Here is a 55734-nt window from a genome sequence, read left to right as displayed (position 1 = left end):
GAACTAGTGTTCCCCGCTCGCGCGGGGATGAACCGCGAACCGGGTCGATGCCGAGAATGTCTGCGTCGTGTTCCCCGCTCGCGCGGGGATGAACCGGCTGGGTGAAGGAAGCGGACGCAGATCAAGTGGTGTTCCCCGCTCGCGCGGGGATGAACCGAAGGTTTTGGCGGTATATCCAAAAGCCAAGGTGTGTTCCCCGCTCGCGCGGGGATGAACCGCTTCCCTACCTCGATAGGATGGGTGTCATCGAGTGTTCCCCGCTCGCGCGGGGATGAACCGCTGGCGTGGGTCACTCGGGGGGCCTCTGCATGGTGTTCCCCGCTCGCGCGGGGATGAACCGCTGGCGTGGGTCACTCGGGGGGCCTCTGCATGGTGTTCCCCGCTCGCGCGGGGATGAACCGCTGGCGTGGGTCACTCGGGGGGCCTCTGCATGGTGTTCCCCGCTCGCGCGGGGATGAACCGAAAGAGATCACGGTCCTGAACGCGCCCGGGATGTGTTCCCCGCTCGCGCGGGGATGAACCGCTTTGCCCCATAAAATGAGCGCGCCATTTCGAGTGTTCCCCGCTCGCGCGGGGATGAACCGTACGCGCACCCCATTATCATCGATGACTGATAGTGTTCCCCGCTCGCGCGGGGATGAACCGAGCTGGCGATGAGCGAACTCAGCCCGATCAACGTGTTCCCCGCTCGCGCGGGGATGAACCGTTCCTGGACGGCGTGGCGAAGGCGCTCCCGGAGTGTTCCCCGCTCGCGCGGGGATGAACCACAGCGTGACAACCCGGGAAGCTCGCCGGCCGAGAGCCTTGGCTCTCGAATGTGCCAAACCCACTCAGATCAAATTACAGCGTGCGAGCCTCGGAAACCACCCTCTGACGGATACGCGCAGGAAGGTCACCGGGCGTGACGACGTGCACTGGCACGCCGAGAATTTCCTCAAGGGACACCTCAAGTTTGCCAAGGTCAAAGAGCGTGGCCCCTGGCGCTGCATCGACGAGGAGGTCAAGGTCACTATGGTCTTCGTCGGTGCCGTGCAGCACGGAGCCGAAGACGCGTGGATTGCGCACCGGGTAAAGCGCAAGTGTTCTGCGTACCTTATCTTCGAAACGTTGAAGCGCTTCGGATGGTTTCATTGGTCACACGTGCATACGTTGGGAAGGTTAAGTTCGAAACGTGAACAGGGAGTCATCAAAAAATGCAATAAAGGCAGAGCAGTTCACCAGAATGGTGGACGTCGCGCAAGGCGCAGCCAGCCGAACTGCTGACGCGCCTGCACCGGTTGCGGGGTCGGTCTCCTGCAGATTTTCGCATCGACCGGCTTGAGGCACACCAAGCAGACCGGGAGCGCTGCCTCGATGCGCCTTGCCTTCTTCGACAAGAATCTGATGCTCGATCGGCTGACCGTCCGCAATCCCTCCAAGGGGTAACCCGGGCCACCCGTTCCGCGTTAAGCTGCATTACGCCCCAATGGACTTGCCAAATCCATCCGCCGCGCGGCTGCGTTTTCTCGAGGCACAACATCCATGACCCACTCCGACCCGACCCCGAGCCCGACGCATGCCGACCTCTATTTCGACGTGGTCTCCCCTTATGCTTACCTGCTCGACGCGGTGCTGCGCCGGGAACCGCTGCCGGTGGAGGTGAGGCTTCATCCGGTGCTGTTCGCCGGCCTGCTCGAGGCGCATGACAACAAGGGGCCGGCCGAGATCGAGCCGAAGCGCACGTGCACCTACGAACTGTGCACCTGGATTGCCCAGACGCGCGGCATTCCGTTCCTGATGCCGGATGCGCATCCGTTCAACCCGTTGAAGTACCTGCGACTCATCGTCGCGCTCGGGAGCACGCAGCCGGTCGTCTCGGCGGTGTTCGATGCGTTGTGGACCACCGGCGCCGACCCCGAAGATCCTGCGGTTTGGCGCGCGCTGATCGACGCGCTGGGCGTGCCCGATGCACAACAACGAATCGCGGCGCCCGATGTGAAGGCGCGGCTCAGGGCGAACACCGAGGCCGCCGTTAAGCTCGGCATGTTCGGCGTGCCCACGCTGAGGATCGGGGATCGGCTTTTCTGGGGACTGGATGCGCTGCCGATGGCCAGGGCCTGTATCGCCGGCGACCCCAGCCTGGAGACGCCCGCGATGATGGCCGCGCGAAGGACGCGCGTCGGCGTGAAGCGACGCATGGGCTGAGCGCGGCGCCCGGGGCGTATCGGCGCGACGACGAAGCACGCGGCCACCCGATGTTGCAGGCCGACGGATCCATACTCGATTTCGCCATTTCCCGGTTTGGTCGGTCCCGCGACGGGGAACCGGCTGCCCTTCTGCTAGCATGGGCCTTCGCACGGTGAATGCCGATCCCGCAGGTACCGATCGACCACCAACCCGCCACCCATCAGGAGGATTCGATTATGCGCGCCAAGTCTTTCATCGCGGTAACGCTCATGGCCTTCACGACGGCATCTGCGTGGGCTGACGAAACCGCCACGTTCACGATTCCGGTCCTGCTCCCGGAAGTGGCACTCGAGGCGGCACAGGCAGCCCTGAACGATTGCCGCGAGCGCGGTGCCCAGGTTGCGGTCGCGGTGGTCGATCGCGGCGGCAATCCGCAGGTGATGCTGCGCGACCAGTTCGCCGGGCCACATACACCCGACACTGCGATTGGCAAGGCCTGGACCGCAGTGAGTTTTCGCACCAACACCACCGAACTGGCCGCAATGACGCAGGCGGGCGAGGCTGCAAGCGGCATTCGAAATCTGCCACGCGTGGTCGCGCTGGGCGGCGGCGTGATGATCGAGCAGGCGGGTTCGCTGGTCGGCGGCATCGGCGTCTCGGGCGCCCCGTCCGGCGAGATGGACGACGCGTGCGCAGAAGCGGGAATCGAGCAGATCCGCTTCAAGCTCGCCATGTAATCCTGCGCGATTGCGATCGGCTGCGGCGCGCAAGGTCTAGGAGGCTGTGCGGTCATGGCTGGTCGGCTAACGACACAACACGTCGTCATTGATCGACGCGGCGATATCGGCGACCTCGTCGATCAGGGCTTCTTCGATGCCCAGTTCGGTCAGGGCCTCGGCGAGGTTCTCGACCACGGCGTCGAAATGGGTTTCGTCCAGCCCTCTGGTATCGACCAGTGCCTGGTGCGCGGCGCGCATGCTTCTGCCGTCGTAGGCGCTGGCGCCGCCGACGGCCAGCATCAGGAAATCCTTCTGATGGCGGCGTAACAGATCGATGTCGGTGTTCATGAACAGGTGCCGGATGCGGGCATCGGCGAGCACCTTGGCGTAGAACAGGTCGACCGCGGCGTCCACCGCAGACGCGCCCCCCAGGCGATCGTACAGACTAACCATGCGTTTTCTCCTCATCCATCCCGCGACCGAGCCGCCAGGTAACCGAAAGCACCGGCCTCTGACCAGCGACTCATAGCATTATGGAACAGGTGCGCAGGATGCTATTCCCGAGATGCGCACACAGGAAGTCACGCAAGCAGCGCTGACCCTTTCCCGGCATCGGAACGTCCCGATAGCCACCAGGGAAGCATCAGCGCTGCTTGCGCGTGCGGGCTTTGCGCGGTGCCTTGGGCGGGGTCAGCACAGTCGTCCAGAAGTCGGTGACCTGCTTCACGCCCTCGTTCGTCGCGGCGGTCACGGCCTTGGCTGATTCGCGCTTGACCGTGGCCGTGGCCTGGCCGCGAGCCTGGCCGATCATGCTGTTGGCCGCGCTTAGCCACATGCTCATGAGCGGGTTCTTCTTGGTCCAGGGGTTCTTCATCATATTTCCTTAATCGGGTTCGAATGGGTGCGGCCTATGCCGCCGAAAGCGGGCGGCGATCGCATCCGGAATTGACCGTGCAAGGTTAGTCGCACTGGCTGGCAAGGTCGGTACGATGGCGCACATGAAGCAAACCCACGTTCCCGCCGGGTGCCCATGTGCGCCGCCGTACCGACCCGGCGTGAGACCCCGTACATCCTTATCACGTCCGAAATCGGCGATGCGCGATTGCGCTCCGCCCAGCGGACGGCACGAACCACAATGAAAAAGGCTTAACCATGACATACACCAACAGCGACAAGGCCGGCATCAAGGCCGGACCGGCCATGATGAGCGCAGGCAGTCTCTCCGGAGACGACGTCTACAATCACAAGGGCGAAGATCTCGGCGAGATCAAGGAAATCATGCTCGACATGCGCAGCGGCCGGGTGGCCTATGCGGTGCTGTCCTATGGCGGTTTCCTAGGCATGGGCGAAAAGCTCTTCGCGGTGCCATGGAACGCCTTGACGCTCGATCCGGAGAACAAGCGCTTCGTGCTGTACGTCGAGAAGGATCGCCTCAAGGATGCGCCGGGCTTCGACAAGGACCATTGGCCCGACATGGGTGACCCGTCCTGGAGCAAGGGAATCCACTCCTACTACGGGACGACGCAGCATCTGGATGACACGCGCCTGTAACATCGTGAGACTCCCCCGCTTTCGTCCCACCCGCTCAACCGGCGGATGACCAAGGACGATACTGCACGGCGCGAAACTTATCGCGCCGTGTTCCATTGCGAGCCGGCCGACCCAGGCATCGACGAGAATCGCATGGTGCCGAATCAAAGGCATCGTCCCACACAGTCATCGGTGACCGGCCTCGGCGTCGCTACAACTGGCTGTCGAGCAGCGACGCGGCGTGCTCCGCGCGCTTCTCCAGGAATGGCCGGCCTCGCCACGCCGGCAGGCTGATCGGCTTCGAATTCTCGAGGTCGGTCTCGAAGGTGACGGTGCGCTTCGCATGCCGGATGCCGTCAGCATCGCGGCGGTCCGGTCGACTTCCTCAAGGTGCTCGATGCCGGCACGATCGGGTACGCCGACTTTGCCGGAAACCGGCAGTATGTGTCGGTGGGTAACCTTGCCGGGGACGACCGCGTGAGCCTGTTTCTGATGGACTACCCGCAGCAGACCCGACTGAAAGTCCTCGGCCGAGCGCGGGTGATCGACGAGGACGGCGATGCCGAACTGCTGGCACGCCTCGACAATGCCCACTACCGCGCGCGCGTCGAGCGCGGCATCGTCATCCGCATCGAGGGCTTCGACTGGAACTGCCCGAAGTACATCACGCCCCGTTATACGGAGGACGAAGTCGCGCGGCGGATCCAGCAGGTCACGGCGGAACGGCCGGAACAGGCCTCGCCGCGCGACGCGCGGACCGAGGAACCGATCGGCAACGGCGCACTTTCGCTCACCGTCACCGGCGTCCGCCAATTGACCCCGCGCATCCGCGCCTATGAACTGCGCGCCGACGACTGGCGCGAGCTGCCCCCGACGGAGGCCGGTGCGCACCTCGAAGTGCCGGTGCGCCTCGCTGAAGGATCGGTGGTCACACGGCAGTATTCGCTCGTGACGGATCCCGGATGTCGCACCATGTACGAGAGCGCCGTGCTCCGCGAGCACGACGGACGCGGCGGCTCGCAGGCGATCCACGAGACCTGGCGGATCGGCACGCAGCTGCGCGTCGCGCCACCGATCAATCACTTTCCGCTACACGCCGATTCCCGCCCCGCCGTGCTGATTGCCGGCGGCGTCGGCATCATGCCGATCAAGGCCATGGCCGAGGCCCTGCGGCGGCGCAACGTGCCGTTCGAGCTGCATTACACGGCCCGGCCCCCAGACGACATGGCCTATCACGACCGGCTCGCCGCCGAACTCACGAGCCACTGTTTCACCTATTTCAGTCGCGTGCCGGGCCACCGGCGGATCGACGTCGTCGAGGTGCTGCAGCACGCGGCCGACGATGCGGTGTTCTATGTGTGCGGTCCGGTCGCATTGATCAAGGCCGTGCGTGCCGCCACAAGCCGGCTCGGGATCGCGGCGGAGCGCGTGCAGTACGAGTCGTTCTGTTGACTCCTGAATGAGAACAACCGGATGACCGGCGTCCATCCGCAGTTGCGCCACGGAACGCTCACCCCCGCGCGTCGGCGGGCCACACTTCGGCCATCGCGTCGAGCGCGGCGGCGATCGCCGATTCGCTGCTACGGTTCTTCAGTGCGATGAAGCCGAGTTCGGCCTCGAGCGACACGGCATCGGCGATCACGACGCCTTCCGCGTGCGCGGCGCGCAGGGCCAGGCTGTCGCGTGCGAGCGCGAGCGCGACGCCGGACTTGACCAGGTCCAGCATGGACGGCTCGAGATCGACCCGCGCGACCGCATTCGGCTGCACGCCCTCGGCGCTGAACACCCGCTCCAGCAGCCGATGGTGGACCGATTCGGGCGGCGTCGCGATCCACGGCAGCGCGGCCAGTTCGCGCCAGCCCTTGCCCCGCACCTGCGCCCCCCAGCCGGGCGGGGCGACGACGCGATAGGTGAAGCGGGTCAGCGTGATCGCGTGGAAGCGATCGCGCAGTTCGGGCAGACCCGGAAAGCCGAGCGCATAGGACACGTCCAGCGTGCCCAGTTCGACCTCGCGTGCCATCGCGCCCGACATGCCGTGCCGCAGTTCGAAGGCGAGGCCCGGATGGCGGTCGGCGAGCAGGCCCAGGAACGCGCCCAGACGCAGGAACTCGGGATCCACGATGGTGCCCAGCCGCAAACGACCGCTGATCTGCCCCTTCAGGTTGTTCGCGGTGGCACCGAACTCGGCCATCGCGTTCAGCGCCCGCTCGGCCGCCGGCAGCAGTTTGCGCCCCGCGTCGGTCAGACGCATGCCGCGTGACGTGCGCTCGAACAGCACCAGGTCCACCTCGCCCTGCAGTTTCTTGATCTGCAGGCTCAGCGCGGGCTGAGTCAGAAAGAGTCGCTCCGCCGCCCGGGTGAGATTGCCCTCGCGGGCGACGGTGACGAAGGCACGCAGTGCCGAGTAGTCCATTCTTTTATGAGTCTCTCTTATATCTCGGACAAGAATAACTCATTGGACCCTTGCCGGGTCAAGGGCTATAAATCGAGCTTGCAGCGCTGCCGGAGACATCCCCCGCCGACCGGATGAGGCCAACGGAGCGGGCGGAATCTCCGAATGCAGACCGCACCTGGATGATCGGCCATGCCGTCTCCCAACCCCACACCACGAGGATCGACGATATGAGTCTGACTTACACCAACGCCCCGGAGCTGATCCCTCACTGGATCGACGGCAACGTGACGCCCGGAACGGGTGAACGCAGTGCCGACGTGTTCGACCCCGCCCTCGGCGCGGTTGCACGCAAGGTCGCGCTGGCGTCTACCGCCGATGTCGATGCCGCAGTAGCGGCCGCACGCAAGGCCTTTCCGGGCTGGGCGGCGACCACGCCGCAGCGCCGGGCCAAGATCCTGTTCCGCATGCAGGAACTGGTCGAACGTTACAGCAAGGACATCGCGCGGCTGATCACACGCGAACATGGCAAGACTTTCCCGGACGCGCAGGGCGAGGTGCAGCGCGGACTCGAGGTCATCGAATTCGCGTGCGGCATCCCGCACCTGCTCAATGGCCAGTATTCGGACAACGTGGGCGGCAACATCAGCAACTGGAGTCAGCGCATGCCGCTGGGCGTGACCGCCGGCATCACCCCGTTCAACTTTCCGTTCATGGTGCCGATGTGGATGGCGCCGGTCGCGATCGCATGTGGCAACAGCTTCATCCTGAAGCCGTCCGAGCGCGATCCGTCCCCGTCCGTGCTGACCGCCGAGCTGTTCCGCGAGGCGGGCCTGCCCGACGGCGTGTTCAGCGTGCTGCAGGGCGACAAGGTCGCGGTCGACGGCCTGCTCGCCCACCCTGACGTGCAGGCGGTGAGCTTCGTCGGCTCGACCGCGATCGCGCGCTACATCTACGAAACCGCGGCCAGGAACGGCAAGCGCGCGCAGGCGCTCGGTGGTGCCAAGAACCACATGGTGGTGATGCCGGACGCCGATCTGGACCAGGCCGCCGACGCGCTGATCGGCTCGGCCTACGGGTCGGCCGGAGAGCGGTGCATGGCGATCTCGGTCGCGGTCGCGGTCGGCGACATCGCCGACGCATTGATCGAGAAGGTCGTCGAGCGCGCGCGCAGACTCAGCATCGATGATGGTGAGGCCCCCGGCGCGGACATGGGACCGGTGGTGACCGCCGCCGCGAAGGACCGCATCGAAGGCTATATCGATGCCGGCGTGCGCGCGGGCGCCAGACTGGTGCTGGACGGGCGTGGCCTGACCGTACCCGGGCGCGAGCATGGCTTCTTCCTCGGCGCGACGCTGTTCGACGACGTGAAGCCCGGCATGAGCATCTACGAGGAGGAGATTTTCGGACCGGTGCTGTCGGTCGTTCGGGTCGACACCTTCGCCGAGGCGGTCGATCTGATCAACAAGCATACCTACGGCAACGGCGTGGCCTGCTTCACGCGCGACGGCGGCACCGCACAGGCCTTCGTGCAGAGTGTGCAGATCGGCATGGTCGGCATCAACGTGCCGATTCCGGTGCCGATGGCCTGGCACTCCTTCGGTGGCTGGAAGCAGAGCCTGTTCGGCGATCACCACAGCTACGGCGAGGAGGGGGTTCGCTTCTACACCCGCTACAAGAGCGTGATGCAGCGCTGGCCGGACAGCACCTCCAAGGGGCCCGAATTCGTGATGCCGGTGAACAAATGAGCCGGCTGCCGACCGTCATGAAGGATTTCGGCGAGTTCGACTACATCATCGTCGGCGCCGGCGCGGCCGGCTGCGTGCTTGCCAACCGCCTGTCCGCCGACCCCGAGGTCACCGTGCTGTTGCTGGAGGCCGGTGGCAAGGACGACTGGATCTGGATCCACATTCCGGTCGGTTACCTGTTCTGCATCAACAATCCGCGCACCGACTGGTGCTACAGGACCGAGCCGGAACCGGGCCTCAACGGCCGTTCGATCATTTATGCGCGCGGCAAGGGTTTGGGCGGCAGCACGTCGATCAACGCGATGATCTACATGCGCGGCCAGGCGCGCGACTACGACGAATGGGCCCAGATCACAGGCGACCCGGACTGGTCCTGGGACAAGGTGTTGCCGGTGTTCAAGGGCTGTGAGGATCACTGGCGGGGTTCCAGCGAGTTGCATGGCGCGGGTAATGAATGGCGGGTGGAGCAGCAGCGCCTGCGCTGGGACATCCTCGACCGCTTCGCCGAAGCGGCGAACCAGGCCGGCGTGCCCGCGACTCCGGACTTCAACGGCGGGAACAACTTCGGCAGCAGCCAGTTCGAGGTCAACCAGAAAAAGGGCGTTCGCTGGAACGCGTCCAAGGCCTTCCTGCACCCGATCGCACATCGACCCAATCTCAAGGTCGTGACCAGCGCCATGAGTGACAAGCTGACGCTCGATGGCCGCCGGATCACCGGGATCCAGTTCATCGTCGACGGCGAGCGTTGCGTCGCCCGTAGCCGCATCGAGACGGTGCTGGCCGCCGGCTCGCTCGGGTCACCGGCGATCCTGCAGCGTTCCGGCATCGGTGAGCCGATCTTCCTGCAGGAAATGGGCATCACGGTCGCGCATGCACTGCCCGGGGTCGGCCACAACCTGCAGGATCACCTGCAGTTGCGCAGCGTGTTCAAGGTTCAGGGCATCAAGACGCTCAACAAGCAGGCCAACAGCCTGTGGGGCAAGGCGATGATGGGCCTGGAGTACGCGCTGTTCCGTCGCGGACCGCTGACGATGGCCCCCAGCCAGCTTGGCTTGTTCGCCCATTCGAGCGATGCGGAAGCCACGCCGGATCTCGAATACCATGTGCAGCCGCTGTCGCTGGACAAGTTCGGCGACCCGCTGCACACCTTCCCTGCCTTCACCGCCAGCGTCTGTGATCTGCGTCCGAAGTCGCGCGGCTGGATGAAGATCCGCGACCGCGATCCGGCCAGCGCACCGCGGATCGCGCCCTGCTATCTGAGCGACGAGGCCGATCGCGTCAAGGCAGCCCGTGCGATCCGGCTGACCCGCAAGATCGCGTCGCAACCGGCGCTGGCGCCCTACCGTCCCACCGAGCACCTGCCCGGCGCGGCCTTCGACACGGACGACAAACTGATCGAGGCCGCAGGCAACATCGGCACCACGATCTTCCATCCGGTCGGCACCTGCAGGATGGGCCTTCGCGAGGATCTGCAAGCCGTGGTGGACAGCCGATTGCGCGCCTACGGGCTGAACGGTCTGCGCATCGTCGATGCGTCGGTGATGCCGACGATCACATCGGGCAACACCAGTTCGCCGACCATCATGATCGCCGAGCGGGGCGCGGCGATGATTCGTGAGGACAGAAGGCGGAGCTGAGGTTCGCGGCTCGTCCAGGTCGGACGCGTCCGGAATGCGCCCTGCCCCCGGGCACGGACCCGGCCCCGGCCCCGGCAGGAATCGGCCGGTTTGCGCAGTACAAGCTGGCCGATTTCATTCAGGCTCGGCCAGGGTTCAGCCGTACATGAACTTGGGCAGCCACAGGACCAGGTCCTCCCACACGAACACGATCGCCACCGCGAGCATCTGGAGGATGATGAACGGGATCACGCCCATGTAGATGTGCTTGGTCTTGATCTGCGGCGGTACCACCCCCTTGAGGTAGAACAGCGAGAAGCCGACTGGCGGCGTCAGGAACGAGGTCTGCAGCATCATCGCGAACAGCACCACGAACCAGATCGGATCGTAGCCGAGTCCGATCACGACTGGGCCGACCAGCGGCAGCAGAATCAGGCTGATCTCGAGCCAGTCGAGGAAGAAGCCTGCAACGAAGCCGATCAGCAGGATCACGATCACGATGCCCGCCGGTGGCAGCGGGATCCCCTGCAGCAAACCGGCAATGAATTCGTCTCCACCGAGGGAGCGCAGCACCACGGCGAAGGCGGTCGCACCGAGGAAGATCCCGAACACGAAGGCAGTGGTCAGCGAGGTCTTCTGGCACACGTCCTTCAGGACCTCGAAATTCAGCTTCTTGTTCATCGCGGCCAGGACGGTCGCGCCGAGCGCGCCGACGCCGGCTGCCTCGGTCGGCGTCGCGATGCCGAAGAAGATCGAACCGAGCACTGCCAGAATCAGACCGAGCGGTGGGATCACCGCGATCAGGACTTCCTTGATGAGACCGAAGGTGATCGGAGGCAGATCCTTGGGCGGTTGCGCCAGCTTGGGATTTACGATCGCGGCAATCACGACATAGGCGATGTACATCAGTCCGAGCATCACGCCCGGGATCAACGCGCCCATGAACAGATTGCCGACCGACATCGACAACTGGTCGGCCATGATGATCAGCATGATGCTGGGCGGGATCAGGATGCCGAGCGTACCGGCCGATGCAACCACACCGCTGGCGAACGCGGGCGAGTATTTCTGCTCCAGCATCACTGGGATAGACAACATCGCCAGCAAGACCACCGACGCGCCGACGATGCCGGTCGAGGCAGCGAGCAGGATGCCGATCATGACCACCGCCACGCCGAGCCCCCCGCGGAATCGTCCGAACAGCTTGATGAAGCTCAGCATCAGGCGCTCGGCCACACCGGAACGATCCAGCATCAGACCCATGAAGATGAACATCGGCAACGCGACCAGCACCCAGTTGGTCATCTGGGCGTAGATGCGCTGAACCATGACGCCGAAGATGCGCCAGTCGGTCAGGAAGTAGGTATCGACATCGAAATACTCCGACAGCAGGATGGCGCCGACGCTGAAGAACACTGAAATGCCTGCGAGCAGCCAAGCCACCGGGTAACCGGTGAAAATGAGCAGGATGAAGCTGGCCAGCATCGCCATTACAAGAATTTCGTTAGCCTCGAACACGAACCGGCTCCTATCCTGGTGAGGTCGCTGTCGCCGCCTGCAGGCGATCTTTCGATCTTGCGTTGTGTGCTTGGGGTCGTCGGGACCCCCGCGTCAGCGAATCCGCGCGCGCGGGAAGCCCGTGATCAATGAAAACGCCCGTATCAACCTCGCCACACCGGCCATCGCGAGCAGCACGAAGGCGCAGATGATGAAGGACTTGATGATCCAGCGCATCGGCAGGCCGCCCGGTGCCGCGGAAATCTCGTTGATGGTGTATGAGCGCAGCACGAAAGGCCACGCGTATTCGAGGATGAAGTAACAGAACGGGAGAAAGAACACCACCGTTCCGATGAGTTCGATCGACGCACGGGTACGCGGCCTGAGGCGCTCGGCAAGGACATCGACCCGCACGTGCCCGTCATGAATGAAGCAGTACGACAGCGCGATCATGAATCCAGCAGCATAAAGATGCCACTGAAACTCCTCGAGCGCGATGTAGTTGGTACCGATGGCGTATCGGAGAATGACGTTGCCTACAACCAGCAACATCAGCGGCACCCAGATCCAGGAAAACAGCTTGCCGAAGAATTCGACGATCCCCTCGAGAATGTCCGAAGGAAGGGTACGTGGATATTGAACAGCGGTCGAACTGTGCGTGACCGCTTCCTCGATCTTGTCGAGCTCGATATGCACTTCAGCCATATGTATCGCCGTTATCTGGTTTCCGGGGCCGCTTCAATCGCGTTATGACGCGATCACTTCATGCCGAAATCACGCGGCAGATAGCCCAGCGCCTTCCACGTGGAATGCTCGGCCTGGAACGCCTTCATCGAACTGTAGACCTTGGCCCAAATCGGATCGGCCGCGGAACGGCGCTCCATGACCTTGTCGGTCGCTTCCTTGAACGCGTTCAGGATCTCGTCGTTGTATTGCACCAGCGTCACGCCCTGTTCCTGGAAGCGCTTCAGTGCCGCGCCCTGCAGCGCCTCGGCACGCGCCACGGCGTACATGTTGCCCGCCATGCAGGTATTTTCGATCAGCGCCTTGGTCTGGGCATTGAGCTTGTTCCACTCGTCCAGGCCCACATACAGGTACTGGTTCGTGGAGGGTTGATGCCAGCCCGGCAACGCGTAAAACTTGGCAACCTGCGAAAACCCGAGTTGCTCGTCGACGGTCGGGAGCGAGAACTCTGTCGCGTCGAGCACGCCGGTTTCGAGCGCCTGATACAGTTCGCCGCCTGGCAGCATCGTCACCGACTTGCCGAACTCGGCCATGATCTCGCCGCCCACGCCGGCCGCACGGAATTTCATGCCCTTGAACTGATCGACCGACGTGATGTTCTGGCGAAACCAGCCGGCCGCTTCCGGGCTGATCGTGCCGCACAGGATCGGATAGACCTTGGACGGCGCAAACGCCTCCTTCAACAGTTCGTCACCGCCATGGAAGTACATCCACGCAACGAATTCGTTCGATTCGAGACCGAACGGAGTCGCGCCGAACAAAGCCGCCACCGGCAGTTGACCCCACTCGTAACCCATCCAGGAATAACCGGCGGTAATGTTGCCGCTGCTGACGTTCTCGAATACCGACAGTGCGGGGATCAAGGCGCCAGGCTCAACCACCTGCAGATTGACGCGACCATCACTGACCTCACGGAGACGATCGGCCACCCAAGGCATCGTGTCGCCCAGCGCGGTCAGGGAGGATGCGAACGACATCGGAACCTGCCAGCGAACGCGGTCGAAATCGGCCGACGCCGGCGCTGCGACAGCGAGCGAGGTCGTCAAGAGCATCGCGCCAAGAGTCTTTTTCATCGTGTGTGTCTCCTTCCTTCAGTTGTGAATGTGAGCGGCAAAGGCAAATTGCGAAGGTTGAGGGTAACGACAGCCCCCATGGCTCGCAATCAAGGTAAACCCATACGACGCGGCACAGAAAAGTCACGATATTTCATAAGCTTGTCAAATCAATCTGATATAAGCACCGGCGTGCGCACCCCCTGTCCTAATGCGGTAAAGATTTGTCTGACAATATCCAGAACAACGGCGGTTTTTTCGTACATCGACGCGAAGCGGACGCGCAGACGAGCCGCATTCCGGCGGACTCCGGGTGGACGGCGATCAGCGCGTGCACTGCAGCTGACCCGAACTCACGACGACGACGCAGTTCATCGAACCGCACTGGCAGTTTCTGATCATGACAGGGGCGTTGGCGGTGCCCAGATTGACCCCCTCGGAGCAGGCGCACGCCTGCGGTTGCGGACTGGGCTGGGCGCCGACCGGTTGTGGCAGCACGAAAACGGCCGAGACCAGTCCGATCAACGCGAGAAGCCCAAGGATCGCGACGGAACGCAGCGGGGTGAGTGGTTTCATGGCGGAGTTCTCCCTGTTAAGCGCACTGACGACCTTTCCAGCATAGTCGGCCGACCCGCGTTCGCGCGGCGAATTCGGCTTCGACAGCCTCATCGGTAGTGCGATAACGGAACGTCTTCCAGTGTCGCGCGGTCTATCGCAGGTCGCCACAGGAGCGCAGCAACGTGAACACCAACACGAAACGCATGAAGATCTATCAGGACGAGGTCAAGCTCAGGCATACCTCGCACTGGGACCTGGACACGATGAGCCGGGCGGAATACGAGGCCTATATGAGCGGCCAGTCGTCAGCGGGCGGGCCGTCGCCCGGGCCCGCTCAGGTGCGGCACGCCGCAACAGTGGCCGTCGGAGCCTGCACCACCGCACCGACCACGCTGTGGGAACGATTCCTGAGAGCGTGCATGCCCCGGCAATGAATCATCAGATTAAGACCGGTTCCGGCTCCAGCCGCAGTCCGAATCGCCGTTCCACGTCATGCTGGATCGCGGATGCGATGCGCAGCACATCGGCACCGCAGGCACCACCCCGGTTGACCAGCACCAGCGCCTGACGCTCGAAGCAACCCACCGGTCCCAGGTTCCGGCCCTTCCAGCCGCACGCGTCGATCAGCCAGCCGGCGGCGAGCTTGATGCTGCCGTCGGGCTGCATGTAGTGCGGCATCGCCGGATTCTGCGCGATCAGCGCCTCGAACAGGTCCGGGGCCACGATCGGATTCTTGAAGAAGCTGCCCGCATTGCCGATCTCGGCCGGATCCGGCAATTTGCGACGACGAATCGCGATCACCGCGTCGGAAACCTGTTGCGCCGTCGGATCGTCGTCGGTCGCGCCTTCCAGCTCGCGCGCGAGCTCGCCATAGCCGGTGATCGCCTGCCAGCGTCGGGGCAGGCGAAAGGTCACCGACACGATCACCCAGCGCCCCGCCTCGGCGTGCTTGAACACGCTGTCGCGGTAGCCGAACGCGCAATCGGCACGTTCGAAACGGCGCATCCGCCCATCCTCGAACGAGATCGCGTCCAGTGAGTGGAAACGCTCCTCGAGTTCGACGCCGTAGGCGCCGATGTTCTGGATCGGCGAAGCACCCACGGTACCCGGAATCAGCGACAGATTCTCGAGTCCGCCCCAGCCCTGCGCCAGTGTCCAGCGCACGAACGCGTGCCAGTTCTCGCCGGCCCCGGCGCGCACGTAGCGCGCTTCGGCATCCTCGTCGACCAGCGCGCGGCCCGCAATCTCGACCTTGATCACCAGGCCCGGGAAATCCCCCGTCAGTACGAGGTTGCTGCCGCCGCCCAGCACCAGCCTGGCCTGCTCGGCCCACCCGGGTCGCGCGATCAGCGACCGCAGCTGCTCGGCGCGCTCGATTACGACCAGCCGTGTTGCGCGGGCACGCAGGCCGAAGGTGTTCAGCGGGGTGAGGTCGACAGCGGTCCGGATCGGCGGAACGGATTCCGGCTCAGTCGGCATTGAGCACGCGCACCCCGATCGGGAACATCCGGTCGTAAGCCAGGTTGAACCCGAAAGCGTAGGCCACATAAGCGGATGCGAGCGCGAGATCGGCGATCAGGGCCTCGACGAAACCCATGCCGGTCCACCACATGATGACCGGCAGGCTCATCAGCAACAGACCGGATTCGAAACCGACCGCGTGTACCGCACGCAGGCGTACCGGACGACGATCGGCGGCCCGCCCGCTCATACGGCCGTCCACCCAGTCGAAGCAGGTGTTGTAACAGCCGTTCCAGATCGCGGCGATCAGCGCGAGCAGGGCCAGCAGGCCGATCGACTCGCTGACCGGCACCCCGCTCGCCCAAGCGAACGGCGGCGTGATCAAGGCCAGCCCACCCACCTCGAAGAGGGTGATCTGGCGGAGGCGATCCGGAAAGGAGCGGAGTTTGGGAGGGGTCGGAGTGCTCACTGCTGCCGAGGCGCCTGCAGGCGCGGTTTTCATGGCATTGAACGATAGCGCGGGGCCGGAAACTGTTCAAGTCCGCGCGGCTGTCCGTGCAGGGAGCAAATAAACCGCACGGACTCGTCGCACGCGATCTGTCCGGTCCATTGGTCGCCGGGGGTGCCGATGAGGCGGGCTTCGAGACTTGGCAGTGGGGCGGCTTTTGCGTTCTACTTGTCCCATGCTTCCACATATTCTCCCGATCGGTTCGCTGATGATCGGAACCGCGCTGCTGCTGCTCGGCAACGGACTCCTCAGCACGCTGATCGCGCTGCGGGGCAGTCTGGAGGGATACAGCGACCAGGTTCTGGGTCTGATGGGCTCCGCCTATTTCCTCGGATTCTTCGTCGGCACCTATGTCGTGCCGCCGCTGATCCGGCGAATGGGTCACATCCGGGCTTTCAACTTCTTTGCCGCCGGCATCGCCGCGATCGTGCTGGTGCACTCGCTGATCGTGCACCCCTGGGTCTGGATCGGTCTGCGCCTGCTCACCGGCATCGCGCTGGTGGGTTTCTATACCGTGATCGAGAGCTGGCTCAACACGCAGACCGCCGCCGAGCGACGCGGGCAGATCTTCGCGTTCTATATGGTGGTCAACATGGCCGCGCTGGCGACCGCGCAGCAGTTCCTGCATTTGGCGTCGCCAGCCACCTTCGTACTGTTCTCGATCGCCGCGATCATGGTGTGTCTGTCAGTGCTGCCGGTCGCCTCCACCCGGCTGCCCCAGCCGCTGGTGTCCACGGTGCCACGACTGACCATTGCGCGTCTGTGGTCGGCCGCGCCGGCCGCGGTGGTCGGCGCGGTGGCCTCTGGCCTCACGATGGGCACTTTCTGGAGCATGGGTCCGCTGTATGCGACCCGCCTGGGCATGGATGCGAGCGGGGTCGCGTTGCTGATGACGATCGCGATCGTCGGCGGCGGCCTGCTGCAGCTGCCGCTGGGTCGTCTCTCCGACCGGGTCGACCGCCGTTATGCGCTCGCGCTCGCCTCCGGCGGCGCGGCGATCGCGGGCGTGCTGATGGCCGCATTCGGTGCGCACATGCAGGCGCTGCTGGCAGCCGCGTTCGTGTACGGCGGCATGGCGTTCGCGATCTACCCGATCGTGGTCGCCCACCTCGTCGATCATTTATCGCACGATGATATTCTGTCCGGCAATGCCGGCGTGCTGCTGCTGCACGGGCTGGGCGCGATGGTCGGTCCCAGTCTGGCCGGATTGCTGATGGGCCTGGGCGGCGCCGCGGCGATGCCCTTGTTCTTCGCTGCGGTGCTGGGGCCGCTTGGGCTGTACGTCGTCCTGCAGGCGCGTCAACGTAAGGACGAGATCGTCGAGGAGCCCGCCCAGTTCGTGCCGATGGTCAGGACCGCGGCGACCGCGATGGAGATGGCGGCGGCGGTGGAGGAACACCGGCTCGAAACCGTGTCCGACGATGCCGGGCACGGCGATGCGGGCGCCACCGCCGAAGATGGCGTCGAACCGGATCCGGAAGCGATCGGTGTAGCCGCACACCCAATCGAAACGCCGGTCGGAACGCCCGGGATTCAAGCGCCCGAATCGATCGCGAACGATGGTGAAATCGAACCCAGGCAGGACGAACCCGGCGATGAAGACGCGACGCGCGAGACTGGCGTAACGCCAACCGGTGAGGCCGAACCCACCGGATCATCAGAGACGCACGCGGAGCAACACGATCCACCCCGCAAGCCGGCGTGATCCGGACGGGGCGCACCGGTTCGCAATGTCACTGGGGTTATCCCTGACTTTCCGGAATATCGCCTATCGGATACTTTGGCCCTCAATATATCGGCAGCGTGAATTTCCCTCCGGGCGGGGCACCCCCCGGAGGCGTTTGCGTGATCGCGCGCACCGGGGCACTCAGGGGACAATGGGACTACTTCGTGACTGAGAACGGCATGCTCGAACTCGACAACATCGTCAAGGCGTTCGGCGGTTTCCACGCGGTCAACGGTTGTTCCTTCAAGGTCAATCAGGGCGAGATCCTCGGCCTGGTCGGGCCCAACGGCGCAGGCAAGACCACGCTGTTCAACGTCATCGCCGGCGCGCTTCAGCCCACTGCGGGCCGGATCAGCTTCCTCGGCGAGGACGTCACCGCGTTGTCGACCGATGCGCTGTTCCACAAGGGCCTGGTCCGGACCTTCCAGATTCCGCATGAATTCCATCGCCTGACTGCGCTGGAGAACCTGATGATGGTTCCACCGGGCCAGCCCGGGGAAAATCTGTTCGCCAACTGGGTCAGTTGGGGCGCGGTACGCAAGCGCGAGGAAGAGGTCAGGCAGTTGGCCATGGACACGCTGGCCTTTCTCGAACTCACCCACGTCGCCTACGAGCGCGCCGGCAACCTGTCCGGCGGCCAGAAGAAGCTGCTCGAGCTCGGCCGCACGATGATGACCGACGCGAAGCTGGTGCTGCTGGATGAGCCCGCGGCCGGCGTCAACCGCACGCTGCTGCGCAAGCTCGAGGAGAAGATCCAGATCCTCAACCGGGAGCGGGGCTACACCTTCATCCTGATCGAGCACGACATGGAGATGATCCAGAAGCTGTGCCACCCGGTGGTGTGCATGGCCGAAGGCAGCGTGTTGATCGCGGGCGATTTCGACACGGTACGCAACGACCCGCGGGTGCTGGAGGCCTATCTCGGCGAAACCGCGGCCGCGCGCGAGGAAGCGTCGCACGACACCCATGTCGAGGAAGAACGCGAAGAAGAGCTCCGCAAGGAGGATCTATGAGCATGGTGCTGTCGATGCGCCAAGTGCGCGGCGGCTATGGCGATGCCGACATCCTGCAGAGCGTCACGATCGAGGTCGCGCCGAAGGAGATCGTGGTCATCGTCGGACCGAACGGCGCCGGCAAGTCGACCGCGATGAAGGCGATCTTCGGGCTGCTCATCGTGCGCAGCGGGCAGATCGTGTTCGACGGCGAGGACATCACCGGCTGGGCACCTAATCGCATCGTCAAGCGCGGCATCTGCTATGTTCCACAGGTCGAGAACGTGTTCCGCGAGATGACGGTGCACGAGAACTTCGAGATGGGCGCGTTTTTGCGCAAGGGTGACCTGTCGGCCGCACATGATCGGGTCTACCGCTTGTTCCCGGATCTGAAGGCCAAACGCAAGGCACTGGCCGGCGACCTGTCGGGCGGCCAGCGCCAGATGGTCGCGATGGGTCGCGCGCTGATGCTCGACCCCAAGCTGTTGCTGCTGGACGAACCCACCGCCGGCCTGTCGCCGAAGTACATGGAGCAGATCTTTCAGATCACGCGCGACGTGCGCGACAGCGGCGTGTCCATCATGCTGGTCGAACAGCACGCCAAGCAGGCACTTGCCTTCTGCGACCGCGGCTATGTGCTCGCGACCGGCACAAATCGTCACGAGGGCACCGGAGCCGCGCTGCTCGCAGATCGCGAAGTGGCCCAGATGTTCCTCGGCGGCTGACCAGAGAGCGACACAATGACGGTGCTCGACTTCATCAATTTTTACATCGTGCCCGGCCTGGTGCTCGGGTCGATCTACGCGGTCGGTGCGATCGGCATCACGATGGTGTTCGGCATCCTGCGCTTCGCGCACCTCGCCCATGGCGACCTGGCCACCATGGGCGCATTTCTGGCACTCGCGGCGGTCGGCGTGCTCGGCGTCGACCCGTGGGTCGCATTGCCGGTGGCGATGGTCCTGACCGCGATCCTGGCGGTCGCCATCGACAAGGGTTTCTACGATTACCTGCGCAAGCGCCCGGCCATCCTGACGGTGATGGCCTCGCTCGGTATCGCGCTGATGCTGCGTTCGGCCGTGCAGGTCATCTGGGGTGTCGACCCACAAACCTATCAGCGCGGCATCGTGCGGCCGGACAGCTACTTCGGCATCCTGCTGCGCACGCGCGAGCTCTACACACTGCTGTCGGTCGTGATCATCGTCGTCGTGCTGGAAACCTTCTTGCGCAAGTCGAAATGGGGCAAGGCGATGCGTGCGATGTCCGACAACCCGGATCTGGCCCGGCTGTCGGGCGTGGACAACCGCCATGTGACGATCCTGCTGTGGTCCATCGTCGGCGCGCTGTGTGCCGCGTCCGGCTTCATGCTGGCGGTGAACACCGAACTCACGCCGATGATGGGCTGGCACCTGTTGCTGCCGATGTTCGCCGCAGCCATCCTGGGGGGCGTGGGCCGGGTGGAGGGGGCGGTGCTCGGCGGTCTCATCGTCGGCATGGTCGAGGAGTTGTCGGTTCTGGTCGTGCCCGGTCAATACAAGGCAGCCACCGCCTTCGTGATCCTGCTGCTCATCCTGCTGGTCCGCCCGCGCGGGCTGCTCAACGGCAAGGTGCTGTGAATGACTGCCCCCACGCTCAAAATATTCGCGGTCTGGCGGGAGGCCTGACATGGAACTGATCGGACTCGCGAACTATGCGATATTCATGGGCATCCTGATCGGGATCTACGCGCTGCTGTCGCTCGCGCTGAACATCCAGTGGGGCTTCACCGGTCTTTTCAACGCCGGGATCGCCGGATTCTTCGCGATCGGCGCCTACACGTCGGCCATTCTGACCAGCACCCCGGCGGCAGGGCGCGTCGGCGGGTTCGAATGGCCGATCCTGCTGGGCTGGGCGGCCGCGATGATCGTCGCGGCGGCGATCGCGTGGCCGATCGGCAAGATCTGCCTGCGTTTCCGTTCGGACTACCTGGCGATCGCGACCATCGGCGTGGCCGAGATCTTCCGCCTCATCATCAAGTCCGAGGACTGGCTGACCGGCGGTTCGCGCGGCATCACCGGCATCCCGCGTCCATTCGGCGACCTGCCCTACGTGCAGTCGCAGCTGGCCTACCTGGCGCTGGTCGTGATCGCGGTGCTGGTCGTGTACCTGCTGGTCGAACGCCAGCTCAAGGCGCCGTGGGGCCGCATGATGCGTGCGATCCGCGACAACGAGGCCGCCGCCGCCGCGATGGGCAAGCGGGTGGAACGACGCCGCCTGCAGGCCTTCATCTTCGGCTCGGCGATCATGGGTCTGGCCGGTGCATTGTTCGTGCATTTCAACCGCTCGATCACCCCCGAGGCGATCGACCCGATGATCGCGACCTTCCTGATCTGGATCATGCTGATCCTCGGTGGCTCGGGCAACAACCGCGGTGCGATCCTGGGGGCGGCGGTGATCTGGATCATCTGGTCGGTGACCGAATTGCTGACCGACCGTCTGCCCACCGAAGTGGCGATCCAGGCAAAATACATCCGGATATTCATCATCGGCCTGATGTTGCAGCTGGTGCTGCGGTTCAGGCCGGAAGGCATCCTCCCCGAGGAACACAGGAAGAAGCCGGCGCAACCCGGATAGGCGCGAAACCCATCCCTGACAGCCCATGTCGAACGTACCCGCGGGTACAACAAACTGGAGGTGAGAACATGAAACCGAAGACCACTGCAGGACTCGTCACTGCACTGCTGGGTGCCGCGCTGATCACGACGCCGGCCTGGGCCCAGGACGCGCGGATCGCGCTGCTGGGCGGCATCTCCGGACCGATCGCGGCGATGGCGCCGCCGATGATCGCGGCCTCCGAACTCGCCGTGAAGCAGGTCAACGAACAGGGCGGCATCGGCAACGGCGGAACATTGCAACACGTGGTCGGCGACAGCGCCTGCAATCCGCAGAACGCCACCGACGCCGCGACCAAGGTGGTCAACATCGACCGCGTGATCGGTGTCGTCGGTCCGCACTGCTCGGGTGCGGTGCTGGCCGCCGCCAATTCGGTCGCGGTTCCGGCAGGCGCGCTGATGATCACGCCGTCGGGCACCTCGCCGCAGATCACCGGCATCGACGACAAGGATCTGGTGTTCCGCACCGTACCGTCCGACGACTATCAGGGCCGAGCACTGGCGCGCACGATCAAGGCGCGCGGCATGGACAACGTCGCGGTCGCCTATCTGAACAACGACTACGGCAAGGGCCTCGCCGAGGCCTTCAAGGCCGAGTTCGAGGTGATCGGCGGCACCATCGCCGGCTACTCCGCGCATGAGGACGGCAAGGCCTCCTACAGGTCCGACCTCGCGCAGCTCGCGCGCGGCGGCGCCGACACGCTGGTCATCTTCGACTACGGCGACGGCACCGGACTGACGATCCTGCGCCAGGCGCTGGAGAACAACTTCTTCAACAACTTCGTCGGCGCCGACGGCATGAAATCCGACGCGGTGATCCGCGAACTCGGCGCGGATAACCTGGAGAATTTCTTCACGTCGGCCCCGGTCGGCGAAGCGTCGGCCTCTCTCGACAACTTCCGCGCCGCGTTCTCGGCCGCCGGCGGCAACCCTGACGCGATCTTCACCACGACCTCGTATGACGCAGCCTTTCTGATGGCCCTCGCGATCGAGAAGGCCGGCGGCGATCGCGCCAGACTGTCCGAATCCCTGCGCGCGGTAGCGTCCGCTCCGGGCGAACCGATCCTGCCGGGCGAGTGGGCCAAGGCCAAGCAACTGATCGCCGAAGGCAAGGACATCGACTACAAGGGCGCCGCCGGTGATCACGAGTTCGACGCGGCAGGCGACGTCGCCGGCAACTACAACTTCTTCAAGGTCGCGGGCGACACCTACGAGGCCATCGCACACATGGAGTAAGCCCGCGTTCTGCGAAGTCAGCGCGGTGACGGCCACGTTGACCATCGTCGGGACGACGGGCAGGTGCCGCGTGCACGTGCGATGAGCACGGGATACAAAAGGGCAACAAACCCCGTCAATCACGACGCCGGCCGTCATGGCGGGGGCTGCGGCGTGGGCAAGACAGCAAGCGACGAAAACAGCGTGGACGCTTCGACCGGTTTCGTGAGCAAGCTGCGGATGCGGGCCAATGCGAGCATTTCATCGGACAGTCCGTCGGCGTAACCCGAGAACAGCATGACCGGGGTGTCTCGATTCAGTCGCCGGATCTCGGCGATCGGTCTCCGAGGAGCGTGTCGTGATGATTCAATGGTAGGCACCGAATCGCTCGAAAGCTTGGAGAAAACCTGATGTTGCTCTGGAGAATCGAGCTGAGAGCGTGGCCCCGCGCAGCACCGGCGACGCAGTGCGAGCCGATGCCGCGCGGCATCAGTCGGCCGGCATCTGCAACCAGTCGACCAGGACCTCCAGTTCCGCGTCGGGCAGGGCCTGATACTGCTGCTTGCGGCGAAACGCGCTGGCCGGGAGCTGGTCCTGCAATTCGGGGGCGCCGACTATCCATTTTCGAATCGCTTCACGATCCAGACGCGCACCGACCCCGTCGAGCGGATAGCGGGGGCTACCCTCGCCGCCGACCGAATGGCAGGACGTGCACCGCTGTGCGACGAACACCGCATGTCCCGGATGGTCGACCAGCTTTGATGCGACCGCGGGGAGGCGGCCGGCGGCAGCTCGTTCCGGCTCGTCGCCGGAATTGTGCACCCATGCGAACAGCGCCGACAGCGATACCGTCACGACGACGGTCAGCAGGGCCACCCAGCGCGCCAGTTCTTCTCGCATCCGCTACACCATGTCGAACAGTTCGAAATGTACCCGCGCGCCCTTAACCCCCATGCTGCAAAGCTGTCGCTGCACGATGTCGCTCACCGGCTGGGGACCGCAGATGAAGTACTCGAAGCCACCGCGATCGGCCGGCACGAACCGCTCGATCAGCTCGGCCGTGATCCGGCCTCGCGCGCCGGACCAACCCTCGGGTGGGCGCTCGAGCACGCATACCCGCTCGAGCTCGAGCCGGGTCTGCAGCGCCTCCAGTTCCTCGCGAAAGATCATCGCTTCCGCGTCGCCGTCGGCATAGATCAGCGTCATCGGGCGAGGATCGCCGCGATCGGCCAGCGTACGCAGCATCGACATGATCGGCGCAATGCCGACGCCGGCCGCGACGAACACGAAACCTTGCGCCGCAGGATAGCGATCGACACTGAACACGCCGTACGGACCATCCAGCCACGCCCGTTCGCCCGGCCGGACTCCGGCTATGGCTTCAGTGAAGTCCCCGAGCGCCTTGATCGTGAACTCGATGCACCCCGTCTGCGCGGCGGCGCTGCCGGAAAACGAGAACGGATGCTCCTCGAAACTGAAGGGCGAGCCACGCAGCGTCAGCCATGCGAACTGGCCGGGCGAGAAGCGCATGCCCGCATGTCCGTCCGGTTCGAGCACCAGCGTGGTCGTCCGCCCGCCCTCCGGACGCACCTCGACCACACGGTATGGCCGGTGCAGCATGCTCCACGGCCTGACCACACGCACATAGACGACCAGCATGAGCCAAAAGCCGCTGTATGCGATCCACAGCCGGTACTTCCACAACGCCTCGGTGTAGTACCCGACCCCGATCACATGCCAGATCGCTAGCAGGACCGCGCTCGTGGCCGCGACCGTGTGCAGGATCCGCCAGCGTGTGTACTCGATGCCCAGCTGCTTGCGCCACACCGAGCTCACGATCACCACCAGGAACAGGATCAACGACAGCCGCCCGGCACTCATGTAGCCGGGCGCCTGCAGCGGATTCACCACGCCGACCGCGTCCGGATGGAGGACCTGAACGATCGCGAAGTGCGCGAGCACCAGCGCGATGCCGATGTATGCGGCCAGGCGATGGAAGTAATAGATGATGTCGATGCCGAACGGCGCGGTCGCCCTGCGCAGGCGCGCGGTGAGCGCGAACTGCACGCCCATGACCGCGAGGCCGGCAAAGCCGAAGGCCATGGCCAGGTCCCACCACGGTCCGCCGCCCGGCGGGATCTCGCCCGCGAGCAACAGCCACAACGGTGCGCTGACGAGCGCCAGATACAGACCCACCCAGAGTGATGCGGAAAAGACCCTGCTCACTTTCCGCCTCCACCGCATCGTCGGAAACCGGCCAGCTCGACATTCATTATCGAACTATACCTGCCCGGCTGCGGCCCGGCACCGAAAACACGGCACGGCTTGCCCGCATCGGGGCATGCGGATGGGAAAGCCGGTCACCGCCTGCCTATAATCCATGCGACGGCTACGGAGACAGGCCTGCCATGGACATCATCCACAAGAATCCGGCCGCATCGCACGGTGCCGTGCTGGACGATTATGCATCGGTTCGTGCGCGCTTCAGCTGGGAGGAAGCCGCGCGCGCGCTCGACGGCCTGCCCGACGGCCGGGGGCTGAACATCGCGCACGAGGCGGTCGACCGTCACCTGCAGGCCGGCCATGGGGGGCGGACCGCGATCCGCTGGATCGGGCGCAATGAAGAGCGGCGCGACATCAGCTACGCGGCGCTCGCCGCGCAGAGCGCGCGCTTCGCGAACGCGCTGCGCGCGCTCGGGGTGAGCCGGGGCGAGGGCGTGTTCCTGCTCGCAGGCCGCATTCCCGAGCTGTACGTGGCGGTAGTCGGTGCGCTCAAGCATGGTTGCGTGGTCACGCCGCTGTTCTCCGCCTTCGGTCCGGAACCGATCGCGACACGGCTCAACATCGGCGAGGGTCGCCTGCTGGTGACGACGACCAGCCTTTACCGGCGCAAGGTGCAGCCGGTGCGCGACATGCTGCCGACGCTTCGCCATGTGCTGGTGATCCGGGATGACGATGATGTGCAACTGCCTGAAGGCACGGTCGAACTGTCGGCACTGCTCGACGCCGCGCCTCCCGACTACACGATTCCACCCACCGGCCCGGAGGACCCAGCGCTGCTGCACTTCACCAGCGGCACCACCGGAAAGCCCAAGGGCGCGCTGCACGTCCATCGGGCCGTGGTCGCGCATCATGCCACCGGCCGTTTCGCACTCGACCTGCGACCGGACGACGTCTACTGGTGCACCGCCGACCCGGGCTGGGTCACCGGCACGTCCTACGGCATCATCGCGCCGCTGACGATCGGCGCGACCCTTGTGGTGGACGAGGCCGAGTTCGATGCGGAGCGCTGGTATCGCATCGTCGAGACGGAGCGCGTGAACGTGTGGTACACCGCGCCGACCGCGATCCGCATGATGATGAAGGGCGGTACGTCCGGTGCCCGCGCACACGCGTTCCCGCAGCTGCGCTTCATCGCGAGCGTCGGCGAACCGCTGAATCCGCAGGCGGTATTCTGGGGCCTGGAGGCCTTCGGTCTGCCGATCCACGACAACTGGTGGCAGACCGAGACCGGCGGCATCATGATCTCGAACTACGCGTCCATGGACATCCGCCCGGGTTCGATGGGCAAGCCGCTGCCCGGTATCGACGCGACGGTGCTGCGGCATCTGCCCGACGGTTCGGTCGAACCGCTATCCGGCCCTGACGAGGAAGGCGAGCTCGGGCTGCGGGTGGGCTGGCCGTCGATGTTTCGCGCCTACCTGCACGAGGACGAGCGCTATCGCAAGTGCTTCGTCGGGGACTGGTATCTGACCGGCGATCTGGCCCGCTGCGATGCCGACGGCTATTTCTGGTTCGTCGGTCGGGCAGACGACGTGATCAAGTCGGCCGGCCATCTGATCGGCCCGTTCGAGGTCGAATCGGCGCTGATGGAGCATCCGGCCGTGGCCGAGGCGGGCGTCATCGGCAAGCCGGACGCGGTAGTCGGCGAGATGGTCAAGGCTTTCGTCGCGCTCAAGCCCGGCTTCGACGCATCCGACGCTCTCGCGCGCGAACTCCTGGGCTTTGCACGCAAGCGCCTCGGACCGGCATTCGCGCCCAAGGAGATCGACTTCCAGCCTTCGCTGCCGAAGACGCGCAGCGGCAAGATCATGCGCCGGCTGCTGAAGGCGCACGAGCTCGGACTGCCCGAAGGTGATACCTCGACGCTGGAGCAATCCTGATGACGACACCCAACCTGGTCGCGGCCGACATCCGCGAAATCATCTGTGATGCGAGCGCCGCGCGAGCCGCGCTGTGGCAGATGGTGGGCATCCGCCGTTTCGAGGAGAAATGCGCCGAGCTTTACAGCGCCGCGAAGATCCGCGGCTTCCTGCACCTTTACATCGGCGAGGAGGCGATCGCCACCGGCGTGATGCCGGCGCTGCGCGACACCGACGCGGTGCTGGCGATCTATCGCGAGCACGGCCACGCGCTCGCACGCAGCGTGCCGGCCGCCCCTGGCGGGAGCAGCTCGAGATCGACTCCTTGGACTCCCAGAACATCCTCGCCGCGATCGAAGCGCGCCTCGGCGTCAGCGTGCCCGAGGGCGACTACCGTAAATTGTCAGGCACGCTGGATCAGATGCTCGACTACCTGTCCACGAAAGCAGCGTGCGCCAACACTACTCGACGACGTGGACGACGCCTTTCATCTTGTGCGACTCGATATGCGGTTCGCAGATGTAATGGTAGCTTCCCGGTTCGTCGAAGGTGCGTTCGCGGCCCTCTTCCGGGAAGAAGTAATCGCCGGACTCGTCCTCGAGATCCTCGAAGTAGATGTTGTGGAACTGGCGGCGCTCGTGGTTCTCCCAGCGCACGGTGGTGCCGGCCTTGACGGTCACCTCGTCGGGGATGAACTTGTAGTCCCTGATCTCGATGACCACCACGTCCCCGTCCATGCGGGGCTCGGCGCTCATGCCGGTCAGGGGCAGTGCCGCAATCAGTGCGAGCATGACAAGCTTTACGGGTTGCATGGTATCCGCTCCTGTTTTCATGTCCGATCGGAAATCGGGATGGAGTACCCTGTTCAAGGGTAACGAAAACAGTATAGCCATTTCACCCACAAGCTGACCGGCCAGGACGACCCAATCGAGGCAGCCGCCCACTCTGGCGCGCGTTTTCGTGCCTCATGTGATCGCCTGGGCGGTCCGCTGCAGCGGGGCCGCGGCAGCAGACCTCCGTGCGGGTGCGCTCAGTACGTCTTGTACGGCAGGAACTTGCCGCTCATCGTGATGCTGACCCGGTCGCCGGCCGGATTCGGCTCGCGCTGCAGGTCCATCCTGAAGTCGATCGCGCTCATGATGCCGTCGCCGAACTCCTCGTGGATCAGCTCCTTGAAGGTCGTGCCATGCACGTAGAATGGATCGGACAGGTGCACCCACAGCTTTCCGGCGACATCGCCCGGCCCCGGCATCGCGGACTGGCCACCGGTCGCCGCGGCCGCACCGATCAGCGCGGCATACTCGGGATCGACGATGACCTCACCGACCGTAGTGCGGGTACCCAGATGCCACAGACCGACGAAAACCGCCAGAAAGACCAGTGACAGCAATGGCGCCAGCCAGAGTCGTTTTTCATCCATCGCTAAGCTCCTCCGGATCGCGAAGGACTGGTACGGGAACGGATCGAAGTCCATGCGGTTCGGGTCGCGCACGACGTTGCCGGGACCGTCGGCAAAGGTGCCGGTCAGCACCTGCTCGACCACGGTGACCGGCTGGTTCAGGTAGTTGGTCGGCGCGATCGCGACCGCGATCTCCTTGCGGTTCTCGGCCTTGCGGGCATAGGCGGTGGCGTCGAGGATGGCCTTCAGCAAGGCCTGGTAGGTGTTCGGCATCGTCGTGACGAACTCGCGACTGGCCGAGAACGCACAGCACGGGTGTCCGTCCCAGATCTCCTTGGACAGCAGATGGATGAAGCCCACACCGTCATACACCGCGCGCTGGTTGACCGGGTCCGGTGCGAGGAATCCGTCGATGTTGTCCGCACGCAGGTTGGCGACCATCTCGGGCGGCGGCACCGAGCGGATCGACACGTCCCCATCCGGATCGATGCCATGCTCGGCCAGGTAGTAGCGCAGCCGGTAATTGTGCATCGAGTAGTCGAACGGCACCGCGAAGCGAAAGCCCTTCCAGTCCCTCGGGTCACGCTTGTCCTTGTGTTTGATCGACAAGGTGATCGCCTGGCCATTGATGTTCTCGACCGCCGGCATCGTCCACGGAATCGGATTGAAACCGGCACCGAGCGAGATCGGCCTGGCTGCGATGCTGGCCGCAGTTGCAGCCCCCCGGTGGAGACGCGCCTTGTAGTCGAACGGATTGCGGAAGGCCGACATGATTAACTCCGTCGTTGAGATCAGACAGTCTTGAGGCGGGTTGTCGCCGTCTGCGCGGCTGCGGGTGAGGCATATTCGATGTCGTGATTCGTGTGTAGTGCTGTCACTACAGCTTGTGGTCGGGCCCATTGCCGGAGGCGATACTTCAAGGGTTCGTACCTGCCGCCGTCGTGCATTGCGGGCCGCGTTGCGACCGCGTAGAGTCGGGCCCTTCTGAGCCGCATCGATGCGCGACGCGATGACCGATTTCCTCAGCATCATAGAGTTCTCGCTTGCGGTCACCGGACCGATCTTCGTGATCCTCGCGCTCGGCTTATGGTTGCGGCGTCTGGGTATGCTCACCGAGCCCTTCATCGAAGCCGGTTCGCGACTGGTCTTCAACGTCGCGCTGCCCGCCCTGCTGTTCGTCAGCATCGCCACGACTGACTTCGACGACGCGGCCAATCCGGCGCTGATCGCCTATGGAATGGCCGCCACCATCGCCGTTTACCTGTTGCTCGAATTGCTCGCCGGGCACGCGGTGCAGCCCGCCCGGGACCGCGGTGTCGTGGTGCAGGGCGCGTATCGCTCAAACATGGGAATCATCGGTCTCGCGTACTGCGTGAACGCCTTCGGCGATGCCGGCCTGGTCGCAGCGTCCCTCTATCTCGGCCTGGTCACGATCCTGTTCAACATCCTCGCGGTGATCACGCTGAATCGTTCGCTGCACAAGCGGCGCGGCATCGGCGGCATGGTCCGTGGCATCTTCACGAACCCGTTGATCCTGGGCATCGTGCTCGCGCTGCCGGTATCGTATTTCGAGATCCGGCTACCATCCATCGTGCTGCAGTCGGGCCGCTACTTCGCCGACCTGACGCTGCCGCTGGCGCTGCTATGTACCGGCGCCTCGCTGAATTTCACGCGGCTCCGCGACGAGATCGGGAACACGCTGCTGGCAGCATCGCTGAAGCTGCTGGTCGTGCCGGTCACGATCACGCTCGGAGGTATCGCCCTCGGTTTTCGCGGCGTCGAACTGGGGGTGCTGATGCTGATGTCGTCGGCGCCGACCGCCGCCGCCAGTTACGTGATGGTGCGTGCGATGGGCGGCAACTCGACGCTGGCTGCGAACATCATCGTGCTCACGACGCTCGGGTCCATCGTCACCACCAGCCTGGGCATCATGCTGCTGCGTGGCCCGGGCCTGATCTGACGGCTCCGGGCGATGCCGGGACATTAGCGCAGCAGCATGTCGTGACGGGCGGCGTAGGGGAGCAGCTCGACCATGTTGCGCACCCCCAGCTTGTCGAAGATGCGCGCCCGATAGGTCGAGATCGTGTTCGCCGACAGGGACAGGCGTCCCGCGATGTCCGACACCGAGCGTCCCTGGGCGAACAGTTCGAGCACCTGGAACTCGCGGTTCGAAAGTGTCTCGTGGGGTACCCGGTTCGCATCCTCGCGCACGCTGCGGGCGAGCAGTTCGGCGATCGTCGGGGTGACGAACACACCGCCGAGCGCCACCTTGCGGATGGCTTCCAGCAACTCTTCCGGTGCGCAACACTTGTTCAGGTAGGCACCCGCACCCGCCCGGATCGAGCGGGCGAGCGAAGACACGCCCTGGCGGCGATCTGCGCCGGGTGGGCATGTCTTGCACTACGCACCCTATCGGTGCGTGCCACCCGGTCCGGCCACATGAAGGTGCATGCATGGCCGATGATCGAAGCTCGATAGCATGCGATGATTGTGCTCATCCCGTGCTTTCATTGGCAACCCGCGCGGACCGGGCATAGGATGAAACCATGGTTCCGGCCCCCGGCACCTACAAGGAATTCCAGAAGCTCGGCAGCCTCGCCGAACCGGACGGCGGGATGAGCGCGAAGGAGATGATCAGCCACCTGGTCATGGGTCAGGAGGCAGTGGTCAGGACCGCCCGCAGCATCCTGCCGCTGGTCGGCAAGGTCGACGATGAGCCGACCGCCGACCTGCTCACGCAGCGCATGCAGATCCACGAAAAGAACGCGTGGATGCTGCGCAGTCTGCTGGAAGACTGACGACGCGGCACGGCACCACGCGCACCTGAATCAATCGGCCTTGTACGCCGCGCAGGCGACAAGGCCAATCATGCATCATCCGCCGTGCGGACGCAGGATCAGCGTGTCGCCCCGCTGCGTGAACTCCAGATGGCGCAGCACGCTCATGCCGAGCAGGACCTGATCGTCACGAAAACCCGGATTCAGGTGGCTGCGCACGTTCTGGATGCGGAAGGGCCCGAGCCCGAGTTCGTCGATGACGGTCGCGCGCACCGTCACCGCGCCGTTGGCGGTCATCACCTGCATCGGCGCACCGGGCGACAGGCCCAGCGTCGGGCCCAGATGGGCCGGCACCGAGACCTGGGTGGCCCCGGTGTCCAGCAGAAACTGCACCTTCTGGCCGTTGATCGTGCCGGGCGCGACGTAATGTCCGGCACGGTTGCGCTTGAGCACCAGTTCGGCCACGCCGGGCTGGATCATCAGGTTGCGATTCGGATTCTCGCGCCGGTCCAGCACGTCGTCGAAGAACACCCACAGCAGGCCGATCGCGACCAGCCAGGCCAGGATGATCATGCCGCGTCCGAGGCGGCGCTGCGTAGCAACGGGTTCGTTCATGTCGTGTCGGACCATTCGACGCTGCCCGGGGTTCATCCTCGCCCGGCGGTGGCGGCTGGGGCCCGGACCACACGCCTGCCGTCACCGCACGCGAACGCGTCCGGTGACGAACACGAACCCGAGGCACGTTTCAGCCCAGCACCTGCCCGTGCTCCCGGGTCGCGTGGAAGCCGACCTTGGGCCACTTCTCCATCGTCACGTCGAGGTTGTAACGGGTGCTGGCCAGATAGACCGGGTTGCCGTCGACGTCCTTGCCCAGTCGGATCGATTGCTCGCGCTCGAAGTTGCGGCGGGTCAGCTCGTCCGGGAAGGTCAACCAGCGTGCGGTATAGATGTCCGCCGACTCGAAGATTGCATCGACCTTGTACTCGTCCTTCAGACGCTGCGCGACGACCTCGAACTGGAGCGTGCCAACCGCACCGAGAAGCATGTTGCCGCCTTCCTGCTCGAACACCTGGATCGCGCCCTCCTCGCCGAGTTCCTGCAGACCCTTCTGCAACTGCTTGGTCTTGAGCGGATCGCGCAGCCGCGCGGAGCGGAAGAGCTCCGGCGAAAAGTACGGAATGCCCTTGTAGCCCAGCGCCTCGCCTTCGGTCAGCGTATCGCCGATCTGCAGCTGGCCGTGGTTGTGGATGCCGATGATGTCGCCAGCCACGCCGTCTTCCTTGTGCACCCGCTCGTTGGCCATGAAGGTCAGCGCGTTGGCGAGCTTCATGTCGCGCCCGAGCCGAACGTGCCTGACCTTCATGCCGGACGTGTAGCGCCCGGAGCAGATGCGGAAGAACGCGATTCGGTCACGGTGCCTGGGGTCCATGTTGGCCTGGATCTTGAACACGAAGCCGGTGAAAGGTGCCTCTGCGGGCCGGACCATGCGGGTGCCGGTTTCACTCACGCCCGTAACGAGGCCGGCGACGCGCGGCTGCGGTGGCGGCGCCCAATCGAGCAGCGCCTGCAGGATCTCCTGCACGCCGAAGTTGTTGATCCCGGAACCGAAGAACACTGGCGTCTGCCTGCCGGCGAGAAAATCCTCGATCGAGAACGGTGCCGACGCGCCCCCGATCAGATCCACGTCCTCGCGCACCTGTCCGATCTCCAGCGGAAAGAGCGCATCGAGCTGGGGATTGGCGATGCCCTTGATCACTTCGGCCTCGGAGCGCCGCTCTTCGCCCGGCGTGAAGCGCAGCACGCGGTCCTCGAGCAGGTGATACACGCCTCGGAAGGTCTTGCCCATGCCCACCGGCCAGGTGATCGGCGCGCACTCGATCTTGAGCACGTCCTCGATCTCGGACAACAGATCGAAGGGTTCACGCACCTCGCGGTCGAGCTTGTTCACGAACGTGATGATCGGCGTGTCGCGCAGCCGGCAGACTTCGAGCAGCTTGATCGTCTGCGCCTCGACCCCCTTGGCCGCGTCGATGACCATCACTGCTGCATCCACCGCGGTCAGCACGCGGTAGGTGTCCTCCGAGAAGTCCTGGTGGCCCGGGGTGTCGAGCAGGTTGATGGTGTGGTCGGCGTACTCGAACTGCATCACCGAGCTGGTGACCGAGATGCCGCGCTGCTTCTCGACCTCCATCCAGTCCGAGGTCGCGTGGCGCGCACTCTTCCTGGCCTTGACGGTGCCGGCGAGCTGGATCGCGCCGCCGAACAGCAGCAGCTTCTCGGTCAGCGTGGTCTTGCCCGCGTCGGGGTGGGAGATGATACCGAAGGTGCGGCGCTTCGCGACGTCACGCAACAGCTCGGGCGGGAAAGGGGTGTCGGTCATCGTTTCAGCCAAAAAATGACGAAGCCGCCGACCCGGACCCGGATGGCGGCAAAAGCCTGATTTTAGCAAGGAAGCCGACCGCGTAGGACCAGGATAGGCCTAAGTCTCAGCGCAATCGCACGACGCATGAAATGGCGAGCCGGGGATGACTGCAGCCCTCCGCGGCGACTCGGCCCGAGTGCATGCCGCTGTTGGCGCGCGTAGCGCCCGCGATCCCTGCTGTCTGAGCGCGAAGCGCGAGTTCAGGGATCGCAGCGAAGCGAGCCTTACAGCGGCAGCGCGAGTGGCCGTCGGAGCCGCGGGGGGCTGCAGTCATCCCCGGCTCGCTGCGCCTCACGGTATTTCGCTGGCCGGAACCCACCCACCCGCTTCAGCCCCGCGCCAGCAGTTCATCCACGAGTCGCGCATGTGCTGCCAGTGCGAGCCCTCCCAGAACACCCGCCGGCACACGTCGCAGGTACTGAAACGCTGGTGGCGGCCCCTCACCATCGGCGGAATCCGCGCCGGTCCGCCCGATCGACAAGGCACGTCGAACTCCCGCCGGCGGTGATGCGGCGCCAGAAAGTCGTTCAGTTCCTCGTAGAAGCGAAACGTGGCGGTGACCATGGTGACCGCAGTATGCCTCGAACCATCCCGGCTAGCCCATCATCTGCCCAGGCAGCCAGGTCACTATCTGCGGGAACAGGTACAGCAGCACGATCGCCACACACATCAGGATGAAATACGGCAGCGCATAGACGGCCACACGCGTGATCTCGCGCCCGGTGATGCCTTGCAGCACGAACAGATTGAAGCCGACCGGTGGCGTGATCTGCGCCATTTCGACCACGACGACGACGAAGATGCCGAACCACAGCGGGTCGATACCGGCGGTGTGAATGGTCGGCATCAGCACCGCCATCGTCAGCACGACGATCGAGATCGCATCCAGGAAGCAGCCGAGCAGGATGAAGAACAGCGTCAGCGCGATCAGCAGCATCGCCGGCGACAGGCCCAGTTCGCCTATCCACGCGGCGAGATGGCGCGGCAGGCCGATGTAGCCCATCGCCAGCGTCAGAAAGGCCGAACCGGCCAGGATCAGCGCAATCATGCAGTAGAGCCGGGTCGCCCCCATCAGGCTTGCGACGAAGGACTCGCGCGTCAGTGCACCCTGGCTCGCTGCGATCACCAGCGCGCCGATCACGCCGAGCGCGGCCGCTTCGGTCGCGGTGGCGATGCCGGAGTAGATCCCGCCGAGCACCGCACCGATCAGCGCGACCACCGGGATCAGGTTGCGCGACGCATACATCTTCTGCATGAAGGTCGAGCGCAGGTCGGCCGCCGGAATCCGGTCGGGATGCATCAGCGACCAGATCACGACCCAGCCCATGAACAGCGTCGCGAGCAACACTCCGGGCAGCACGCCGCCGATGAAAAGGCGCGCGATCGATACGTCCGCCGCGACGCCATAGACAATCATGATGATGGACGGCGGAATCAGCAGGCCCAATGTGCCTGCACCCGCCAGCGTTCCGATCACCATCGACTCCGGATAGCCCCGCTTCGACAGCTCGGGCAGGTTGATCTTGCCGATGGTCGCACAGGTCGCCGCAGACGAACCGGACACCGCCGCAAACAAGGTACAGCCGATGATGTTGGTGTGCAGAAGCCGGCCGGGCAGGCGCTCCAGCCACGGCGCCAGCCCCTTGAACATGTCGGCCGACAACCGGGTGCGGAACAGGATCTCGCCCATCCACAGGAACAGTGGCAACGCGGTCAGCGTCCAGCTCGACCCCATGCCCCAGATGCTCATCGCCATGCCGTCACCCGGCGCACGCGACGTGAATCCGAGCATGCCGAGGACGCCAACCGCGATCAGCGCGAGTCCGATCCACACCCCGCCCGCGAGCATCAGCAGCATCGCAAGGACGAGAAAGAGTGCAACGATGATGTCCATGCCTGCTCCTTATTCCATCCGGGTCTGGTTCTGGCCGGCCCCGGACAACCGTACCGGCTCGCGTCCCATAACCCGCATCACCAGGTCGTCGAGCAAGGCGATGAAGAAGACCACGGTGCCTAACACCATCAGCATCTGCGGCATCCAGAGGGGGGTGGCGTCGATGCCCTGCGAGCGATCGCCAAACTCGTACGAGAACCAAGCCATCCTGGCCGTGTAGAAGGCCAGCGTACCCGTGATGGCCACACCGACCAGCAGGGAGAACCATTCCGCAACCAGCCGCATCCTGGCACCGAGCCGCTCCAGCAACAGGCTGACGCGGATATGCTCACCGTGTTTGAAGGTGTACGCCAGAGCGAGGAATCCGCAGGCTGCCATCGTATAGCCCGCATAGGCGTCGGTGCCGCGCAGGTAGATTCCGAGAGGGCGGCTGACGATACCTGTCGCAACGAAGAACAGGGTACCGACCATGCCGATCGCGGCGAGTCCGCCAACCGCACGGTACAGAAAATTGAGTACGGCTCTCATCGATGCCATTCTCCGGAAGGTCTGGGGGCGCGGTCCGGCAAGCGGGGCCGCGAAGGGCGCCGGACGGGGCGCGCCAGCACTTCGATGTGCGGGCACAGCGCCCGGTCCGGCCGGGAGAGCGCAGACGTCAGCGGGCGGCGCGATACGCGTCGAGGACCGCCTGCCCGTCGGCACCGACGCTCTGCACCCACTCGTCGGTCATCGTGTCGCCGATCTTGCGCAGTTCGGCATCGAACTCGGGCGACGGCGCGACGACGTTCATGCCATTGGCACGAAGCTGCTCCAGATACCAGTCGTTGCGCTCGGCGGAACTCGCCCAGCCACGGGTCTCGGCCTCGGCCGCGGCGGCCAGCACCGCATCACGTGTGGCCTGGTCGAGCGCGTTGAAATCGCGGGTGCGTACGAACACGACATTCTTCGGCAGCCACGCGCGCACATCCGCGTAGTACGACAGTTGCTCCCAGCTCTTGGAGTCGTAGCCGGTCGCCGACGACGTGATGTTGGCCGACACGACACCGGTCGACAGCGCCTGCGTCAGGTCGGCCGCCTGCACCGTCACCGGTTGGCCACCCATCAGCTCGATCATGCGTGCGACGGTCGGGCTGTAGGAGCGGATCTTCATGCTGCGCAAATCGCCTACCCCCGACAACTCGGTCATGGAGTACATGCCCTGCGGCTGCCACGGCACCGAGAAAAGCATCGTCAGGCCGGCCTTCTCGAGACGCTCATTGACCGCATCCCGGGAGACGTCCCACAGCACCCTCGCGTCCTCGTAGCTGCTCGCAAGGAAAGGCACATTGTCCAGCGCGAAGAACGGATCCTCGTTCGCCATGCCGGAGATGATCACCTCGCCGATCTGCGCCTGGCCGGTCTGCACCGCGCGACGGATCTCGTTGGCCTTGAACAGCGAGCCACCCGGATGAACCGTGATCTTGAGCTTGCCGCCGGTGGCCGCTTCGACTTCGCTCGCGAACTGCTTGATGTTTTCGGTGTGGAAATTGGTCGCCGGATAGGGCGTGGGCATGTCCCAGGTCGTCTGCGCGACGGCAGGTGCAGCGGCGACGAAGGAAGTGACAAGGGCAAGACCGATACAGCGCAACGCAGTGTTCATCGCAAGAACCTCCGAGAGAGTAGGGAGAAACAGGGTTCAACTTTGCAGACGACCCGAAGCGGGAAGCGCGTCGAAATTGGTCGTTGATAAAATATTGGTATTTCTATTATAATTTGTCAAGAAATCATTAACACAATGGAGATAAGATGCCAAAACCAACCCTGCACACTTCCAACGCACCCGGCGGCAGAATCGTGACATCCCAACATCTGATCTCACCCAAGTCACCCGAACTCTCCGAATTCGAGTTCGGCCTGATCATCGCGTGGCACGGCTTCGCACGCTGGATGATGCGTTGCATGGCCGCCTCCGGGGTCAAGGACATGGCGCCGACCGACGTTTTGGTGCTGCATCATGTTGCGCACCGCAGCACCGAGAAACGCCTGTCCGACATCTGCTTCGTGCTCAACATCGAGGACGCCCACGTCGTCAATTATTCCCTCAAGAAGCTCGCCGGCCTGGGTCTCGTGAAGAGCGTCCGCCATGGCAAGGAAGTCTTCTACTCGACCACGCCCACTGGAGACGACATCTGCGAGCGCTACCGCCAGATTCGCGAGGCTTGCCTGATGCCCGGTTATTCCGGCACCGAGACCGAGAACAAGCAGATCGGCGAGCTCGCGCGGCTGCTGCGGACGCTGTCGGGTCGCTACGACCAGGCCGCCCGGGCCGCCTCGACCAGCGCACCGTGACCCTGGGGACCCAAACCATGTCCGACCGACGGAACCATCGCATCCTCGACCTCGGCGACGCCGCATTCACGATCGAATTCGGCGACACGATCGACCCCGTCCTGCAGCGCCGGGTAAGGGCTCTCGATCTGGCGATCGACACGGTCCGACAGCACGGCGATCTCGAGGGCATCGTCGAGGCCGTGCCGACCTTCAGGTCGCTGACGGTGATCTACGATCCGCTGGTCACATCCCGCACGAAGCTGACCGCTCGCATTGCACACATCCTCGATGACGCCGACGAAGCGGTCACCGCCGATCCCTGCCACTGGCGACTGCCGGCCTGCTACGAAGGCGATGCGGCCCCCGACCTGGATGACGTTGCCCGCCGCATAGACGCTGACACGGCAACGGTCGTGCAACTGCATGCCGGTACCGAGTACGTTGTCTACATGCTCGGCTTTCTGCCCGGCTTTCCGTTCATGGGCGATCTGCCGGAACGGCTTCGTCTGCCCCGGCGGCACGAGCCCAGGGTTCGCGTACCCGCTGGCAGCGTTGCGATCGCCACTGGTCTGACCGCGATCTATCCGTGGGAAAGTCCGGGCGGGTGGCACCTGCTGGGGCGTTGCCCGGTGCGCCTGTTCGACCCGACGCGGACCGACCCTGCGCTGCTTCAGCCCGGTGACCGGGTGAGCTTTCTCCCGGTTGGGCGAGACGAGTACGACGCGCTCGCCCGGGAACTCGAATCGGGCCGGATCGACCCGCATCGCTGGTGCGACGTCGGCGCCGCAAGCATCGGACAGGCGCAAGCGTGAGCGCCGCTCTCACCATCGTTTCGGCAGGCGCCTACGCGTCGGTGCAGGACAAGGGGCGCTTCGGCTTTCGACGCATCGGCGTACCATGCTCCGGCACGCTCGACCCCAACCTTCTTGCCATCGCCAATGCACTCGCGGGCAATCCGGCCGGTCACCCGGCAATTGAGTGTTTCGACGGTGGACAGCAGTTCGAGGCCAAGCATGGCGCGGTACGGGTCGCCATTGCCGGTGACGTCAGACTCGAGATCACCGGCCCGGACGGGCCCCGCGCCGCGGCCGCCTGGCGCAGCCACGTACTCGAACCCGGCGACACGCTGCGCATCATCCGCATGGAACGCGGCCGGATCGCGTTGCTTGCCGTCTCGGGACTCGTGATTCCACGTCAAATGAACAGCGCCTCGACCTACGTCCGGGCAGGCCTGGGCGGCTGGCAGGGTCGCGCCTTGCACGCGGGCGATCGTCTTCCTGCCGCGGCGGCCGATGCCGCGCCGGCACGCTCACTGCCCCGGCCGCCTGAATACGACGACGATCCGATCAGACTGGTGCTCGGCCCGCAACACACGCATTTCGATGCCGTCGCGCGTGAAACCTTTCTCGGCCAGACCTACACCGTCAGTGCCGCTACCGACCGCATGGGCATCCGGCTGAACGGCGAGCCGATCCGTCACGACCTCGATCGCGGCCAGGAAATCGTGTCGGATGCGATCGTCCCCGGTGCGATACAGGTACCCGGCAACGGTCTGCCGATCGTGTTGCTCGCCGATGCGCAGACCGCCGGCGGCTATCCGAAGATCGCGACCGTGATCACCACCGACCTGCCCCGTCTCGCAGCCAGGCGTCCCGGCGAGCAGGTCCGTTTCGTCGCGATCAGCGCCGCAGAGGGCGAGTCGGCGGCACGGCAACAGGCGACGAAGCTTGCCGATGCGATCGCGTCGATCCGGCTCATCGCCGGCGAGGGCGTCGACCTGCGCGCGTTATACCAGAACAATCTCGTCGGCGGCGTGGTCGACGCGATCAACCCCGAATACATTCCGCTGCACGATCACGACGACTGAACCGTGGAGACAAGATGATGGAACTCAATCTGAATGCCGACCTCGGCGAATCCTTCGGCGCCTGGAAGATGGGTGACGACACCGCGATGCTGGGCATCGTCAACAGCGCCAGCATCGCCTGCGGTTTTCATGCCGGCGACCCGCTGGTGATGCGGCGCACGCTGCACGCGGCCAAAAAGTCCGGCGTCAGCGTCGGCGCGCATCCGTCCTTCCCGGACCTGCAGGGCTTCGGCCGGCGCCCGATGCAGATGGCCGCAGACGAGTTGCAGGCGATGGTGCTGTACCAGATGGCCGCACTGGCCGGCATGGCCCGCATCGAAGGCCTGGAGATGACGCATGTGAAGCCGCACGGTGCGCTGAACAACATGGCGGCCGAAGACGCCCTGATCGCGGGCCGCATCGCGAAAGCGGTCAAGAGCTTCGACCCCGGCATGATCCTGGTTGCACCGGCCGGCTCGCGGCTGGAGGACGCCGGCCGGCGGGAAGGCCTGCCCGTGGCGGGCGAGGTCTTCGCGGACCGGGCCTATACCGACGAAGGACATCTGGTGCCGCGCAGCCAGCCCGGCGCGGTGCTGACCGAAACCCGCGACTGCGTGCGTCACGTGCTGCGCATGCTCGATGCCGGCGGAATCGTGTCGGCATCCGGAAAGAAATTGCCTATGCCGTTCCACACGATCTGCGTGCACGGCGACAACGTCCATGCGGTCGAGGTCGCACGCGCCGTGCGCAAGGCCCTCGAAGACGCCGGCTGCGCGCTCAGGCCTCTGGCGGCGATGACGACGCTGCGCACCTGACCGGGCGGGCCACGGCCGGCAATCGGCCGCCCGCCAGGTTCATGCGATCAGCGGTTCTTGCCGACCTGGTCCCCGATGACGCCACCGATTGCGGCACCACCAGCGGTACCCAGCACCCCGCCGTCGGGCATCATTGGCTTACAATAGGGGCAAGTCTGATCGACGCATGCTGGTCGCGGACGATCCATCTTTCTCAGCGCATACGATGAACACTTCACCGCAATTGCCGGCAGCCAAAATGATCGACGCCCTCAGAATCTTTTCCTGCAGCTCCAATCCGCAGCTGACGTCCGAAGTGGCCGGGCAGGTCGGTATCGGGGTCAGCCCACTGGCCGTGTCGCGCTTCTCCAACGACAACCTGCATGTGCAGATCCGCGACAACGTGCGCGAACGCGACGTGTTCGTGGTTCAGTCGTTCTCCGAACCGGTCAGCGATCACATCATGGAGCTGTTGATCACGCTGGATGCGCTGCGCAGTGCGTCGGCGCGACGGGTGACCGCGATCATTCCCTACTACTCATATGCCCGCTCGGACAAGAAGGATGCCCCGCGCATCTCGATCACCGGCAGGTTGATCGCCGATATGCTCAAGACCGCCGGCGCCGACCGTGTGCTGACGATGGACCTGCACGCCGATCAGGTCCATGGCTTCTTCAGTGTTCCGGTCGATCACCTGAGCGCGATCCCGATCATCGTCGATCATTTCAGGCAGAACCACGACCTGTCCAACCTGGTCGCGGTCGCAACCGACGCGGGCGGTGCGAAGCGGGTCGGGCGCTTCTCGGAACGCCTGCGCGTGCCGATGGCGATCATCGACAAGCGCCGCATCAACGACACCGAGGTCAAGCAGGGCCAGGTCGTCGGCGACGTGAAAGGGCGTGACGTGGTGATCTTCGACGACGAGATCGCGACTGGCGGCACGCTGCTCGCGACTATCGCCACGCTGCGGGCCGCCGGCGTGCGCAGCATCCACGTCGGGGCGGTGCATGGCGTACTGTGCGGTCCGGCGGTGGAGCGGCTGCGCGATGCGGACATCGAATCGATCGTGGTCACGAACACTGTGCACGTCCCCCCCGAAAAGCGCTTCGACAAGCTGACGGTGCTGACCGTGGCGCCGTTGATCGCCGCCGCGATCGAGCGCATTCACACCGGCGAGAGCGTCGGCGCGCTGTTTCTGTAAGTCGGGGTACAGGTCACGCCAGACGCAGCTCGGCGGTGAACCGGACCCCGTCTCCGGTCTCGAGATTCTCGGCGCTCAGCGTACCACCGTGAAAGGCCGCGATCATGCGTGCAACATAAAGCCCGAGCCCGAGATGCGGCTCGCCACCACCTTCGCGCTTGCGCGCGGTCACCATGGACTCGAACAGGCGGCCCTCGAGCTCGGCCGGCAGCAACGGCCCGAGGTTGCTGACCGACAGCGCGGCGGTCGTCGCCATGAAACGCAACTCCACCCTGATCGGCGTGTCGGGCAACGCGAAGTCGGCGGCGTTCTCCACCAGCTTGTCCAGCATCTGGGCCGCCAGATCCGGTGCGCCGATCACCCACGCCGGATACGGCGGCAGCACCGACTCGAAGGACCGTGACGGGTAGGCCACGCGGTAGCCGCTGACGCATTCGGCCACCACAGTGCGCAGATCGAAGCGCTCAGTGTCGGTGGCCGCCAGCGCCTGCTCCATCCGGGTGGCCTCGCTCATGCGCGACAGGATGCGCGACAGCCGCGACAGACCGGCCTCGGCGCGCTCCATGTAGGTCCGTGCGCCATCGGGCAAGGCCTCGGCACGCAGGTTCTCCAGGGACGAACGGACCACCGCAATCGGTGTCCGCAGTTCATGCGACAGCCGGCTCGCCATGCTCTCCAGATAGGATTGATTGCGGGCGAGCCGCTCCAGCAGCGCCGAGAAGCTGCGGGACAGATCGCCGACCTCGTCACCGGCGGAAGAGCCGGCGCGCAGCGGCGAGATCCGGCCGCTGGCGTCGATCGCGTTCTCGGCCTCGTCGCGGAGTCGGCGGATCCGGAATGAAAGGCGCGACGCAAAACCGAACACCAGCGCCGCGGCGAATGCAAAACCCGCCATCGTCAGCAGCAGCAGGCGCTCGAGCGCCCGGTTGCGCAGGGACTGGATCGAATGGGTGCTCTCCTCGACGACGACCGCGCCGAGCACCTGGTCACCGCTCCAGATCGGGTGTGCGGCCGACACCACCAGCGTCGCGCCGTCGGCGCTGCGGCTGAGCCGCGATCCGGGCGCACCCATAAGCAGCGCGTCGAACACGTCGCGCCCGGTTGCGACCGTGTCCGGGTCGATCACATCCTCGAAATCCTCGCCCGGCGGCGGCATCATGCGTGCGAGCAGCGCATACCAGGCCCTGCGCCAACCCGACAGGCGCTCTGCCCGCTCGGTTTCGTCAGCACGCAGACTGCCGGCCAGCGCCAGCACGCGCAGGTCGCGGTTGATCACCCAGATCCGCGACGTGGTGCGCTCCAGTCCGCGCAGAATGGCCTCGACTTCGGCCACCGCGGGCTGGTCGGTCTCCAGTTCGCGCGCCGGCGCCGGGGCTGCTTCGACGAGTTCCTCACCGGGTAGCAACGCGATGGATGCGCCCTGGGCCGGTATACCGGTGCGCGGCCGCACGCGCATCAGCTGAGGCCGGTCGTGCAGTGCGGTGGCGACCGCGCGCGAGGTCGCCACCAGCGCATCACGCTGCCCCTCGAGCAGAAAGCCCTCCATCTCCTTCACATACCGGTAACCGACCCACGGAAGCGCGAGCAGCAGCAGCGACAGCACCGCCAGTTTCGAGCGCAGGCTGAAGCGTGGCCGGATCGACGCCTTCATGCCGTTCAGGCCTTCCAGCGGTAACCCATGCCGTAGACGCTCTCGATGCTGTCGAAGTCCGGATCGATCGCTGCGAACTTGCGCCGGATGCGCTTCACGTGCGACGTGATCGTGCCGTCATCGACCAGCCGAGCATCCTGCATCAGCTGATCGCGGCTTTTCACATGCCCGGGCGTCCTGGCCAGCGTATGGACCATCCAGAACTCGGTCAGCGTCAACGGCACCGGTTCGCCCTTCCATTCCGCGACGAGGCGCATCGTATCCAGCCGCAGCGCGCCGCGCGCCAGCATCTCCTGCTGCGGCTGCGCTTCGGCGAGCGCCTCGACACGGCGAAACAGCGCCGCCACCCGCGCCAGCAGGTGCTGCAGGCTCACATCCTTGGTGAGATAGTCGTCCGCACCGAGTCGCAGCCCGGACACGATGTCAAAATCGCTGTCCCGCGCGGTCAGGAAGATGATCGGCAGTCGCACCGACATCGCCCGAAGTTCGCCGCACAGCGTGAACCCGCCTTCGGGCTCGTCGCCCAGGCCGATGTCGATGATCGCCAGATCCGGCAGACGGTTACGGAACGCCGCGAGCGCGGAGGGCCGGTCGGCATAGGCCACGACCTCGTAGCCCTGGCGCGTCAAGGCCTCCGCGTAGTTTGCGCGGATCGCTTCCTCGTCCTCGACGATTGCGATGCGACGTCCCATGCTTTCTCCATGCGGCCGGTACCGGTGCGATCCGACCCGACCTGCGGACGACTATACCATCGCGTCCGATCCCGTCCGCCAGCCACCCCCGACGCTCCGACACAGTGCCATCTTTCTGCCACAATTGGCCTGCGGTTTGCCATGTTTGCTCCGGTTCGCCGACGCTTTGAGGGCTTTAAATGCAGCCATCGCCCTCCCACTGGAGAACATCATGGACACAGCGACCGCGCTTCACACCAACGACGGCGACGAAGTCGAAAAACCGGGTCACTTCGCCAAGGAACTGTTCGGCCTCATCGCGCGTGTCATCGCGACCGCGTTCGCGATCAACGTCGTGCTGATAGCACTCGTACTGCTGCTTTCGGGACAAGCTGTGGCGGCACAGGCGCAGCCTGCTGGCGCACTCCGCACCCAGAACCTGACGCAGGCGACCGCCGAAAGACCATGCATGACGCCGAGCCCGCGCGACCAAGAACTGATGCTGCTGCACCGGATGTCGCTCGGCGCGCAGGGCGGCTGGCAGCCGGTCCGCCAGGACAACTGACATGCGTCCATTCAGCAGCTGTCAGAACTGCCGAAGCTGCGACTTTCTCGGTGTCGAATGCGCATGGCCGGCCAGTCACTGCCTCGGCCCGCATCCTGCCACCGTAAACAGGCGTCGGGCGCGCAGGATGCGGCTGCTCGTGCTGGGCACGACGACCATCGTCGTCGCCGGTCTCGCCTGGCAGTTTCTGGCCTGAGCGGACTCACCGGCTCGCCTGCGCGTCGGGCTCCTGCAGGCGCCGGGTGAGCACCGGCAGACGCGCCAGCGTCGCGATGACGACGAACGCGAAGGCCAGGCGAGTCCACAGGATGCCCGACAGATCGGCACCGAGCAGCACGATCAGCGCGGGCACCATGACCTTGAGCAGCGTCACATAAACGGACGCGACCTCCGAGCCAAAGGCGACCAGCCTGGTGAGCAAACCGTCGCGCGCAGTTGCATTCATCGTAATCGTCGTCGAGCCCGGCGCACCGGTGCGCTCGGATCCGGAGACTCTATCACGGCATCGCCGATCGCCGGATCACCACTTCGGGGCACCAAGTATCCCGTAAAACCGACCTGTCGGCGCCGAAACGGCCACAACGTTTCCGTCCCTACCGGGACCTGTGAGAAACTTCGTGTGCAGGTCGTTTCGAACCATGCCCGGATCATCGTGCCGGTTCCGCACACCGCCTCGCGCCGCGCGCCATGCAGGCACCGCGGCACGAAGCCTTGCCCCGGAGGCCGGCTGCATCGCTCGTCGCGACTCGAACCCCGATTGCTTTGCCGCCCGCTGGCGGCGAAACGGAGCACAACGTGACCGAAGCCACACGTGCGAGCCAAGACCCCGATCCCGGCGCCTCCAGGGCCTATGCCGGCGTGCTCACCGAAACGCGCGAGCTGATACGCAGCCGCGCCTGCACTGCGCTTGCGAACCTGCGCGCGTCGCTCGAGGAGGATATCGAGGAACGCAAGCTAGGTGCGCTCGAGCCCGACGTCGAGAGAATGCTCGGCGAACTGCAGACGCAGCTGCGCGTGCAGGGCGAAGCGCTCGAGCGCAGCTTCGCCAGCGCATTCGACCATGCGTTCGGCGAACTCTCCCGCAAGCGCCACGGCAGGACCAGCGATCTCTACGGCAAGCATCATCATGGCGAGATCGAGCTGTCGCTGATCGACGACCAGGAGTTCTCCGAGGCGCTGACCGTCAAGGGCCAGGCCAACGTGCTCTACGGCGCGTGCGAGACCGAACTGAAGGATCTGCTGCCACGAATCGCGTTGATGCTGGGTGCAGCGTCCGAACTGGACGCATCCGACAATCCCGCCGGCCCCGAAGCCGTGTCGGAGGCGCTGAAGGAAGCCTGCTGGGCCCTCGACTGCCCTCGGCCGGCCAAGGAAATGCTGTTCGAGATGATGACGCGCAAGCTTGCGCCGGAACTGAACACCATCTATCGCGACATCAACCAGCTCCTGATCGTGCGCCGGGTCCTGCCGCGCATCCGCCATGGCGTCAGGCGGGGCGGCGTCGAAAGAAAACGTCCGTCGGCACGTGCGCGCCCGCCCGAAGTCCAGGCCGACGCCGCCGACGTGCTCAGGCAGTTGCTGTCGCAGGGTGACCCCGAACAGACGCAGGGTTTCGGCGGATTCGGAAGTGGTGCCGGGTCAGATTCCGGTTTCGCAACCCGATCCCATGCCAACCCCGGCATGATGCAGCTGCTGACGCGACTGCAGATGGGCGAGACCGACGTCGAACTCGGCGACGGTCAGTTCAACATAGACACGACCGCCGCCGCGACGATGAACGTGCTCCACGGCCTGCTCGATGCCGGTGTCGGCAAGCACCTGGGCCCGGTGGACAACATCGTCATCGACGTGGTCGCGACACTGTTCGACTTCATCTTCGACGACGACCGTGTCCCGGAGGTGATGAAGGGGCTGATCGGGCGCATGCAGCTCCCTGTCCTGAAGCTCGCACTGGCCGATCACAGCTTCTTCTCCAACCGCAATCACCCGGCGCGCAGGCTGATCAACGCGATGGCCCAGTCGGCCTCGACCTGGGACGGCGAGCTCACGCCCGAGTCGACCCTCTACAAGGCCGCCGAACCGCTGGTGCTGCGCATCCAGAACGAGGCCTGCGAGGACAGCAGCGTGTTCGCGTCCTGCCTGGCGACGATGGAGGCCTTCCTCGCCGAACAGGAGCAGCAGGCGGACCAGAAGGCGGCCGCGCTCGCCAGCCGCCTGACCGCCCGCGAACAGCTCGAGATCGCGCGTACGGTGGCCGAGGGCGCAATCTCCGCCTATGTCGCCGACGACGACGTCCCCGAGGCGATCAAACGCTTCCTGTCCGATCACTGGCTCGGGGCACTCACCGAGGCGGCCCGGTCCGGCAGCGAGGACGGGCGGCAATGGACCATCACCGTCACCACGATGGACGAGCTGGTATGGAGCATCCGCCCAAAGCATGGCGCGGAGGAGCGCCAGCGACTGGTGAAGATGCTGCCGCAGCTGCTAGGCGGTCTGAAGGCAGGCCTGGAGATCGCCGGGGTGGACGCCAGCGTCCGGGAGGCCTTTTTCGCCGAGCTGGTGAAACTGCATGCGGTCGCGGTCCGTGCCGGCATGGCGGCCCCCACCCCTGGTGTATCGAACCCCGCCCCACCACCCCGGCCGGTCGCCCCACCGCCGGCGCCACCCTTGCCAGAACATGATGCCGACGAGCTCGACATGCTCGAACGTGGCACCTGGATCGAGCTACGCCTCGAATCCGGCGAGCGACGCGCGGTACGCCTGACCTGGATCAGTCCGGCCCGCACGATGTATCTGTTCGCGAACCGGCAGGGACAGCGCGCGCTCGCGCTCACCCGCTCAGAGCTGGCGCGCAAGTTCAACACCAATGAGGCCGCGCTGGTGGATGACGAGCCGCTGATGGACCGGCTGGTCGCGGACGTGCTCGACGACTACAAGCCTGCCGGCGAAGGGGTAGCGCGATGAGCGGCCTGGCCGAACACAGGGCACCGCAGGAGGTCTTGCGCGACATCCGCGCCTTCCTGCTCGGCGCCGAATCCCTGCCGAGTCCGCGCGGCACCGCGCTGAAACTGGTCGAGATCGCCAGCGACCCGGACTCGTCGCTCGACGATGCGATGAACATCGTGAAAACCGACCCTGCCCTGACCGCCTTCACGCTGCGCGCGGCCGCGTCTGCGCGTTTCTACGGCATGAGCGACAAGCTGGACCTGCGCCGTGCGATACAGCGGCTCGGCCTCAATGCGATCCGCTCGCATGCGCTGACACTGTCGCTGGTTTCGCAGCGCGATCTGCGCAACTGCCCGGGCTTCGACTACGGCCGGTTCTGGGTCGGCGCACTGCATACCGGCATCCTGACCGAATCACTGGCCGACCGCTGCATCCGGCGTCCCGAGGGCGACACCTTCTCGCTCGGCCTGCTCGCCGACATCGGCCGGCTCGCGTTCGCGACCGCGGTTCCGGACGAATACGCGGCCCTGTTGCAAACCGCACGCAGCACCTCGCGGGATCTGGGGGACCTCGAGCGCGAGACCTTCGGTTTCGATCATCACGAGCTGTCCTCGGTGCTGCTCGCCGACTGGCAGCTGCCGACCACGATGGCCGATCTGGTCTACTGGCAGACCGATCCCGAGGGTGGCGGCTTCGCCGCAGGTTCGCCCCGTCACCAGTTGGCAAGCGTACTGCAGCTTGCGCGCAGCCTCAGCGAGGTCGCGCTGAATCCGGGGCGAGAGCCCGAGAATCTCGCGACGGCAGCGCTGCGCGCCGCGATTCTCGACCTCGACCCGGCCGACATGCACGCCGTCCTCGAGGCGTCCATCCCACCGCTGCGCGAATGGACCGCGCTGGTCGGACTGCCGGTGCCCTCGGTGTCGTCGAGCATCGGCAAGGGCTGAACGTTCGGGGCGCCGGGCGCGCAGCTGCGCATCACCCCTGGCGCACGAGCGCCGGAGGCGGCACAGGCTCGGGTTCCACCGCGCCGGAGCCGCGCCAGAATCTCAGCATCAGCGGCTTCGCGCTCAGTCCGTGCAGGAAGATCGACAGCGTGACGACGACCAGGGTCAGGTGGATCAGCTCCACCGCCATCTGTTCCTCCAGCCCCTGATTGATCGCGTACATCAGGTAGTACAGCGACCCGATGCCACGCACGCCGAACCACCCCGTCATCGCACGCATCCTGAGCGGCACGCGGGTCAGGCCAAGGCCGCCGACCACGCTCAGCGGACGCACGACGAAGAACACGAACCCCGCCAGCGCCACCGCTCGCCAGCTCCACGAATCCAGGAACAGCATGCCGCCCAGCAGCAAAACCAGAGCCACCTCGGACAGGCGTTCGAGGTGCTCCTTGTAGACCAGCGCCCCCACGCCGACCTGGGGCACGCTCAACGCGACCGGCTCGTCACCCCGGACCGGCACCGCATCCCGTTCGGCCAGTCTGAGCTCGGTCTGACGGAAGGCCACCGCGGCGGAGAACACCGCCAGAAATCCGCCGGCCCCGACCAGCGAGCACAGCCCGAAGATCACGCCGATCATGCCCAGCCCGAGAAAATCCTCATGCCCGCTCCAGTCAGGATCCTTGCGCCGCAGCCGACTGGCCAAGTGGGCGATGCCGATCCCGGAGAGCACGCCGATCACGACGCCGCCGACGCCCGCCCACAGCACGTCGATCAACAACCAGCGACTTCCGAAGTCACCCAACTCGTGCAGGCCGAGCAGGCCCAGCCCGAGCATCGCGAACGGAAACGCGGTGCCGTCGTTCAAGCCGGCCTCGCAGGTCAGATTGAAGCGCAGGCGATCCCGGTCTCCGGGGTGGCGGATCTGGATGTCGCTCGCCAGCACCGGATCGGTCGGCGCGAGAATGGCGCCCAACAGGACTGCGAGACCCAGCGGAAGGCCGAGCACCAGGTACGCGAATCCTGCGATCAGCCCCACCGTGATCGCCATCGACAGGAACGCGAGCAGAAACGGCGTGCGCCAGCGCCCCCAGCTGACCGGCGCCGGCATCTTGATGCCCGCCGAGAACAGCGCCACCAGCACCGCCGCTTCGGTCAGGACCTCGAGCAACTCGGACTGCTTGAGCGGATTGAAGTGGAAGACGCCCAGAAGGGATGGTCCGAGAATCAAGCCGACCGCCAGATAGACGATTGCGGGCGTGAGCGGCAAGCGACGCATGTTGGGCGCCAGCAGCCTCATCGTGAGCAGCATCCCTCCGACGAGAATGAACCAGCCTGCCATGCCGAAACTCATGAAATGCCTCCTTGTATGGGTCGAGACCCGTCCCAGTCGCACCGAGAGTGACCTACCGCAGATGCGGCGGGCACACGATGCATGCTCCCACAGTGCGCTCGCGTCAGGTGTTTCAGAGTTTCTGGAGGATTGACCGAGGTTTCAGCGGCCGCCAGCCGCGCTGGCGGACATGCGGTACGGCATCGCCGGTCGGCTGGAAACCCGCGTGATACGGGCTATCTCGGACACACGGAGCAAGACGGCCGGCTCGCACGTCAGCGACGCCGACTGGTCATGTCGGCTCGGCATGATGCGCCAGGCCGGGGGCACACTTGTTACGGCGTGTTCGCGTTCGCGGACGGACAAAGCCCATCGGACCTCATTTACAGATGGCGGGGCAGCCCCTGGGCGTCTCCTCGGAGTCCGCAAAACATGCACCGCCCGGACCCGAATAACACGGGCCGCCCGGACCGGCGTAAGCGGCGCCGCCCGGGTCGGTCGCGCCCCGCCCTCCCTTGCCCAGACCATGCATCGGGCCGCCCGGGCCGGCATACATCGCCCCCCCCGGGCCCGCATACATGGGTCCACCAGGACCGGCGTAACAGCCCCCCCCCGGACCAGCGTAGCACGGGCCTCCCGGCTCCGCGGAACCTTCGCACTTGCAGTCATTCTTCGCGAGCGCTGGCCCCACTGCGAACAGTGCAAGCAGGAACACGACGATTCGGCCCAGCTTCATTTCCGAACTCCTTCATCTGATCTATAAAGCATAGTGTAATTGCGCCATGACGCGCCTGAAAGCCGGTGCCCGTAATAAGCGGCGGCCATCGACCGGCCCGCGGCATCGGACGCCGCCGGGCAAGCCCGGTATGATTGACGCTTGAACAACACCAAGGAACGCAAATGAGTGTCGAAATCAACAGCCTGTTCGGGCTCATCTGGCTTCTCGTCGTGATATGGGCGATCGTCAAGGTGGTCCAGAGTTCGGCAACCCCGCTGTCGAAGGCCCTGTGGATTGTGATCCTGTTGCTCTTGCCGGTGGTGGGTTTCATCATCTGGTGGCTGGTCGGGCCGAAGTAGCAGCGCAGGCCGATCCGCGCTTGATCAGTTCGACATAGCCCGAGACCTCTTCCTCGCAATCCGCGGGGGCCGCGAGCAGATCCTCAGCCCAGGCGAGTTCGTCGTAGGCGATCCACGATGACGCCTTGTCTTACCTCCTGGTTCGGTCGCTCTTGGCGATGTGCGAGCCTACTGCTTCAGGAATTGGGGTACCCTTCGCTCGCCGACGCTCGAAGAACCCTCGAGTGCGCTTGCCAACTCTCGCGTGACCTGCGCCGCTGAAACCTCTTTGCATCCGCTTGCATTCTGCCCCGCCCACAGCGGCGAGAACGCACTGCTGCCCAGGCTTTCGGCCTTCGCACGCAAGGGTGCGATCGCGGCTGTTGCCAAAGGAAAGGCGGGGGCGGCTCGACTGATGGAACCGAGCTCGCGCATCAGGAGGTTCACGATACCGCGCGCCGGCCGGCCGCTGAACAGGTTGGTCAACGCAGTGGCGCGGGCGGCGTCGCTTTTCAGGGCCGCGCGATGCAGCGCACTCGTAGCGGCTTCCGGGCACAACATATAGGCGGTCCCGATCTGCACGCCGGCGGCGCCGAGCGCGAGCGCGGCCGCCACACCCCTGGCGTCCGCAATGCCGCCTGCGGCGATGACCGGGACCTTCACTGCCTGCACGATCTGCGGCACCAACGCGAACGTGCCGACCTGCGTATCGAGATCCTCCGACAGGAACATGCCCCGATGCCCGCCCGCCTCGAGCCCTTGCGCGATGACGGCATCGACGCCATGCGCCTCCAGCCACAGCGCCTCGTCGACAGTCGTGGCAGAGGACAGGATTCTGGCGCCCCAGCTTCGTACCCGCCCGAGCAACTCGGGCGCGGGCAGGCCGAAATGAAAGCTCACCACCGGGGGTTTGAATTCCTCCAGCACGTCCGCGGTTTCGGCGCTGAAGGGCAAGCGCCCGGGTCCTGCGACGATGGCGTTTGCATCGATTCCGTACTCGTCGAAAAATGGTGACAGCGCTTGCCGCCAGATCCTTTCACGCTCGACATCAGGTTCCGGCGGCACGTGACAGAAGAAATTGACGTTGTAAGGCTTCTCGGTCTGCCGCCTGATCGCCGCCAGTTCGTGGCGCAAGGCATCCGCGCCGAGCATCGCGCACGGAAGCGAGCCGAGACCACCCGCGTTGGAGACCGCAACGGCAAGCGCGTGTCCCTGCACGCCCGCCATCGGGGCCTGAATGATCGGAAGCTCTACACCAAGCAGACTCCTGAACCGGTCCACGATCTCCGCAGGCGGTCTTTCGATGGTTTGATTGATCATGGTAAGCACTCCGTCCATCCTGCCGGTTGCGACTCCCGCCGGACCGTAGAAAAATCAAGTTAACCAGCGCGTCGCCACGAGGGCTCGACCCGAATTCAGGCGTCGCCTGAGCAGCCGGTTTCGCGCCGAGCCCCGCACAGCGAGTCGTCCGCCCGAACAAAGCAAACCACGTGCCGTTGAGAGTGAAGAACGCAACCTCTGGCGGCGATTCCATGCGTGGGGTTCATGGAGCGCTTACGATCGAGTTGGCGAGACACCCCTTGGCAAGACTTTCCGTTGGCGGCCACTGCCGCCAGTAGGGCTCGCCGATAAGGATGATCTCTCCGGGACGGAGGCTCCGCATCAGAAGCTCGATGGTGCCGACGACTCCCCCGGCTATCCAAGTGACCCCGACACAGGCTGCCACATCGGCCTTCTCGTCAGAGACATGGCCGGCAGCATCGCCATAGATGAACTCGACTCGATCGGCGACGCCGAGTTCTTAAGCACGCAGCTCTGCTCTCCAGCGGAAGTGAACTTCTCGCGCTCCCATGGCCTTATCCGGCAGTGGCAATGCATGTTTCGACACCGGGATTGAGAAAAATCAGCGCGTCACAATGGTCCATGATCGGTTCGATAATGTCCACGTGACACGAGGGCAATCTCACCGGCGGCAATGAAGCGCAGCGGAATCGCCGTCCGGTGTAGCGTCGTGTTAGATGGTTCCATGCACGTTCGTGCATCAGCCGAGAAACTGGTTGATGCAATCCCCGATTTCATCCGGCTTCTCGTCGATCAGCCAATGACCAGCGTCCTTGATCCAGACAAGTTCTGCATTCGGAATCGCTTCGACCAATCTTGTGGCATATTCAGGTTTTTGAAAGGGATCTTTGTCACCCCACATCACGAGCGTTTGATGTGGGAGGTGCTTAAGTTCGTCAGCAACAGCCTGGGTATATTCCTTGTTCAACCGCCTAAGATTACGAAAAAATGCCTGCTTGCCGTCTTCGCTTGACCAGGGCGCAAGATAGAGATCGATAAGTTCATCGGTCATGATGCTCTTGTTATATACGCCATTTGGCATAAAGTCTCTCATCATACTGACAAAGTCGCTCAGACTCATTCCCGACTCCGCTTCCGGTTTCTGTAACGGCTCAAACTCTGGTATGGGCCACGAGTCAAAGCAGACACAATCCATTAAAACGAGCTTGCGAATTTTTTCCGGATGATGGGCGGCCATCAACTGAGCAACGCCGCCTCCGATATCATGCGCCACGATATCGGCTCGTGGCGTGCCGAAGGCATCCATAAGTTTTACGAGCATGTGGCTTTGGGCATTGATGGATACATCCGCGTTTTTCGGTTTCGCGGATTGGCCATAATTGAGCAGATCAGGAGCGATGACGCGATGGGTTTTTGCAAGTTTTGGAATAATATCTCGCCACATGAGGCTATTCGTCGGAATCCCGTGAATCAGGATTACCGGACTACCCGCCCCCTGTTCCCGAAATGCAATCTTGTGCCCATCAATGTACGTATGGTTTTCTGTGATTTGAGTGTTCATTGAGTCCGCCTTTATGGTTGGAACTGATGATCTTGAGGCCAGCTAACGATCAAGCTCACCGGCGGCAATGAAGCGCAGCGAAATTGCCGTCTGAATGCAGCGACTTGTTATCCCGTTCATCCAGCTGGGTTTTCGAAACCGAACCGTTCTCCGGATTTCCATGCCTCTCGGTCATTGCCCTCATTCGGGATCCCGCCAGACTCCTTGAGCAACCGTGCGAGATGCATGCAATTCCAGGTCATGATCGTTGTGTTGCGCTGCGTGAAATCATTGTCGAAGCCGACACGTCCGCCGTTTTCCGTCGGGTCGCCATACGACGGTCCGGGACCTGCCTCACCAATCCACCCGCAATCGGCTTGTGGCGGCGTTGTGTAGCCTAGGTGATTTAGCGCGAATCCGATAGACATTGCTGTGTGCTTGATTCCATCTTCGTTCCCGGTGATCACGCAACCTGCGACCTTACCGTAATAAATCGACTGACCCTTATCGTTAAGCTTACCAGACATCGCATATAGCCGTTCGATCAGTATGCGGCAGATCGAACTCTCTTCGCCTAGCCAAATCGGAGTCCCCACAACGAGAATTTCTGCCGCTTTTACCTTCTCCCAAATCTTAGACCATTCATCTTTTTCCCATCCATACTCTCTCATATCTGGATAAACGCCCGGTGGAATGTCATGTGCAGCCAGATGCACGTGTTCGACCGAGACGCCGTTCTTTTCCATGATCGACGAGGAAGCATTTAGCAGCAACCTCGTATGGCTATCCTCTGCCTTCTTTTTTAGGGACGTGTTGATGAATAGGGCATTGAGTTCCGTAAATGTCGTCATGGAGTACTCCTGATCAAGATGGGGCAGCGGGATAACGTCAGCCCTGCTGCCGCGGCACGTTAATGACGTCCGCAGCAGGGCATTGTTTTGAAATCATAGTCCCTGGAATTCAAACGGATCGGACTCAGAAAAACTCTCAAGCGCATTGCCTCCATAGACTTGCCCAGCGTCCAAAGCGAGCTTCATGACGGGCTCACCGGCTGAAAAATTCACTTGCTTCAGGTCAACCCAGAGGACGTTCGGCGTCAGGACGTTCTCGAAGTAGTAAACCAGGCGCTTCTGATCCGCAACGACCCGCCAGCGAGTGCTTGATATATGCGGCTGTCCTTCCGTGGATATTCCATAGGGCACCGATACATTCCGAATGACGCTGAACACACTAGCCACCGAGAGAAGAGGATCGCTGGTTTGCGGGATAGCATTGATGTAATAGGATGCCCGAACAAAGCGATCCGATGCCCGATTGCTTCCGGGAAGGAATGTTGTGCCAGGTATATTCTTCCAATAGCTCGAAATGGCCAACTGCTCCTCGAATAGCGGATCATTTGTCATGACCTGATAGGATGAATCATGGTGAATCACCAACTTTCCATCTACATATTCAAGAATAGCACTATCACCGGTAGCGTCAGATATCGAAAGGTGAACCGTTGTGAATTTATCCGTTCCGGGAATGAAGTCGGTAACGACGACAAAATCCTCTTTTCGTAAAGCCTCAACGGCCTCATTCACAGTGGCATAAATATCGAGTACGTATTGTGCCCATGCGGCAATGGTCAGTCCTGTTTCTCCGCCTTCCTTATCAAAAGCGGGGTATTCCGATTGAACCAACCATAACATGTTGGCGACCAGACCTTTTTCATTCATGCCGTCAGGCGTGGCAATGTCCCATGAACTCGCGGCGATACTGCCGTAGCGCGACACCCATCGCAGGGAATTCGGACCGACCTGCCCATGTCGTTCCATGCCTCGGGGGAAAATCCACAGATTGGCAGGAATATCGATAGAAAAATCCATGGTTCTTCCCGTAAGAACTGTCTGTTCTGGCCCGATGTATACAACCCGCGTGCAGGCGTGCGCTTCAACAGCAAAGGCGAAGACAGCAACGAACAATACGGATATCAAAGGCTTCATCATTTTTTTCATCTTATTTCTCCTTCACAACGTGTTGTAGACGTCAATTTTGGCGTGTATTCCGGAGCCTGCCGTGTATTCCAACAGGCACGTCATGTGGATTTGTCATTGAAAGCATGGCCATCCTCGCTATACTGTATTTATAAACAGTAAGCGTCATTCGCCCGAACTCGCCGTTGCGCACGCATGCACTTCGAATCGCCCACCGCGCCTCCTGGACCTGCGCCGCGAACGCATCCCGTTACACGCACTACAGCATAAGGACGGAGCAGGCCTACGTCCATTGGGTGCGTGCATTCGTCCGGCAACAGGGAATACGGCATCCACATGGCATGAGCGTGGCCGAGGTCGAGGAGTTTCTTTGCTGGTTGGCCAACGAACGTAAGG

Annotated in this window: 55 protein-coding genes, 3 pseudogenes and 1 CRISPR repeat array (1 of these 59 only partly in view); of the genes and pseudogenes, 28 read left to right on the top strand and 30 right to left on the bottom strand. The window is 64.3% G+C overall.

Features of this window, described 5'->3' with window-relative positions; translation table 11 throughout:
• Window positions 1-767: a CRISPR direct-repeat array (repeat unit 29 nt; unit sequence GTGTTCCCCGCTCGCGCGGGGATGAACCG) (it extends 5187 nt beyond the left edge of the window).
• Between the two features lie 73 nt (window positions 768-840).
• Window positions 841-1131 carry a nucleotidyltransferase family protein gene (locus ACKVEX_RS14855; protein WP_473216521.1) on the bottom strand — a complete coding sequence of 97 codons (291 nt, stop codon included), beginning with the start codon at window positions 1129-1131 and terminating at the stop codon, window positions 841-843.
• A gap of 390 nt (window positions 1132-1521) precedes the next feature.
• Between ACKVEX_RS14855 and ACKVEX_RS14850 the strand changes: the two genes are divergently transcribed.
• Both ACKVEX_RS14850 and ACKVEX_RS14845 read left to right on the top strand, forming a co-directional pair.
• Window positions 1522-2184 (top strand): DsbA family protein, encoded by a 663-nt coding sequence (locus ACKVEX_RS14850; RefSeq protein ID WP_473216520.1) that lies wholly within the window; start codon window positions 1522-1524, stop codon window positions 2182-2184.
• 218 nt (window positions 2185-2402) lie between these two features.
• The gene (locus ACKVEX_RS14845; protein WP_473216519.1) at window positions 2403-2903 is read left to right on the top strand and encodes a GlcG/HbpS family heme-binding protein; all 501 of its coding nucleotides are present in this window, start codon (window positions 2403-2405) and stop codon (window positions 2901-2903) included.
• A gap of 66 nt (window positions 2904-2969) precedes the next feature.
• Here ACKVEX_RS14845 and ACKVEX_RS14840 read toward each other — a convergent pair whose 3' ends face one another.
• Both ACKVEX_RS14840 and ACKVEX_RS14835 read right to left on the bottom strand, forming a co-directional pair.
• Window positions 2970-3338, bottom strand: coding sequence for a group I truncated hemoglobin (locus ACKVEX_RS14840; protein WP_473216518.1), 369 nt, complete (start codon window positions 3336-3338; stop codon window positions 2970-2972).
• 190 nt (window positions 3339-3528) lie between these two features.
• Window positions 3529-3759, bottom strand: a complete 231-nt coding sequence (locus ACKVEX_RS14835) for a hypothetical protein (RefSeq protein WP_473216517.1) — start codon at window positions 3757-3759, stop codon at window positions 3529-3531.
• A 278-nt stretch (window positions 3760-4037) separates the two neighbouring features.
• On the opposite strand from ACKVEX_RS14835, the gene ACKVEX_RS14830 reads away from it, so the two are divergent.
• Together ACKVEX_RS14830 and ACKVEX_RS14825 are read left to right on the top strand one after the other, a co-directional pair.
• Window positions 4038-4436: a PRC-barrel domain-containing protein gene (locus ACKVEX_RS14830; RefSeq protein WP_473216516.1), complete on the top strand. Its 399-nt coding sequence runs from the start codon at window positions 4038-4040 to the stop codon at window positions 4434-4436.
• A 369-nt stretch (window positions 4437-4805) separates the two neighbouring features.
• Window positions 4806-5867, top strand: a complete 1062-nt coding sequence (locus ACKVEX_RS14825) for a pyridoxamine 5'-phosphate oxidase family protein (RefSeq protein ID WP_473216515.1) — start codon at window positions 4806-4808, stop codon at window positions 5865-5867.
• A 58-nt stretch (window positions 5868-5925) separates the two neighbouring features.
• Here ACKVEX_RS14825 and ACKVEX_RS14820 read toward each other — a convergent pair whose 3' ends face one another.
• Complete coding sequence (locus tag ACKVEX_RS14820) at window positions 5926-6828, bottom strand: LysR family transcriptional regulator (protein WP_473216514.1); 903 nt, start codon at window positions 6826-6828, stop codon at window positions 5926-5928.
• Window positions 6829-7037: 209 nt separating this feature from the next.
• On the opposite strand from ACKVEX_RS14820, the gene ACKVEX_RS14815 reads away from it, so the two are divergent.
• Together ACKVEX_RS14815 and ACKVEX_RS14810 are read left to right on the top strand one after the other, a co-directional pair.
• Window positions 7038-8555, top strand: a complete 1518-nt coding sequence (locus ACKVEX_RS14815; protein ID WP_473216513.1) for a CoA-acylating methylmalonate-semialdehyde dehydrogenase — start codon at window positions 7038-7040, stop codon at window positions 8553-8555.
• Window positions 8552-10192, top strand: coding sequence for a GMC family oxidoreductase (locus tag ACKVEX_RS14810; protein ID WP_473216512.1), 1641 nt, complete (start codon window positions 8552-8554; stop codon window positions 10190-10192). The genes ACKVEX_RS14815 and ACKVEX_RS14810 overlap by 4 nt, the downstream gene beginning before the upstream one ends.
• Before the next feature lie 135 nt (window positions 10193-10327).
• Here ACKVEX_RS14810 and ACKVEX_RS14805 read toward each other — a convergent pair whose 3' ends face one another.
• The 4 genes from ACKVEX_RS14805 to ACKVEX_RS14790 all read right to left on the bottom strand — a co-directional run bounded on the left by ACKVEX_RS14805 (window position 10328) and on the right by ACKVEX_RS14790 (window position 14040).
• Window positions 10328-11689: a TRAP transporter large permease gene (locus ACKVEX_RS14805; RefSeq protein WP_473216511.1), complete on the bottom strand. Its 1362-nt coding sequence runs from the start codon at window positions 11687-11689 to the stop codon at window positions 10328-10330.
• 93 nt (window positions 11690-11782) lie between these two features.
• Complete coding sequence (locus ACKVEX_RS14800; protein WP_473216510.1) at window positions 11783-12373, bottom strand: TRAP transporter small permease subunit; 591 nt, start codon at window positions 12371-12373, stop codon at window positions 11783-11785.
• Between the two features lie 53 nt (window positions 12374-12426).
• Entirely contained in the window at window positions 12427-13485 is a 1059-nt protein-coding gene (locus ACKVEX_RS14795) for a TRAP transporter substrate-binding protein (protein ID WP_473216509.1), read from the bottom strand.
• Between the two features lie 303 nt (window positions 13486-13788).
• Window positions 13789-14040 (bottom strand): hypothetical protein, encoded by a 252-nt coding sequence (locus ACKVEX_RS14790; RefSeq protein ID WP_473216508.1) that lies wholly within the window; start codon window positions 14038-14040, stop codon window positions 13789-13791.
• A 164-nt stretch (window positions 14041-14204) separates the two neighbouring features.
• Here ACKVEX_RS14790 and ACKVEX_RS14785 point away from each other — a divergent pair, with 164 nt between their 5' ends.
• Window positions 14205-14456, top strand: coding sequence for a hypothetical protein (locus ACKVEX_RS14785; RefSeq protein ID WP_473216507.1), 252 nt, complete (start codon window positions 14205-14207; stop codon window positions 14454-14456).
• A gap of 4 nt (window positions 14457-14460) precedes the next feature.
• Here ACKVEX_RS14785 and murB read toward each other — a convergent pair whose 3' ends face one another.
• Together murB and ACKVEX_RS14775 are read right to left on the bottom strand one after the other, a co-directional pair.
• Window positions 14461-15501: a UDP-N-acetylmuramate dehydrogenase gene (gene murB / locus ACKVEX_RS14780; RefSeq protein WP_473216506.1), complete on the bottom strand. Its 1041-nt coding sequence runs from the start codon at window positions 15499-15501 to the stop codon at window positions 14461-14463.
• The gene (locus ACKVEX_RS14775) at window positions 15491-15952 is read right to left on the bottom strand and encodes a PACE efflux transporter (RefSeq protein ID WP_473216505.1); all 462 of its coding nucleotides are present in this window, start codon (window positions 15950-15952) and stop codon (window positions 15491-15493) included. Before ACKVEX_RS14775 ends, murB begins: the two co-directional genes overlap by 11 nt.
• 247 nt (window positions 15953-16199) lie before the next feature.
• Between ACKVEX_RS14775 and ACKVEX_RS14770 the strand changes: the two genes are divergently transcribed.
• From ACKVEX_RS14770 to ACKVEX_RS14745, 6 genes are all read left to right on the top strand, one after another.
• Window positions 16200-17696 (top strand): MFS transporter, encoded by a 1497-nt coding sequence (locus ACKVEX_RS14770; RefSeq protein WP_473216504.1) that lies wholly within the window; start codon window positions 16200-16202, stop codon window positions 17694-17696.
• A gap of 140 nt (window positions 17697-17836) precedes the next feature.
• Window positions 17837-18730: an ABC transporter ATP-binding protein gene (locus ACKVEX_RS14765; RefSeq protein WP_473216503.1), complete on the top strand. Its 894-nt coding sequence runs from the start codon at window positions 17837-17839 to the stop codon at window positions 18728-18730.
• Window positions 18727-19434, top strand: a complete 708-nt coding sequence (locus ACKVEX_RS14760) for an ABC transporter ATP-binding protein (protein ID WP_473216502.1) — start codon at window positions 18727-18729, stop codon at window positions 19432-19434. Before ACKVEX_RS14765 ends, ACKVEX_RS14760 begins: the two co-directional genes overlap by 4 nt.
• A gap of 15 nt (window positions 19435-19449) precedes the next feature.
• On the top strand, window positions 19450-20322 hold the full coding sequence (locus tag ACKVEX_RS14755) for a branched-chain amino acid ABC transporter permease (RefSeq protein ID WP_473216501.1): 873 nt from the start codon (window positions 19450-19452) through the stop codon (window positions 20320-20322).
• 49 nt (window positions 20323-20371) lie between these two features.
• A complete protein-coding gene (locus ACKVEX_RS14750) occupies window positions 20372-21319 on the top strand; it encodes a branched-chain amino acid ABC transporter permease (RefSeq protein WP_473216500.1) in 948 nt (315 codons plus the stop codon).
• Window positions 21320-21387: 68 nt separating this feature from the next.
• Window positions 21388-22593: an ABC transporter substrate-binding protein gene (locus ACKVEX_RS14745; RefSeq protein WP_473216499.1), complete on the top strand. Its 1206-nt coding sequence runs from the start codon at window positions 21388-21390 to the stop codon at window positions 22591-22593.
• A gap of 468 nt (window positions 22594-23061) precedes the next feature.
• Here ACKVEX_RS14745 and ACKVEX_RS14740 read toward each other — a convergent pair whose 3' ends face one another.
• Together ACKVEX_RS14740 and ACKVEX_RS14735 are read right to left on the bottom strand one after the other, a co-directional pair.
• A complete protein-coding gene (locus ACKVEX_RS14740; RefSeq protein ID WP_473216498.1) occupies window positions 23062-23472 on the bottom strand; it encodes a c-type cytochrome in 411 nt (136 codons plus the stop codon).
• A gap of 3 nt (window positions 23473-23475) precedes the next feature.
• Window positions 23476-24798, bottom strand: coding sequence for a ferredoxin reductase family protein (locus ACKVEX_RS14735; protein WP_473216497.1), 1323 nt, complete (start codon window positions 24796-24798; stop codon window positions 23476-23478).
• A gap of 182 nt (window positions 24799-24980) precedes the next feature.
• On the opposite strand from ACKVEX_RS14735, the gene acsA reads away from it, so the two are divergent.
• Window positions 24981-26735: an acetate--CoA ligase gene (gene acsA, locus ACKVEX_RS14730; RefSeq protein ID WP_473216496.1), complete on the top strand. Its 1755-nt coding sequence runs from the start codon at window positions 24981-24983 to the stop codon at window positions 26733-26735.
• Window positions 26735-26992: pseudogene (locus ACKVEX_RS14725) on the top strand (thiamine pyrophosphate-dependent enzyme); the annotation flags it as partial. The gene acsA and the pseudogene ACKVEX_RS14725, both read left to right, overlap by 1 nt.
• Window positions 26993-27175: 183 nt before the next feature.
• On the opposite strand, the gene ACKVEX_RS14720 reads toward ACKVEX_RS14725, so the two are convergent.
• Both ACKVEX_RS14720 and ACKVEX_RS14715 read right to left on the bottom strand, forming a co-directional pair.
• On the bottom strand, window positions 27176-27526 hold the full coding sequence (locus ACKVEX_RS14720) for a cupredoxin domain-containing protein (protein ID WP_473216495.1): 351 nt from the start codon (window positions 27524-27526) through the stop codon (window positions 27176-27178).
• Between the two features lie 218 nt (window positions 27527-27744).
• Entirely contained in the window at window positions 27745-28884 is a 1140-nt protein-coding gene (locus tag ACKVEX_RS14715; RefSeq protein WP_473216494.1) for an ABC transporter substrate-binding protein, read from the bottom strand.
• A gap of 238 nt (window positions 28885-29122) precedes the next feature.
• Between ACKVEX_RS14715 and ACKVEX_RS14710 the strand changes: the two genes are divergently transcribed.
• Window positions 29123-30073, top strand: a complete 951-nt coding sequence (locus ACKVEX_RS14710) for an AEC family transporter (RefSeq protein WP_473216493.1) — start codon at window positions 29123-29125, stop codon at window positions 30071-30073.
• A 23-nt stretch (window positions 30074-30096) separates the two neighbouring features.
• On the opposite strand, the gene ACKVEX_RS14705 is transcribed toward ACKVEX_RS14710, so the two are convergent.
• Window positions 30097-30474, bottom strand: coding sequence for a LuxR C-terminal-related transcriptional regulator (locus ACKVEX_RS14705; protein ID WP_473216492.1), 378 nt, complete (start codon window positions 30472-30474; stop codon window positions 30097-30099).
• Window positions 30475-30659: 185 nt separating this feature from the next.
• Here ACKVEX_RS14705 and ACKVEX_RS14700 point away from each other — a divergent pair, with 185 nt between their 5' ends.
• Window positions 30660-30911, top strand: coding sequence for a Dps family protein (locus tag ACKVEX_RS14700; protein WP_473216491.1), 252 nt, complete (start codon window positions 30660-30662; stop codon window positions 30909-30911).
• A gap of 75 nt (window positions 30912-30986) precedes the next feature.
• On the opposite strand, the gene ACKVEX_RS14695 is transcribed toward ACKVEX_RS14700, so the two are convergent.
• From ACKVEX_RS14695 to ACKVEX_RS14670, 6 genes are all read right to left on the bottom strand, one after another.
• On the bottom strand, window positions 30987-31505 hold the full coding sequence (locus ACKVEX_RS14695; RefSeq protein ID WP_473216490.1) for a retropepsin-like aspartic protease family protein: 519 nt from the start codon (window positions 31503-31505) through the stop codon (window positions 30987-30989).
• Between the two features lie 130 nt (window positions 31506-31635).
• The gene (locus ACKVEX_RS14690) at window positions 31636-33270 is read right to left on the bottom strand and encodes a peptide chain release factor 3 (protein WP_473216489.1); all 1635 of its coding nucleotides are present in this window, start codon (window positions 33268-33270) and stop codon (window positions 31636-31638) included.
• Between the two features lie 333 nt (window positions 33271-33603).
• Window positions 33604-33876 (bottom strand): Mut7-C RNAse domain-containing protein, encoded by a 273-nt coding sequence (locus ACKVEX_RS14685; protein WP_473216488.1) that lies wholly within the window; start codon window positions 33874-33876, stop codon window positions 33604-33606.
• 31 nt (window positions 33877-33907) lie between these two features.
• Window positions 33908-35206, bottom strand: a complete 1299-nt coding sequence (locus ACKVEX_RS14680; RefSeq protein WP_473216487.1) for a TRAP transporter large permease — start codon at window positions 35204-35206, stop codon at window positions 33908-33910.
• A gap of 9 nt (window positions 35207-35215) precedes the next feature.
• The gene (locus tag ACKVEX_RS14675) at window positions 35216-35734 is read right to left on the bottom strand and encodes a TRAP transporter small permease (RefSeq protein ID WP_473216486.1); all 519 of its coding nucleotides are present in this window, start codon (window positions 35732-35734) and stop codon (window positions 35216-35218) included.
• Between the two features lie 127 nt (window positions 35735-35861).
• The gene (locus ACKVEX_RS14670) at window positions 35862-36845 is read right to left on the bottom strand and encodes a TRAP transporter substrate-binding protein (protein WP_473216485.1); all 984 of its coding nucleotides are present in this window, start codon (window positions 36843-36845) and stop codon (window positions 35862-35864) included.
• 194 nt (window positions 36846-37039) lie between these two features.
• Between ACKVEX_RS14670 and ACKVEX_RS14665 the strand changes: the two genes are divergently transcribed.
• The 5 genes from ACKVEX_RS14665 to ACKVEX_RS14645 all read left to right on the top strand — a co-directional run bounded on the left by ACKVEX_RS14665 (window position 37040) and on the right by ACKVEX_RS14645 (window position 41357).
• A complete protein-coding gene (locus ACKVEX_RS14665) occupies window positions 37040-37534 on the top strand; it encodes a winged helix DNA-binding protein (protein ID WP_473216484.1) in 495 nt (164 codons plus the stop codon).
• A 17-nt stretch (window positions 37535-37551) separates the two neighbouring features.
• Window positions 37552-38328, top strand: coding sequence for a 5-oxoprolinase subunit PxpB (gene pxpB / locus ACKVEX_RS14660; RefSeq protein WP_473216483.1), 777 nt, complete (start codon window positions 37552-37554; stop codon window positions 38326-38328).
• Complete coding sequence (locus ACKVEX_RS14655) at window positions 38325-39383, top strand: 5-oxoprolinase subunit C family protein (RefSeq protein ID WP_473216482.1); 1059 nt, start codon at window positions 38325-38327, stop codon at window positions 39381-39383. The genes pxpB and ACKVEX_RS14655 overlap by 4 nt, the downstream gene beginning before the upstream one ends.
• A 14-nt stretch (window positions 39384-39397) precedes the next feature.
• Window positions 39398-40177 (top strand): LamB/YcsF family protein, encoded by a 780-nt coding sequence (locus ACKVEX_RS14650; RefSeq protein WP_473216481.1) that lies wholly within the window; start codon window positions 39398-39400, stop codon window positions 40175-40177.
• Between the two features lie 238 nt (window positions 40178-40415).
• Window positions 40416-41357, top strand: a complete 942-nt coding sequence (locus ACKVEX_RS14645) for a ribose-phosphate diphosphokinase (RefSeq protein WP_473216480.1) — start codon at window positions 40416-40418, stop codon at window positions 41355-41357.
• Between the two features lie 13 nt (window positions 41358-41370).
• On the opposite strand, the gene ACKVEX_RS14640 is transcribed toward ACKVEX_RS14645, so the two are convergent.
• Together ACKVEX_RS14640 and pdsR are read right to left on the bottom strand one after the other, a co-directional pair.
• Entirely contained in the window at window positions 41371-43008 is a 1638-nt protein-coding gene (locus ACKVEX_RS14640) for an ATP-binding protein (RefSeq protein WP_473216479.1), read from the bottom strand.
• A 5-nt stretch (window positions 43009-43013) separates the two neighbouring features.
• Complete coding sequence (pdsR, locus tag ACKVEX_RS14635) at window positions 43014-43700, bottom strand: proteobacterial dedicated sortase system response regulator (RefSeq protein ID WP_473216478.1); 687 nt, start codon at window positions 43698-43700, stop codon at window positions 43014-43016.
• Window positions 43701-43911: 211 nt separating this feature from the next.
• Between pdsR and ACKVEX_RS14630 the strand changes: the two genes are divergently transcribed.
• Window positions 43912-44244: a hypothetical protein gene (locus tag ACKVEX_RS14630; protein WP_473216477.1), complete on the top strand. Its 333-nt coding sequence runs from the start codon at window positions 43912-43914 to the stop codon at window positions 44242-44244.
• A 1-nt stretch (window position 44245) separates the two neighbouring features.
• Window positions 44246-44440 carry a hypothetical protein gene (locus ACKVEX_RS14625; protein WP_473216476.1) on the top strand — a complete coding sequence of 65 codons (195 nt, stop codon included), beginning with the start codon at window positions 44246-44248 and terminating at the stop codon, window positions 44438-44440.
• A gap of 6 nt (window positions 44441-44446) precedes the next feature.
• Here ACKVEX_RS14625 and ACKVEX_RS14620 read toward each other — a convergent pair whose 3' ends face one another.
• A complete protein-coding gene (locus ACKVEX_RS14620) occupies window positions 44447-44689 on the bottom strand; it encodes a hypothetical protein (RefSeq protein ID WP_473216475.1) in 243 nt (80 codons plus the stop codon).
• Between the two features lie 350 nt (window positions 44690-45039).
• Between ACKVEX_RS14620 and ACKVEX_RS14615 the strand changes: the two genes are divergently transcribed.
• Window positions 45040-47208: a DUF1631 family protein gene (locus tag ACKVEX_RS14615; protein ID WP_473216474.1), complete on the top strand. Its 2169-nt coding sequence runs from the start codon at window positions 45040-45042 to the stop codon at window positions 47206-47208.
• The gene (locus ACKVEX_RS14610; protein ID WP_473216473.1) at window positions 47205-48134 is read left to right on the top strand and encodes an HDOD domain-containing protein; all 930 of its coding nucleotides are present in this window, start codon (window positions 47205-47207) and stop codon (window positions 48132-48134) included. Before ACKVEX_RS14615 ends, ACKVEX_RS14610 begins: the two co-directional genes overlap by 4 nt.
• A gap of 31 nt (window positions 48135-48165) precedes the next feature.
• On the opposite strand, the gene ACKVEX_RS14605 is transcribed toward ACKVEX_RS14610, so the two are convergent.
• A complete protein-coding gene (locus ACKVEX_RS14605; RefSeq protein WP_473216472.1) occupies window positions 48166-49485 on the bottom strand; it encodes a cation:proton antiporter in 1320 nt (439 codons plus the stop codon).
• Window positions 49486-50364: 879 nt separating this feature from the next.
• Between ACKVEX_RS14605 and ACKVEX_RS14600 the strand changes: the two genes are divergently transcribed.
• The gene (locus ACKVEX_RS14600; protein ID WP_473216471.1) at window positions 50365-50541 is read left to right on the top strand and encodes a PLDc N-terminal domain-containing protein; all 177 of its coding nucleotides are present in this window, start codon (window positions 50365-50367) and stop codon (window positions 50539-50541) included.
• 168 nt (window positions 50542-50709) lie between these two features.
• Here the strand turns inward: ACKVEX_RS14600 and ACKVEX_RS14595 are convergent, their stop codons facing one another.
• The 5 genes and pseudogenes from ACKVEX_RS14595 to ACKVEX_RS14575 form a co-directional block, all read right to left on the bottom strand.
• A complete protein-coding gene (locus tag ACKVEX_RS14595; protein ID WP_473216470.1) occupies window positions 50710-51840 on the bottom strand; it encodes an NAD(P)H-dependent flavin oxidoreductase in 1131 nt (376 codons plus the stop codon).
• A 238-nt stretch (window positions 51841-52078) separates the two neighbouring features.
• Window positions 52079-52321: pseudogene (locus ACKVEX_RS14590) on the bottom strand (class I SAM-dependent methyltransferase); the annotation flags it as partial.
• 240 nt (window positions 52322-52561) lie between these two features.
• Complete coding sequence (locus tag ACKVEX_RS14585) at window positions 52562-53383, bottom strand: alpha/beta fold hydrolase (protein ID WP_473216469.1); 822 nt, start codon at window positions 53381-53383, stop codon at window positions 52562-52564.
• 116 nt (window positions 53384-53499) lie between these two features.
• The gene (locus ACKVEX_RS14580; protein WP_473216468.1) at window positions 53500-54213 is read right to left on the bottom strand and encodes a flavodoxin family protein; all 714 of its coding nucleotides are present in this window, start codon (window positions 54211-54213) and stop codon (window positions 53500-53502) included.
• A gap of 93 nt (window positions 54214-54306) precedes the next feature.
• Window positions 54307-55359, bottom strand: coding sequence for a linear amide C-N hydrolase (locus ACKVEX_RS14575; RefSeq protein ID WP_473216467.1), 1053 nt, complete (start codon window positions 55357-55359; stop codon window positions 54307-54309).
• 275 nt (window positions 55360-55634) lie between these two features.
• Here ACKVEX_RS14575 and ACKVEX_RS14570 point away from each other — a divergent pair.
• Window positions 55635-55734 (top strand): annotated as a pseudogene (locus ACKVEX_RS14570) (integrase); the annotation flags it as partial.

Source organism: Denitraticella aggregata (assembly GCF_048158365.1).
Taxonomy (GTDB): domain Bacteria; phylum Pseudomonadota; class Gammaproteobacteria; order Burkholderiales; family Rhodocyclaceae; genus Azoarcus_F.
This window is presented reverse-complemented; position numbering and strand designations above follow the sequence as displayed.

What these genes read in the sequence shown, in the direction of transcription:
- pxpB (WP_473216483.1), top strand. Translation starts at nt 37,552, where the DNA reads ATGTCCGACCGACGGAACCATCGCATCCTCGACCTCGGCGACGCCGCA.
- ACKVEX_RS14605 (WP_473216472.1), bottom strand. Translation starts at nt 49,485, where the DNA reads ATGAGTTTCGGCATGGCAGGCTGGTTCATTCTCGTCGGAGGGATGCTG.
- ACKVEX_RS14830 (WP_473216516.1), top strand. Translation starts at nt 4,038, where the DNA reads ATGACATACACCAACAGCGACAAGGCCGGCATCAAGGCCGGACCGGCC.
- ACKVEX_RS14710 (WP_473216493.1), top strand. Translation starts at nt 29,123, where the DNA reads ATGACCGATTTCCTCAGCATCATAGAGTTCTCGCTTGCGGTCACCGGA.
- ACKVEX_RS14740 (WP_473216498.1), bottom strand. Translation starts at nt 23,472, where the DNA reads ATGCGAGAAGAACTGGCGCGCTGGGTGGCCCTGCTGACCGTCGTCGTG.
- ACKVEX_RS14595 (WP_473216470.1), bottom strand. Translation starts at nt 51,840, where the DNA reads ATGATCAATCAAACCATCGAAAGACCGCCTGCGGAGATCGTGGACCGG.
- murB (WP_473216506.1), bottom strand. Translation starts at nt 15,501, where the DNA reads ATGCCGACTGAGCCGGAATCCGTTCCGCCGATCCGGACCGCTGTCGAC.
- ACKVEX_RS14750 (WP_473216500.1), top strand. Translation starts at nt 20,372, where the DNA reads ATGGAACTGATCGGACTCGCGAACTATGCGATATTCATGGGCATCCTG.
- ACKVEX_RS14720 (WP_473216495.1), bottom strand. Translation starts at nt 27,526, where the DNA reads ATGCAACCCGTAAAGCTTGTCATGCTCGCACTGATTGCGGCACTGCCC.
- ACKVEX_RS14600 (WP_473216471.1), top strand. Translation starts at nt 50,365, where the DNA reads ATGAGTGTCGAAATCAACAGCCTGTTCGGGCTCATCTGGCTTCTCGTC.
- ACKVEX_RS14670 (WP_473216485.1), bottom strand. Translation starts at nt 36,845, where the DNA reads ATGAACACTGCGTTGCGCTGTATCGGTCTTGCCCTTGTCACTTCCTTC.
- ACKVEX_RS14815 (WP_473216513.1), top strand. Translation starts at nt 7,038, where the DNA reads ATGAGTCTGACTTACACCAACGCCCCGGAGCTGATCCCTCACTGGATC.
- ACKVEX_RS14850 (WP_473216520.1), top strand. Translation starts at nt 1,522, where the DNA reads ATGACCCACTCCGACCCGACCCCGAGCCCGACGCATGCCGACCTCTAT.
- ACKVEX_RS14620 (WP_473216475.1), bottom strand. Translation starts at nt 44,689, where the DNA reads ATGAATGCAACTGCGCGCGACGGTTTGCTCACCAGGCTGGTCGCCTTT.
- ACKVEX_RS14770 (WP_473216504.1), top strand. Translation starts at nt 16,200, where the DNA reads ATGATCGGAACCGCGCTGCTGCTGCTCGGCAACGGACTCCTCAGCACG.
- ACKVEX_RS14685 (WP_473216488.1), bottom strand. Translation starts at nt 33,876, where the DNA reads ATGGTCACCGCCACGTTTCGCTTCTACGAGGAACTGAACGACTTTCTG.
- ACKVEX_RS14630 (WP_473216477.1), top strand. Translation starts at nt 43,912, where the DNA reads ATGGACACAGCGACCGCGCTTCACACCAACGACGGCGACGAAGTCGAA.
- ACKVEX_RS14640 (WP_473216479.1), bottom strand. Translation starts at nt 43,008, where the DNA reads ATGAAGGCGTCGATCCGGCCACGCTTCAGCCTGCGCTCGAAACTGGCG.
- pdsR (WP_473216478.1), bottom strand. Translation starts at nt 43,700, where the DNA reads ATGGGACGTCGCATCGCAATCGTCGAGGACGAGGAAGCGATCCGCGCA.
- ACKVEX_RS14835 (WP_473216517.1), bottom strand. Translation starts at nt 3,759, where the DNA reads ATGAAGAACCCCTGGACCAAGAAGAACCCGCTCATGAGCATGTGGCTA.
- ACKVEX_RS14760 (WP_473216502.1), top strand. Translation starts at nt 18,727, where the DNA reads ATGAGCATGGTGCTGTCGATGCGCCAAGTGCGCGGCGGCTATGGCGAT.
- ACKVEX_RS14675 (WP_473216486.1), bottom strand. Translation starts at nt 35,734, where the DNA reads ATGAGAGCCGTACTCAATTTTCTGTACCGTGCGGTTGGCGGACTCGCC.
- ACKVEX_RS14790 (WP_473216508.1), bottom strand. Translation starts at nt 14,040, where the DNA reads ATGAAACCACTCACCCCGCTGCGTTCCGTCGCGATCCTTGGGCTTCTC.
- ACKVEX_RS14795 (WP_473216509.1), bottom strand. Translation starts at nt 13,485, where the DNA reads ATGAAAAAGACTCTTGGCGCGATGCTCTTGACGACCTCGCTCGCTGTC.
- ACKVEX_RS14800 (WP_473216510.1), bottom strand. Translation starts at nt 12,373, where the DNA reads ATGGCTGAAGTGCATATCGAGCTCGACAAGATCGAGGAAGCGGTCACG.
- ACKVEX_RS14680 (WP_473216487.1), bottom strand. Translation starts at nt 35,206, where the DNA reads ATGGACATCATCGTTGCACTCTTTCTCGTCCTTGCGATGCTGCTGATG.
- ACKVEX_RS14755 (WP_473216501.1), top strand. Translation starts at nt 19,450, where the DNA reads ATGACGGTGCTCGACTTCATCAATTTTTACATCGTGCCCGGCCTGGTG.
- ACKVEX_RS14580 (WP_473216468.1), bottom strand. Translation starts at nt 54,213, where the DNA reads ATGACGACATTTACGGAACTCAATGCCCTATTCATCAACACGTCCCTA.
- ACKVEX_RS14845 (WP_473216519.1), top strand. Translation starts at nt 2,403, where the DNA reads ATGCGCGCCAAGTCTTTCATCGCGGTAACGCTCATGGCCTTCACGACG.
- ACKVEX_RS14855 (WP_473216521.1), bottom strand. Translation starts at nt 1,131, where the DNA reads ATGAAACCATCCGAAGCGCTTCAACGTTTCGAAGATAAGGTACGCAGA.
- ACKVEX_RS14715 (WP_473216494.1), bottom strand. Translation starts at nt 28,884, where the DNA reads ATGTCGGCCTTCCGCAATCCGTTCGACTACAAGGCGCGTCTCCACCGG.
- ACKVEX_RS14695 (WP_473216490.1), bottom strand. Translation starts at nt 31,505, where the DNA reads ATGAACGAACCCGTTGCTACGCAGCGCCGCCTCGGACGCGGCATGATC.
- ACKVEX_RS14690 (WP_473216489.1), bottom strand. Translation starts at nt 33,270, where the DNA reads ATGACCGACACCCCTTTCCCGCCCGAGCTGTTGCGTGACGTCGCGAAG.
- ACKVEX_RS14585 (WP_473216469.1), bottom strand. Translation starts at nt 53,383, where the DNA reads ATGAACACTCAAATCACAGAAAACCATACGTACATTGATGGGCACAAG.
- ACKVEX_RS14840 (WP_473216518.1), bottom strand. Translation starts at nt 3,338, where the DNA reads ATGGTTAGTCTGTACGATCGCCTGGGGGGCGCGTCTGCGGTGGACGCC.
- ACKVEX_RS14610 (WP_473216473.1), top strand. Translation starts at nt 47,205, where the DNA reads ATGAGCGGCCTGGCCGAACACAGGGCACCGCAGGAGGTCTTGCGCGAC.
- ACKVEX_RS14820 (WP_473216514.1), bottom strand. Translation starts at nt 6,828, where the DNA reads ATGGACTACTCGGCACTGCGTGCCTTCGTCACCGTCGCCCGCGAGGGC.
- ACKVEX_RS14745 (WP_473216499.1), top strand. Translation starts at nt 21,388, where the DNA reads ATGAAACCGAAGACCACTGCAGGACTCGTCACTGCACTGCTGGGTGCC.
- ACKVEX_RS14575 (WP_473216467.1), bottom strand. Translation starts at nt 55,359, where the DNA reads ATGAAAAAAATGATGAAGCCTTTGATATCCGTATTGTTCGTTGCTGTC.
- ACKVEX_RS14700 (WP_473216491.1), top strand. Translation starts at nt 30,660, where the DNA reads ATGGTTCCGGCCCCCGGCACCTACAAGGAATTCCAGAAGCTCGGCAGC.
- acsA (WP_473216496.1), top strand. Translation starts at nt 24,981, where the DNA reads ATGGACATCATCCACAAGAATCCGGCCGCATCGCACGGTGCCGTGCTG.
- ACKVEX_RS14625 (WP_473216476.1), top strand. Translation starts at nt 44,246, where the DNA reads ATGCGTCCATTCAGCAGCTGTCAGAACTGCCGAAGCTGCGACTTTCTC.
- ACKVEX_RS14645 (WP_473216480.1), top strand. Translation starts at nt 40,416, where the DNA reads ATGATCGACGCCCTCAGAATCTTTTCCTGCAGCTCCAATCCGCAGCTG.
- ACKVEX_RS14810 (WP_473216512.1), top strand. Translation starts at nt 8,552, where the DNA reads ATGAGCCGGCTGCCGACCGTCATGAAGGATTTCGGCGAGTTCGACTAC.
- ACKVEX_RS14650 (WP_473216481.1), top strand. Translation starts at nt 39,398, where the DNA reads ATGATGGAACTCAATCTGAATGCCGACCTCGGCGAATCCTTCGGCGCC.